Raw genomic sequence first — 55,043 nt, forward strand, 5'->3', positions numbered from 1 at the left:
GAAGCAGCCCTAAAACCAGCCGCTACGGAGTATCTGATACACCGCGTACGGCTTACTGGGGCTGCTTCGCAGCCCAGCGCGGGGCAAGCCCGCTCGCCACAGGAGAGTTCGTCGGTTTCTGAAAGTTATGTAGATACCTATGGCTATCGCAGGCAAGCCAGCTCCCACAATGGATATTCGTGGTTCTTAGAGCATGCGCTCCAGACCCACGGTGGTGGCAAACCAGGCATTGAACCGGCGCCACCAACTCCCCGGCTCGCGGCTCAGGGTGTGCATCTGGCCGTTGTCTTCCGTGACCCATACCACCTGGCCATCTTGCAGTTTTGCCTCATAACTCAACGCTGGCGCCATCCCTTGCAGGGCCAGGTTACGAACATGCTCGGCCAGTTCGGGGCTGTCCACCAGCACGCCGACCTCGGTGTTCCACAGCACCGAACGCGGGTCGAAATTGAACGAGCCGATAAACGACTTCTGCCGATCAAAAATCATCGCCTTGCTGTGCAGGCTCGAGTCCGAACCGTGCAGCGAGCGGCTGCCCAGCAGGTGCGGGCCACTGCCGCCACCGTCGCCCGGTTGGCGGCGCAGTTCGTACAACTTCACCCCGTGTTCCAGCAGCGCCTTGCGATAGGGCGCATAGCCGCCATGCACCGCCGGCACGTCGGTGGCTTCCAGGGCGTTGGTCAGCAGGCGCACGTCGACGCCTGCGTCCGCGCGGCCGGTGAGGTACACCAGGCCCGGCTGGCCGGGCACGAAGTAGGCCGAAATCATCATCAGCTCACTGTGCACGCCTTCCAGCTCTGGCCCCAGTTGGGTCGTGAGCAGCAGTTGTGGGTCGGGATCGGCCTTGGCCAGGACCTTGCTCGGCGCGTCCCACAGTGCCTGGTTCCAGGCCCAGATCAGTTCCCGGCGCCAGATATCCATGCGTGGCTGGGTCTGGTAGGTCCGCAGGCGGTTATACAGGGCATGGTTTTGCTGGCGCGATTCGGCCAGGGACTTCTCCAGAAGCCCGCGCGCCGTGGCCAGGTCGCGGGAGGACGGGGCGCTGGAGATAAAGTCGGCGATAGGTTTGCTCAGCGCACTGTTCCAGTACTGATCAAAACTGTGGCCCAGTTGCTCGGCCACGGGCCCCACACTGAGCATGTCGATATCGGTGAAGTTCAGGTTGGGCTCGGCATCGAAATACTCATCCCCCAGGTTGCGCCCGCCGACAATCGCCACGCTGTTGTCGGCCAGCCATAGCTTGTTGTGCATGCGCCGGTGTTGCAGCGAGAGGTTGAACAACCGGCCCATGGTCCGTGTCACGCCGGTGCTGCGCCCCAGGTGCAAGGGGTTGAACAGGCGGATCTGGATCTGCGGATGTGCAGCCAGTGTGGCGATGATCTGGTCCAGGCCGTCGCTGGTGGTGTCATCCAGGAGGATGCGCACCCGCACGCCACGGTCGGCCGCCGTCAGCAGCTCGTCCACCAGCATGCGCGTGCTGATGCCGTCATGGACGATGTAGTACTGCAAGTCGAGGCTGGTCTGGGCATTGCGGATCAATTCGGCGCGGGCCATGAACGCTTCGCTGCTGTTGGGCAGCAGGCGAAACCCGGAGCGGCCCTGATAGGGCGCGGCCTGGGCCTGGATCGAGCGCCCAAAGGCGGACTGCGTCGCCGGCAGTGCCTCGCTGGGCACCCGGGGCACGTCCAGGGTGGCGCAACCGCCCAGGCCCAGGAACCCCAGCAAAAAGAACGCTAATAGCCGTTGGCTCATCAAGGAGACAGGTTCCGAATCAGGACGGTGGTGGGCATATGACGGTGATTGCTGGCAAAAGGTCAGTCCATCCGCTGTTCGGCTTCGGCGAGCATCTTGCTCGCCGTTGCCCCGACCTTGCGCACCGCCTCTTCAATCTGCGGGGTTGGCTTGGCAGCGTAGTTCATCCGCAGGCAGTTACGGTATTTGCCCGAAGCGGAAAAGATACTGCCTACGGCAATCTGCACCCCCTGCTCAACCAGGGCCCGGTTGAGCCTGAGGGTGTCGAAGCCTTCGGGCAGTTCCACCCACAGCATAAAGCTGCCTTGGGGCCGGCTGGCGCGGGTGCCAGCGGGGAAATAGCGGCTGACCCAATCGAGCATCAGGTCGCGATTGCGCTGGTATTGGGTACGCATGCGCCGCAAATGCGGTTCGAAGTGCCCGTTCTTGAGGAATTCGGCAATGGCGATCTGTGGTTGGGTGGCGGTGGAGCCGGTGCTGATGTACTTCATGTGCAGCACCCGCTCCAGATAGCGGCCAGGCGCTACCCAGCCGATCCGCAGGCCGGGGGCCAGGGTCTTGGAGAACGAGCTGCAGAGCAGGACGCGGCCATCTTCGTCGAAGGACTTGATGGTGCGCGGTCGTGGGTAGCTGTAGGCCAGTTCGCCATACACATCGTCCTCGATGATCGCCACGTCAAAGCGCTGGGCCAGGGTCAGCAGCGCCCGTTTGCGCGCCTCGGGCATGATGTAGCCCAGGGGGTTGTTGCAGTTGGGCGTCAGCTGGATAACCTTGATCGGCCATTGCTCCAGGGCCAGTTCCAGGGCTTCGAGGCTGATGCCGGTGAGCGGGTCGGTGGGGATTTCCAGGGCTTTCATGCCCAGGCCCTTGAGGGTCTGCATGGCGCCATGGAAGCTTGGCGAGTCGACGGCGACGATATCGCCGGGTTCACAAATCGCACGGATGCTGGACGACAAGGCTTCGTGGCAGCCAGTGGTGATCACGATGTCCTGAGCGTCGAGCTGGCAGCCGGAATCCAATGACAGACGGGCTATTTGCTCACGCAATTCCATACAGCCGTAGATGTTGTCGTAGTACAGGCCCGGCAGGTCCTGGCGGCGACTGACCCGGGCCAGGCTGCGCAGCAAGGGCTTGATGGTCGGTGACATTACATCTGGCATGCCGCGGCCCATCTGTATGACATCTTTGCGCGGCACCGCGCGCACCAGTTCCAGTACCTGGTCCCATTGGGAAATCTCCACCGGGCGCTGGGCCGGCCGACCCACGGCGGGCAGCGCCGGCAGCTCGCGCCCGACGGGCACGAAGTAGCCGGATTTTGGCTTGGGCGTCGCCAGACCGTTGTCTTCCAGTAATCGGTAAGCCTGCTGCACGGTGCTCAGGCTGACCCCATGTTCCACGCTCAGGGCTCGCACCGAGGGCAGGCGGTCGCCGGGGCGATAGAAGCCCTGTTCGATGCGGGTGCCCAGCAATTCGGCGAGGTTGACGTAGAGGGTCATGGCGGTCGCTCCCGGTGGACCAGTACAGATGAAGGGAAAATACAGGATTCAGCCCCTGCATGGCAGTATCTGTATGGATTTAATAAAGGTTGGTTGAATCTGTAATGGTTTTGCCACGCCATCCATTCTAGTCACTCATGGCAACAGGCAAATGAGGGGCAGGACAATGAGTGGCTTGAGCGATGTGCGGCTGGCGCTACACAGTCAGGAGCTGGAAGCAGGGCAGGAGCGTGGGCTGACTGGGCTAGCGCCTGGTCAGCCGAGCCGTTGGGAACTGTTCTGGCGCCGTCGCCACACGCGCCAGGCCCTGCTGGACCTGACCCCGGAGCAACTGCGCGATATCGGCCTGAGCGCTGAGCAAGCGCGCCAGGAAGGCTTGAAACCGTTCTGGCGCGGGTGAGTCAGAGCAGTTCTTTCAAGCGGTGCCAGAGCATGCCCAGGGCCAGCAACGGCGAGCGCAAGTGCTTGCCGCCAGGGAAGGTGACGTGGGGCACCTGGGCAAACAGATCGAAGCGCCCACGGTGCTGGCCGCTAATGGCTTCGGCCAGCAGCTTGCCCGCCAGGTGGGTGGCGTTCAGGCCATGGCCGGCATACGCCTGGGCAAAGTACACGTTGGGTTGGTCGGCCAAGCGGCCAATCTGCGGCAGGCGGTTGGCACCGATGCCGATCATGCCGCCCCATTGGTAGTCGATTTTCACCTCGGCCAGTTGCGGGAAGACCTTGAGCATCTTGGGCCGCATATAAGCCGCGATGTCTTGAGGGTCGCGCCCGGAATAATGGCAGGCGCCGCCAAACAGCAGGCGGCGGTCGGCTGACAGCCGGAAGTAATCCACCGTGACCCGCTGATCACATACGGCCATGTTTTGCGGCAGCAGCTCGGCGGCCTGGGTCGGGCTCAAGGGTTCGGTGGCGATGATGTAGCTGCCGGCGGGCAGTACCTTGCCGCTCAGGTGGGGGTTGAGGCCGTTGAGGTAGGCATTGCAGCCCAGCACCAGAGTCTTGGCGCGCACACTGCCGTGGGCGGTGTGGACTTTGACTTCAGGGCCGTAGTCGATGCGCACCGCTGCGGAGTGCTCGAACAGCCTGACTCCCAGTTGCTGCGCGGCGGCGGCTTCGCCGAGGGCCAGGTTCAGCGGGTGCAGGTGGCCGGAGCCCATGTCGATCATGCCGCCTACGTAACGGTCGGAACCGATCACGCTGCCCATCTCCCCGGCTTGCAGCAGGCGCAGTTCGTGGCGATAACCCAGGTCGTGCAACTCCTCGGCATCGGCGGCCAGGCCCTGCAGGTCGCGGGGCTTGTTGGCCAGGTCGCAGTAACCCCAGGTCAGGTCGCATTCAATCTGGAAGCGCTCGACCCGCTGGCGCACGATTTCCACGGCTTCCAGGCCCATCAACTTCATCTGCCGCACGCCTTCGGTGCCGACCACATTGGCAAACTGATCAAGGCCGTGGCCGACGCCACGAATCAACTGCCCGCCATTACGCCCGCTGGCGCCCCAGGCGATCTTGCGGGCCTCCAGCAGCACGACGCTGAAGCCCCGTTCAGCCAGCTCCAGTGCGGTGTTCAGCCCGGAAAAACCGCCGCCCACCACACACACATCGGCGACGACTTCACCCGCCAGCGCCGGGTAATCGGGTTGCGGCAGGCTGCTGGCGGCGTAGTAGGAAGCGGTGTGCCGGGCGCTGGCGGTCATGGGGAGCATCCGTGTTTGGAAAATTTGACGCAGGATACAGCGGTCGGGTGAAGCTGTCTCACTCGGGGCTTTTAGGGCAAAATCCACGCCTATTCGCCGTTCGGTATGGGTTTCGATGAGTTGCAACAGCCAGAAAGTCAACGCGCTGCGCCGGCAGATTCCCTCGTTCGAGTGTGTGCCGGGTTGCCATGATTGCTGTGGGCCGGTGACTACATCCACCGAGGAAATGTCGCGCCTGCCGCGCAAGACCGCGGCCGAGCAGGAAGCGGCCATGGATGAGCTGAACTGTGTACACCTGGGGCCCAACGGCTGCACGGTGTACGACGAGCGCCCATTGATCTGTAGGTTGTTTGGTACTACGCCCAGCCTGCCATGCCCCAATAACCGTGGGCCGGTGGAATTGATTCACCCTCGGGTCGAGAAGCAGATCCACGAGTACATGGCGACGACGCGGCAGGTGCTGGTCTGACAGATGTACTCGGTCAAAAGGTGGGAGCTGGCTTGCCTGCGATGACGGTGTACCAGGCAATGAAAATGGCGGCGGATTGATCGCTATCGCAGGCAAGCCAGCTCCCACAGGATCAATCCGGGATCGGCAGGTTCAGGCTCTCCTTCACCTCTTCCATCACGATATAGCTCTTGGACTCGCGCACATGGGGCAGTTTGAGCAGGATGTCGCCCAGCAGTTTGCGGTACGACGCCATTTCGGAAATCCGCGCCTTCACTAGATAGTCGAAATCCCCCGAGACCAGGTGGCACTCCAGCACATGGGGCAGTTTCAGCACGGCACGTCGGAATTCTTCGAAGGTATCGCCGGATTTGTAGTCGAGGCTGATCTCGACAAACACCAGCAGGCTACCCTTCAAGTGCTGCGGATTGAGGCGGGCGTTGTAGCCCATGATGATCCCCTCGCGCTCCAGGCGCCGGACCCGTTCGGTGCAGGGCGTGGTCGACAGTCCTACCTTCTCCCCCAGCTCGGTAAACGATATCCGCCCGTCCGCCTGCAGGATGCGCAGGATGTTGCGGTCGATCTTGTCCAGCTCCCGCTTGGTCTGGGTATTGGTCCGCATAGGGGATGCTCCTCCGTGAAAAGGGTTTTTGCCGAGAATTGTCGCCAAATATAGGCACTTATATAGTGAAATGCACTGGTCATTGCTTTTTATACTGCCCACATCTTTGTGCTGAACAACAAACGTCAGCGGTCAAGCCGTGATGAGGATATAAAAATGCGCGTTTTGGTCTTGGGTAGCGGTGTCATTGGTGTGGCCAGTGCCTACTATTTGGCGCGTGCCGGTTTTGAGGTGGTCGTGGTCGACCGTCAGCCGGCCGTTGCAATGGAGACCAGCTTCGCCAACGCCGGCCAGGTTTCGCCCGGCTATGCGTCGCCATGGGCTGCGCCGGGTGTGCCGCTCAAGGCCATCAAGTGGCTGCTGCAGCGCCATGCGCCGCTGGCGATCAAGGCCACGGCCGATATCGACCAATACCTGTGGATGGCGCAGATGCTGCGCAACTGCACGGCCAACCGCTATGCGGTGAACAAGGAGCGCATGGTGCGTCTGTCTGAGTACAGCCGCGACTGCCTCGACGAACTGCGCGCCGAAACCGGCATTGCCTACGAAGGCCGTAGCCTGGGTACCACGCAATTGTTCCGTACCCAGGCGCAACTCGATGGTGCGGCCAAAGATATTGCCGTGTTGAAAGAGTCCGGCGTACCGTTCGAGCTGCTCGACCGCGCCGGCATCGCCCGCGTCGAGCCGGCCCTGGCCAGCGTCACGGATATCCTGGCCGGTGCCTTGCGCCTGCCCAATGACCAGACCGGCGACTGCCAGATGTTCACCACCCGCCTGGCCGATATGTGCAAGCAGTTGGGCGTGGAGTTCCGTTTCGAGCAGGACATTCAGCGCCTGGACCACGCCGGTGATCGTATCAACGGTGTGTGGATCGACGGCAAGCTGGAAACCGCCGATCGCTACGTGCTGGCCCTGGGCAGCTACTCGCCGCAGTTGCTCAAGCCGCTGGGGATCAAGGCGCCGGTGTATCCGCTCAAGGGTTACTCCCTGACCGTGCCGATCACCAACCCGGCGATGGCCCCGACTTCGACCATTCTCGACGAAACCTACAAGGTTGCGATCACCCGTTTCGACAACCGCATCCGGGTTGGCGGCATGGCTGAAATAGCCGGTTTTGACCTGTCGCTTAACCCGCGCCGGCGCGAAACCCTGGAGATGATCGTCAACGACCTTTATCCTCAAGGCGGTGATCTGAGCGAAGCCACGTTCTGGACCGGCCTGCGCCCGACCACCCCGGACGGTACGCCAATTGTCGGCGCCACCCCGTTCAAGAATCTGTTCTTGAACACCGGCCACGGCACCCTCGGCTGGACCATGGCCTGTGGCTCTGGCCGCTTGCTGGCGGACCTGATGGCCAAGAAAACCCCGCAGATCAGCGCCGCAGGCCTCGATATTTCCCGTTACGGCAACCCTCAGGAGTCCACAAAACATGTCAATCCAGCGCCAGCTCACCAATGAGCGCATGAGCCAGATCGTTGTCCACAGCGGTACCGTGTATCTGGCAGGGCAAGTCGGCGACGACATGAGTGCCGGGATTGAGCAGCAGACCCGCGAGACCTTGGCCAACATCGAGCGCTTGCTGGATCTGGCCGGTACCGACAAAACCAAGTTGCTGTCGGTGACGATCTACCTCAAAGACATCGACGCCGACTTTGCCGGCATGAACGCGGTATGGGACAAGTGGCTGCCAAAAGGTGTCGCACCCGCCCGTGCCACGGTCGAATCGAAACTGTGTGAACCCGAAATCCTGGTCGAGCTGTCTGTTGTGGCCGCTCTGCCTTAAACGATCCCTCTTCCGGTGCCGGCGCTGTCGGTCGGTACCGGTTTTTTCTTCCTACCGCCGCCTAGAAGCCTGCCGCCATGCGTCCTGCCCGTGCCCTGATCGACCTACAAGCCCTGCGCCACAACTACCAATTGGCCCGCGAACTGACCGGGGCCAAGGCCCTTGCCGTGATCAAGGCCGATGCCTACGGCCATGGAGCCGTGCGCGTGGCCCAGGCCCTGGAAGACCAGGCCGACGGTTTTGCCGTGGCCTGTATCGAGGAAGCGCTGGAACTGCGCGCTGCCGGGATTGGTGGGCCGGTATTGTTGCTCGAAGGGTTCTTCGAGGCCGACGAACTGCCGCTGATCATCGAGCATGACTTCTGGTGCGTGGTGCATTCGCTGTGGCAGCTGGAAGCGATTGAACAGGCGCGCCTGAGCAAGCCGCTGACGGTATGGTTGAAGCTGGATTCGGGCATGCACCGGGTCGGCTTGCATCCCAAGGATTATCACGACGCCTATCAGCGCCTGCTGGCCAGCGGCAAAGTGGCCAAGATCGTGCTGATGAGCCACTTCGCCCGTGCCGATGAACTGGACTGCGCGAGCAGCGATGAACAGGTCACGGTCTTCGAGGCCGCGCGCCAGGGCTTGGCGGCCCAGGTCAGCCTGCGCAACTCGCCGTCGGTGATGGGCTGGCCGAGCGTTTCCAGCGACTGGGTACGGCCCGGCATCATGCTTTACGGTGCGACGCCGTTTGGCGAAGACCAGGCGGTTGCCGCGCGTTTGCAGCCGGTGATGACCCTGGAATCGAAAGTCATCTGCGTACGCGAGCTGCCTGCGGTCGAGCCCGTGGGTTATGGCGCGCGCTTCGTGACGCCCAAGCCGATGCGTATCGGTGTGGTTGCCATGGGGTATGCCGACGGTTATCCACGGCATGCGCCGACCGGTACGCCGGTACTGGTCGCCGGCCAGCGCAGCCAGTTGCTGGGGCGGGTGTCGATGGACATGCTGTGCATCGACCTGACCGATGTACCCCAGGCGGGTCTGGGTTCGACCGTCGAGTTGTGGGGCAAAAACATCCTCGCCAGCGATGTGGCGACCGCCGCCGAGACCATCCCTTATCAGATTTTCTGCAACCTGCGCCGTGTGCCACGGCTCTATTCCGGCGCTTAGCCGCCAGCTGCAGATGAAGCCCTGCGGGATTCAGACCAAAGTGTTGTAAATACTGAACGCTGTCGCCATGATAACGCTCAATTACAACAAAGCCTGAATCCTAGGAGGCTCCTGCATTGGACGTCGGCGAACGACTGCAATCCATCCGTAAACTGAAAGGTCTTTCCCAGCGTGAACTCGCCAAGCGTGCGGGCGTCACCAACAGCACCATTTCGATGATCGAGAAAAACAGTGTCAGCCCCTCCATCAGCTCCTTGCGCAAGGTGCTGGGCGGCATCCCCATGTCCATGGTCGAGTTCTTTTCCGAGGAGATCCTCCAGGAAAAACCGACGCAGATCGTCTATAAAGCCAATGAGCTGATCGACATCTCCGATGGCGCGGTCACCATGAAGCTGGTGGGCCGGGCACATCCGAGCCGGGCGATTGCGTTTCTCAACGAAATCTACCCACCGGGCGCCGATACGGGTGAGGAAATGCTGACCCATGACGGCGAGGAAACCGGGATCCTGCTGGAAGGTCGTCTGGAATTGGTCGTGGGCGTCGAAACTTTTGTGCTCGAAGCCGGCGATAGCTACTACTTTGAAAGCACCAAGCCGCACCGTTTTCGCAATCCGTTCGATGTGCCGGCGCGACTAATCAGCGCAGCCACACCCGCGAACTTTTAACAGAAGAGGCGCCCTGCCTACCTTGCAGAGGTGCCCGTAGTTGTATTTCGCCATGCTCAATCTCCCCTTGGATAATAGGGTTGTTTCAGTGAGGCGGCCTAACCGTTATACTTTCGCCGCCTGCGAAACCGTGGCCGCAGGCGTGAATAGCCACCATGAGGGTGAACGCGTGAACCTAATTATGAAAATGCTGGCTGTACCAGCAACCGTACTGGCCCTTTGGGCTGCCAGCGCTCAAGCTGCGACCAATGATGATATTGCCAAGCGCCTTGAACCCGTGGGGAAGGTCTGTATTCAAGGTGAGGAATGCAAGGGCATGGAAGTCGCTGTGACAGCGGGCGGCGGCGGCGCAAAAACGCCGGACGAGATCATCGCCAAACACTGTAATGCTTGCCACGGCACTGGCCTGTTGGGCGCACCGAAAATCGGTGACACCGCAGCCTGGAAAGAGCGCGCCGACCACCAGGGCGGCCTCGACGGCATCCTGGCCAAGGCCATCACCGGCATCAACGCCATGCCGCCTAAAGGCACCTGCTCCGATTGCTCGGATGACGACCTCAAGGCTGCAATCGAGAAGATGTCTGGTTTGAAATAAACCAATCTTCGCCAAAAAGCCGCTGACCAGCGGCTTTTTTGTGCCCGCAATTTGCCGGCCAAGGCTGTTCATTGCAGCAAAGACCCGGCAAGCTCGGTCCAACCCCTAATCACGGAACGTCAGGAGGGTCGGATGGTGCAGTTGTGTTCAATCGAGCAAGCGGTCGACGACGTACTGGAACGCCTACCGGCGCATATCCACATGGGTATGCCGCTGGGTCTGGGTAAGCCGAATCTGTTTGCCAATGCCTTGTACCGGCGTATCGCCAAGCTGCCCGAGCGGTCGCTGACGATCTACACCGCGTTGAGCCTGGGCCGCCCGCCGCTGGGTGATGGTTTGCAGAAGCGCTTTCTGGAGCCGTTTGTCGAGCGGGTGTTCGGTGATTATCCCGAGTTGGATTACCTTGCCGCCCTGCGCAAGGACAGCCTGCCGGCCAATATCCACGTGCAGCAGTTCTTCATGCAGCCCGGCAGCCTGTTGCACAGCGCCCAGGCCCAGCAGGACTACGTCAGCAGCAACTACAGCCATGCCGCCCGCGATATCAACGCCGCCGGCCTGAACCTGGTTGCGCAATTGGTGGCCAGCAGCAGTGAGCACCCGGATCGCCTGAGCCTGAGTTGCAACCCGGATATCACCCTCGACCTGTTGCCCATGATCGCCAAGCGCCGCGCGGCAGGCGAGACCATCCTGGTGGTCGGCCAGGTACATGAAGATTTGCCCTACATGCCCGGTGATGCCGAACTGGGCATGGATCAGTTCGACTTCCTGATCGACGAAAAAGACCGCACCACGCTGTTCTCTACGCCCAACATGCCAGTGGGTTTGCAGGACCACTTCATCGGTTTGCACGCCAGCACCCTGGTGCGCGATGGCGGCACCTTGCAGATTGGTATCGGTTCGATGGGCGACGCCTTGACCGCCGCGTTGCTGGCGCGTCAGGCCGATAACGAGAGCTATCGGCAGTTGCTCACCGACTTGGACGTGTACCAATGGGCGCCGCTGATCAGCCGTGAGGGTGGGGTCGAACCGTTTGCCCGGGGCCTTTATGGTTGCAGCGAAATGTTCGTCAACGGCCTGCTGGTGCTGGCCGATGCCGGGATTGTGCGGCGCAAGGTGTACCCGGATGTGGCGACGCAGGAGCAGGCCAACGCAGGCCTGCTGGACGATGCGGCGCAGCCCGATGGCATATCGATCCACGGTGGGTTTTTCCTCGGCCCCCGCAGTTTTTACCAGCGCTTGCAGGAAATGACCCACGCCAAGCGCCTGGAATTCAACATGACCCGCATCAGCTATATCAACGAGCTGTACGGGCAGGAAGAACTCAAGCGTTTACAGCGCGTGGATGCGCGGTTTATCAACAGCGCAATCATGGTGACGCTACTGGGTGCAGGCGTTGCCGACCAACTGGAAGATGGCCGCGTGCTCAGCGGTGTGGGTGGGCAATACAACTTTGTCGCCCAAGGCCATGCACTGGAGGGTGCGCGCTCGATCCTGATCCTGCGCAGTTGGCGTGAATCGGCTGGCGAGGTCAGCTCCAATATTGTCTGGGAGTACGGCCATTGCACGATTCCACGGCACCTGCGCGATATCGTGATCACCGAATACGGCATCGCTGACCTGCGCGGCCAGACCGACGCCAAGGTGATCGAGGCGTTGCTCAATATCACCGACTCACGGTTCCAGGCCGACTTGATCGAACAGGCGCAAAAAGCCGGCAAGTTGCCCAAGGACTTCCAGCTCGACCCACGCTTTGCCGACAACACTCCCGAGCGTTTGCAGGCGGTGCAGGCGCGGCATTCAAGGCTGTTTCCGGAGTATCCGCTGGGCAGTGACTTCACTGATCAAGAGCGGGATTTGTTGCGCGCGTTGAACTGGCTCAAGAGCAAATTCAAGCTGACGGAGATTCTGGAGTTGGGCAAGGCGGCGCTGGATGCACCGGAACCTGCGGCGTTTCCCGAGCATCTGGTGCGCATGCGCCTGGATAAGCCTGAGGGGTTTAAAGAGGATCTGTATCAGCGCCTATTGCTTGCTGGCCTACAGGCCACCGCACACTGACAGGTAACACAAGGCAAATGTGGGAGCTGGCTTGCCTGCGATGAGCATAGGTATCTACACAACTTTGCAGCAACGCCTAAATCCAGGCAGATAGCGCAGTTGTGGCGAGCGGGCTTGCCCCGCGCTGGGCTGCGAAGCAGCCCCAATAAGCCGAATGCGTTGTACCAGATACACCGCAGCGGCTGGTTTTGGGGCTGCTTCGCAGCCCAGCGCGGGGCAAGCCCGCTCGCCACAACTGCGCTATCTGCCTGGATTTAGGCGTTACGGTAAAGTTGTGTAGATACCTATGCTGCGATGAGGGCCTGCCAGTCGACATCTCTGTCGCCTGACACTGCGCTATCGCAGGCAAGCCCGCTCCCACATTTTTAACTGTGCTCGCTCACCTTCAGTCGATGAAGGTCACAACCCCACCGGCCAGGGACTTCACCCGCGCCAGCGACTCAACACGGTAGCCCTGGGCATCCAGCTCTGCACGGCCGCCCTGGAACGACTTCTCGATCACAATCCCCAGGCCTGCCACGGTGGCGCCGGCCTGTTTGATTATCGAAATCAGCGCCTGGGAAGCCTTGCCGTTGGCCAGGAAGTCATCGATCACCAGCACGCGGTCGCTGCTGGTCAGGTGACGCGGGGAAATCGCCACGGTGCTTTCGACTTTCTTGGTGAAGGAATACACCGTCGCCGACAGCAGGTTTTCCGTCAGGGTCAGGGACTGTTGCTTGCGGGCGAAAATCACCGGCACGCCCAGGTTCAGGCCGGTCATGATCGCCGGCGCGATGCCCGAGGCTTCGATGGTGACGATCTTGGTGATCCCCGAATCCTTGAACAGCGCGGCGAATTCGTCGCCGATCAGCTTCATCAGCGCCGGGTCGATCTGATGGTTCAGAAAGGCGTCGACCTTGAGTACCTGGTCGGAAAGCACGATGCCTTCTTCGCGAATTTTCTTGTGCAGTGCTTCCACAAAAGCTTCCTCTGGTGGCGCAAGGGGCGCCGAAAGTAGATTAAAAAGTAGTCGATTCTAGCGCTTTAGCATCGCGCGTATATCCGCCAGGGCAGTGTTGCCGCGTACCGCCTTGACTTCAGTCGGGGTGTCGTCGTTGCCTTCCCAGGCCAAATCGTCCGGTGGCAGCTCATCGAGGAAGCGGCTCGGGGCGCAGTCGATGATCTCGCCGTATTGCTTGCGTTTGGCCGCAAAGGTGAAGGCCAGGGTCTGACGCGCGCGGGTAATGCCCACGTAGGCCAGGCGCCGTTCTTCTTCAATGGTGTCGGCTTCGATACTGGAGCGGTGTGGGAGGATTTCCTCTTCCATGCCCATGATGAACACATAGGGGAATTCCAGGCCCTTGGATGCATGCAAGGTCATCATTTGCACCCCTTCGGCGCCATCTTCTTCTTCCTGCTGGCGCTCGAGCATGTCGCGCAGGACCAGCTTGCCGATGGCGTCCTCGACGGTCATTTCACCGTCTTCGTCTTTTTCCAGGGTGTTCTTCAGCGCTTCGATCAGGAACCAGACGTTGCCCATGCGGTAATCCGCGGCCTTGTCGCTGGAGCTGTTGGTGCGCAGCCAGTTTTCGTAGTCGATATCCATGACCATGCTGCGCAGGGCGCTGATCGGGTCTTCGCCGGCGCACTGCTCGCGCACCTTGTCCATAAAGCGCTTGAAGCGCGACAGGCGATCGGTGAAGCGCGTATCCAGGTGTTCGCCCAGGCCGATTTCGTCGGTGGCGGCGTACATCGAGATCTTGCGTTCGGTGGCGTAGTTGCCGAGTTTTTCCAGGGTGGTGGAGCCGATCTCCCGACGCGGCACATTGATCACGCGCAGGAAGGCGTTGTCGTCATCCGGGTTCACGATCAACCGGAAGTAGGCCATCAGATCCTTTACTTCCTGGCGTCCGAAAAAGCTGTTGCCGCCTGACAGGCGATACGGCACCTGGTGGTGCTGCAGCTTCAGCTCGATCAGTTTGGCCTGGTAGTTACCGCGATACAGGATCGCAAAATCACTGTAGGGCCGGTCGGTGCGCAGGTGCAGGCTGAGGATCTCGACGGCCACGCGCTCGGCTTCGGCATCTTCGTTGCGGCAGCGGATCACGCGGATTTCGTCGCCATGGCCCATCTCGCTCCACAGCTGCTTTTCAAACTCGTGGGGGTTGTTGGAGATCAGCACGTTGGCGCAACGCAGGATGCGGCTGGTGGAGCGATAGTTCTGCTCCAGCATCACCACTTTCAGCGACGGGTAGTCGACCTTGAGCAGCATCAGGTTTTCCGGGCGCGCGCCGCGCCAGGCGTAGATCGACTGGTCATCGTCGCCGACCACGGTGAACTGGTTGCGCGTACCGATCAGCAACTTCACCAGCAAATACTGGCTGGCGTTGGTGTCCTGGTATTCATCCACCAGCAGGTAGCGCACCTTGTTCTGCCATTTTTCGAGGATGTCGGCGTGTTCCTGGAACAGCTTGACCGGCTGCAGGATCAAGTCGTCGAAGTCCACCGCATTGAACGCCTTGAGCGTGCGCTGGTAGTGGGTGTAGACGATGGCGGCGGTCTGTTCCTTGGGGTTGCGTGCGTTTTCCAGGGCTTCGGGGGGCAGGATCAGGTCGTTTTTCCAGGCGCCGATCATGTTCTTGATCTCATCGACGCCGTCGTCGCCCGCGTATTCCTTCTGCATGATGTCGGTCATCAGGGCCTTGACGTCGGTCTCGTCAAAGATCGAGAAGCCCGGCTTGTAGCCCAGCCGCGCATGCTCCTTGCGGATGATGTTCAGCCCCAGGTTGTGGAAGGTACACACGGTGAGGCCACGGCCTTCGCCGCCCTTGAGCAGGGTGCCGACGCGCTCTTTCATCTCGCGCGCGGCCTTGTTGGTAAAGGTCATGGCGACGATGTACTGGGCACGGATGCCGCAGTTCTGGATCAAGTGCGCGATCTTGCGGGTGATCACGCTGGTCTTGCCGGAGCCAGCACCGGCGAGCACCAATAGAGGGCCGCCGACGTAGTTCACGGCTTCTTGCTGCCGGGGATTGAGTCGGGACATACGGAATTTTGGGAGTCATTGTTCAAAAGGGCGGGCATTTTAACAGGCTGGCAAGATTCTGCTGCCTCTGAACGACAGTGTGACGTACCACTCGATCTAAATTTGCCGCTTTTGTTACTTTGCCGCAGGATGTGCGGGGTTTTTGGGTCTATCGTTCGATCTAGAGCCGCACTGCGCGTATTTGATAACCAATATCATTGGTGATTATCAGGCTGCACGTCATAATGCCCGCCGCCAACGAAATCTTGCACAGTCTAGGGAGCTAGCTTGTCTACGCCTGTCGAACCCTTGCGTTTGCTGCTATTGGCCGATACGCCTACGTGGGCAGCGTTGTTGCGCGAGTGCCTGGCGCCGATGGGCGACGGGGCAGTGCTGATCAGTGCGCCAAATTGGGAGTCGGTGAGCAGCCTGTTCGACGACGACCGCACCGCCGTCTTGCTCACCACCCCCAGCCTGCAACCCGGCCCAGGCCGTTGCAGCCTGCCGACCGTCTTGCTGCTGGAGCAGGAGCCGCTGGTTGCGCCGTTGGGCGCCAGCGACTGGCTGATCCTCGGTGCGTTTGATGTCGATACGGTACGCCGTTGCCTGCGCCATGTGCGCGAGCGCGGCTTGCTGGAAAACACCCTGCAACGCCTGGCCGAACAGGATCCGCTGACCGGCATCGCCAACCGCCAGGGGTTCCAGACCCTGCTGGCCGCGCGCCTGGCAGAAAACGACGGGCGTGGCCTGGCCCTCGGCCATCTGGACCTGGACAACTTCCGCCATGCCAACGATGCCCTCGGCCACCAGGCGGGCGACCGGCTGATCCTGCAAGTGGTCTCGCGGCTCAAGAGCCAGCTCGAAGCCGGCGACCAATTGGCGCGCCTGGGCAGTGACGAATTCGCCTTGTTGATCGACACCCGCCGCGCGCCGCAACGCGCCGAGTGGATGGCCGAACGCATCACCGAGGCCATGGCCGAACCTTACTGGGTCGATGGCGAGAGCCTGCTGATCGGCTGCAGCCTCGGTGTGGCCCATGCCCGCGCCAAGGCCGGCGCCGACCCGTTGATGTGGCACGCGCATATCGCCATGCAACAGGCCAAGAGCACCCAGGGCTGCACCTTTCATATCTTCAATGAACGAATCAACCGCAACGCCCGCAGCCTTGCCGACCTGGAAAGCGAACTGCGCCGGGCGCTGCGCCGTGATGAGCTGGAGCTGCATTACCAGCCGCGTCTGGACCTGGACGATGGGCATATCGTCGGCCTCGAAGCCCTGGTGCGCTGGCGCCATGGCGAGCGCGGCCTGTTGCCGCCAAGCGAGTTCGTGCCGTTGGCCGAGCAGAGCGGCCTGATTGTGCCGTTGGGCTACTGGGTGATTTCCCGCGCCTTGCGCGACATGCAGGACCTGCGCGAACGCGGCCTGCCGCCGCTGCACATGGCGGTCAACCTGTCGTTCCGCCAATTCCAGGACAGCCAATTGCTGTCGACCTTGAGCCGGCTGATTGCCGAGCGTGGGGTGGAGGCGCAGTGGCTGGAATTCGAACTGACGGAAACCGCCGTGATGCGCCGCAGCGACCTGGTCAAGCAGACCATGGATGCCTTGGGCCGCCTGGGCGTACGCTTTTCCCTGGATGACTTTGGTACCGGGTTTTCATCCTTCGTACACCTCAACAGCCTGCCGATTGCCCTGCTCAAGATCGACAAGAGCTTTGTCGGCGGCATGGAAGAGCGCGAGGAAAACCGCAAGCTGGTGCACGCCATGATCAACCTGGCCCATAACCTCAACCTGGAAGTGGTGGCCGAAGGTGTGGAGACGCCTGAGCAACTGGCGTTGTTGCGTCTGTTTGGCTGCGACCAGGCCCAGGGCTACCTGATCAGCAAGCCATTGCCGTTGCCGGAGTTGGTGGAATACCTGACATTTGGCAGCAGCCAACAGGCGTTGTTGGGTGAAGTGATCTGACTTTGTAAACCCAATCAAAAATGTGGGAGTACATGCTTCAGTTCGGCTGTGGGGTCATGTCGATTTGCGGTTCCTGGGCAATCATCCGCTTCATCTTTCTTTCAAACGCCCACGTCAGGGTAATCGCCGCACAGGCCAGGCCCAGCGCCAGTCCCCACCACACCCCGGTCGGGCCCCAATCCAGGGTAAACGCCATCAACCAGGCCGCTGGCGCGCCAATCAACCAGTAGCAGCCCAGGCCGACGAGGAAGGTGGTCTTGGCATCCTTGAGCCCGCGTATACAACCCATGGCAATGGTTTGCACGCCGTCGAACAACTCGAACCACGCCGCCACCGCCAACAGGCTGACCGCCAGGCTGATCACCTGGGCGAAGGCCGGGTCGTCATGGTCGAGGAACAGGCCGATCAGCGGGTCTGAAAACAACCAGAACACCATGGCAAACCCCAGCATCACCGTTGCGCCGAAGGCGATCCCGACCCGCCCGGCCAGCCTCGCGCCCAGCAAGTGCCCGCCGCCGTAATGCAAACCGATGCGCATGGTGACCGCATAAGACATGCCCGCCGGCACCATGAACGCCACCGAGACGATTTGCAGGGCAATCTGATGCGCTGCCAACTGCGTACTGCCCATGGTGCCCATGCACAGCGCCGCGAAGGCGAACAAGCCGACTTCCACTGCATAGGTGCCGCCAATCGGCAGGCCCAGGCGCCACAGCTCGCGCAGGTAGTGCAGGTTGGGCCGCAACAGGCCCTTGCCCAATGGGTAGGCCGCGTAGGCGCGGTTGTATTTGATGTACCACAACAGCGCCAGGGCCATGCAGTTGGCGACAATCGCGGTGACCAGGCCAATGCCCATCAGGCCCAGCTTGGGCAGGCCGAACATGCCTTCGATCAACGCATGGTTGAGCAGGTAGTTGATCACCGTGCCGCACAGGCTGATCACCATCACCGGCGTGGCTTTGCCGATGGCGCTGGTGAAGCCGCGCAGGGCCATGAACGTCAGGTAGCCGGGCAGGGCGAACGGCAGGATCATCAGGAACTGGCCGGCCGACTGCACGTTGGTTTCGGTCTGGCCGAACATCAGCAGTACGGGCTTGAGGTTCCACAGCAGCAGGCCCGCCACCAGGGCCATCAGCCAGGCCAGCCAGAGTCCCGCCTGGGTCAGGCGGGTCGCGCCTTCGATATCACCGGCGCCCTGGCGGATAGCGACCAGGGTGCCCACGGCGGCTATCACGCCGATGCAAAAGATCGACACAAACGAGTAGCTCGCCGCCCCCAGCCCGCCGCCGGCCAGGGCTTCGGGGCTCAGGCGGGCCATCATCAAGGTGTCGGTGAGCACCATCAGCATGTGCGCCAACTGTGAGGCAATCAACGGCCCTGACAGCCGCAGAATGGCCCAGAGTTCGGTACGCGCCGGATGCTGCATGATCATCACGCTCAATAATTCGGGAAGGGGTGGAAGGGTTGATTCTCGGCGCTCTCAGCGCTTTGCACAAAGGGATAAATGCGATCATTCGCATGATTAAAACTCATGCCAGGACGATTCTGGTAGGGTTTGCGGATCAAGCTGTCGGAGTTTTCTCATGTCTCGTCGCCTTCCTCCGCTGTATGCCCTGCGCGCGTTTGAAGCGGCGTCCCGGCACAATTCGTTCACCCGGGCCGCCGAGGAGCTGTCGATCACCCAAAGCGCGGTCAGCCGGCATATCCGCACCCTGGAGGAGCACTTCGCCTGCCGTCTGTTTCAGCGCAGCGGGCGCACCTTGCAGCTCACCGAGTCGGCGCGCCTGCTGTTGCCCGGCGTGCGCGAGGGTTTTGCCGCCCTGGAACGCGCTTGCCATACCTTGAATGCCGAGGACGACATCTTGCGCATGAAGGCCCCGTCGACCCTGACCATGCGTTGGTTGCTGGCGCGTTTGAGTCGGTTCCGGCATCTGCAGCCGGGCAATGAGGTGCAGTTGACCAGCGCGTGGATGAGCATCGATGAGGTGGACTTCAACCAGGAGCCGTTCGACTGCGCGGTCCTGCTGAGCGATGGGCACTTTCCTGCGGACTGGGAAGCCAGTTACCTGTTTCCTGAATTGCTGATCCCGGTGGGCGCTCCGAACTTGCTCAACGATGGCCCCTGGGATGTGGAACGCCTGGCCGGCGCTGAGCTGCTGCACCCCACGCCGGACCGGCGTGATTGGCGCCGCTGGTTGCAACGCACGGGGCTGGCCTCTCGCGTCGCCATCAAGGGCGGGCAGGTGTTCGATACGCTGGAGCTGGGCATGATTGCTGCCGCCCGGGGCTACGGCGTGTCCATGGGCGACTTGCTGATGGTCGCCGAGGATGTGGCCCAGGGCCGTTTGAGCCTGCCTTGGCCTACTGCGGTGGCCAGCGGCGAGAGCTACTACCTGGTCTGGCCCAAGACCCGCCCCGGCGGTGAGCGCCTGCGCAGGCTGTCGGACTTTCTGCAAAGTGAAGTGCGGGCCATGGCACTGCCGGCAGTGGAACAGCTCGACTGAATCGATGCAGCGCCCGCCAACAAGGCGTTGGAGTGATACCCCTGTGATTTGCTCAAGTATTGACCCCGGCCGCCGAAGTAGGTGTGTCGCAGCTGCCATTAGTTGCGGCTCAGCGTGCCCCCAATTCAAGAAATTCGCCGATTAGCGCTATGAGATCAGGAAGATCCGGGCCTCGGCCAGGAGCAGTCATGTCTCAACCCCGCGCCCGCATAGCTTCGCAGCTGGGCATCGCCTTGGCGGTCATATTGGCTGTCGTGATCAGCGGCAGCACCGTGTTTGCCCTGCGCTCCCTTGATTCGGCCAACCTGCAGACCCGTGAAGAACACCTGGCCAGCGAAGCGCGTTTGCTCGCCGACCAACTCAATACCTTCCACAGCACCTTGCGCGAGAGCACCCAGCGTTTGAGCGGGTTGTTTGAAAAGCGCTTTGGCGCGGGGCTGAGTGTGCATGCCGAGCAGACGATGAATGTGGCCGGGGTAGCGACCCCGAGTCTTTACCTGGGCGATGCGGTGCTCAACAACAACTTCGACGAGGTCGATGAGTTCAAGCAGATGTCCGGCGGCGTGGCCACGGTGTTTGTGCGCAGCGGCGAAGACTTCATCCGCATCAGTACCTCCCTGACCAAGCAGGACGGCAACCGCGCCATCGGCACCGTGCTGGATCGCCAGGGGCCGGCGTACCAGCGCCTGCTCGCCGGGCAGAGCTACATTGGTCGCGCAGTGCTGTTCGAACGTTCCTACATGACCCAATACAGCCCGGTGAGTGACGCCAGCGGCAAGGTGATTGCGGTGTTGTTTATCGGCTTTGACTACACCGATGCGCAGAACGCCCAGTTCGCCAACCTCAAACGTTTCCGCATTGGCCAGACCGGCTCGCTGGCGCTACTGGATGAGCAAAAACACTGGCTGGTGCCGCCTGCCGGCGTGCAGGCGTTGGAGCAGGCGGTTCCGGTGATCCTGGCGTTGGCGCAAAAGCCCGGCCAGGGGCGTTTCTGGAGTGACCAGGGCGAAGACTTCTACAGCGTTGCGGTGCCGTTTGACGGTGGCCCGTGGTCGGTAGTGGCGAGCATGCCCAAGGCAGAGATCCGTGCCGTGACGTGGGCGGTGGGTATTCGCCTGGTGATCGGCAGCGTGCTGGCGATGCTGCTGGCCGTGGGCGCGGCGGTCTGGTTGCTGCGCAGTAAATTGCAGCCCCTGGGCGACCTGGTGCGCCAGGCCGAAGCCCTGGGCGCCGGTGATTTGAGTGCGCGGCTGAATGTGTCCAGCCATGACGAAATCGGTCAATTGGCGCGCAGTTTCAACCAGATGGGCGAAGCGCTGTCGACCATGGTCTCGCATATCCGTGAGGCGGCCGAGGAGGTCAACAGCCGCGCTCAGGCGCTGTCGGGCTTGTCAGGTGGGGCCTATGAAGGCATGGAGCAGCAGTCCGGCGAGATCACCAGCATGGCCGGTGCGGTGGAAGAGTTCAGTGCCACCTCGTTGAACATTGCCGACAACATGGGCAATACCGAACGCCTGGCCCAGGAAAATGCCCAGCAGACCCGCATTGGCCGCAACTCGATGCAAGAGGCGTCGGCGTCCCTGGAGCATATCGCCACGGCACTCAACAGCACGGCCACGGTGATCAACACCCTGGGCCAGCGCTCCCAGGAAATCGGTGGCATCGTCGGCGTGATCACCTCGATTGCCGACCAGACCAACCTGTTGGCCCTCAACGCGGCCATCGAGGCGGCACGGGCCGGGGAGCAGGGGCGTGGGTTTGCCGTGGTTGCCGATGAGGTGCGCAACCTGGCCTCACGCACCCGCCAGGCCACCGACGAGATCTCCGGGATGATCCAGAGCATCCAGCAGGAAACCGGCAATGCCATCAGCACCATGGAGCAGGGCAATGTGCTGATGCAGGAAGGCTTGTCGCGCAATGCCGACGTTGCCTCGGCCCTGGCGCGCATTGACGAACAAAGCCGCTCGGCGGGGCAGCAATTCGCCGCGATCACCACCGCCACCCAGGAGCAAAGCAGCACGGCGACCTTGCTCAGCAGCAACCTGCAGAGCATTGCGCTGGCCAACAGTGAACAACGTGAAGTGGTCTCGAACCTGGCGATTACCGCCAGGGAGTTGGAGACGCTGGCGGCGGGGCTGCGGCATGAGGTTGATCGGTTTCGTTGATTGACTGTCAGGGCCTCATCGCGGGCAAGCCCGGCTCCCACAGTTGACCGTGTTCAATTGAAGAAACCGGTTCAGTGTGGGAGCCGGGCTTGCCCGCGATGACGGCTGACTCGGCTCTCAAGCCTCGGTTCGATCGCCGAGCCCTGGGTCCACGCGCTTGCCGATGTCCTTGAGTCGCGCCAGTTGATCGACCATCCCTGGCGCTTCGTCGAGGCTGCTGACGAAGGTCCACAAGTACGTCATCACCGCATACACGTGGCCGGCCTTGACTGCAGGCGACAGGGCCAGCTGGCTGATGGCGACCACAAACAACAGCGCCGCCAGCGTGCCGATAAACAGGAACGCCGCGGCCTCGCGGTCCGACAGCCAGATACGCAGGCGTGACAGCAGTTGGTAATGGCGGCGCAGGGTCTGGGCGCTGACCTTTTCCACCAGGCCAATTTCTTTCTCCAGGCGGTTATTCAAGCGTTTGTGCAATTGCTCGTTACGGCGGGCAAAGCGCGGCAGCAGGGTGATGCACAGCACCAGCGCGGCAAAGCAGGCCAGGCCGACCCAGGGTTCAATCACCAGGAGCATCACGGCTGCGCCAACGATGGATACCAGGGCCGTAGCAATCACCGGCACGTGTTTTTCGAAAAAATCGACAAAATCCCGTGCCAGCACTACCCGCGCAGCAGCCTTTGACGTGCTGTGGTTTTGCAGGCGCTGGTTGAGAATCACCGGCACGGCAAGGTCGGCGTAGATCCGGGTGAAGGTGCGGGTATCCAGGGCCCGGCGTGCGGCACCGACTACCCAGAAAGCCATGACCACGGCTGCATAAATCAACGCGCTGCCGGCATCGCCGCGCAGGATCGAGTCCACGGCGAAACCCGCAAACAGCGGGTAGGCCAACAGCAAGGCGTTCTCCAGCGCGACCAACGACAGCGTGCCAAACAGCTTCCAGGGGTAAGCCCTGGCGATTGCCTTGAGGGTTTGGCTGGCGGATTGCTGGCCGATTTTCTTGCTTTCTTCGATCAGGATATGCGGCGTTACGGATGGCATGGGTGCACCAAAGGAGTGATAGGCGCTACTATTGAGCGACTGCTCAAGTATCCTTGAGCGATCGCTCAAAAAGCAAGCGCCGCTTATCTGCCGGTGCCCGTAAGGAATTGCCCATGTCGCGTATCGACCGTAAAGACCAGATCATCACCGCTGCCCTGGAGCTGTTTCGCAGCAAGGGTTTTGCCGATGTCTCCACCCGCGATCTGGCGGAGCATGCCGGTTTGTCCCGCAGCCACGTGTATCACTACTTCAGCGACTGGAAAGAACTGCGCCGCGAAGCCTTCGTGCGGTTCGCCACCGACCAGTTGGACGAAGTGCGTGCCCCCCTGGCGCTGGCGCCGCCTCTCGAGGCGTTGCTGGGGTTCCTGCGTGACTGCCTGCCAAGCAGCGCCGATGCCGACTGGGCACTGTGGCTGGACGCCTGGGACGAGGCGCTGTATGACCCGCAAATGGCCCAGGCCTATCTGTCGATCAACGCCCAGTGGCAAGCCATGCTGGCGGAGGTGATCGAGCGGGGTGTGGCCGCGCAGGTGTTCCGTTGCGACTCATCCACACGCGCCGCGCGCCAGATCTTTGCCTTGGCGATGGGGTATGCCGATGACCTGATGCTTAACCCCTCCACCGAGTCCGCCGAATCGGCACTGGGTGAGGTGCTGGAAGTGGCGGGGTGGTTGCTGGACTTACCCCGGGATCTCTAGCCCAAGGTTGCTGGCCGGTATTGCAGCGCCTCCGCCAAGTGATGCCGCATGATGCTTTCCACCTGCTCCAGATCCGCCAGGGTGCGTGCGACCTTGAGCAGCCGGTGGGCCGCGCGCAACGACAGGGTCAAGCGCTCGCAGGCCGTCTCCAGCCAGCCTTCGTCGACTTTCGATAACTCGCAGTGGCGGCGCAACCCCGTCAGGTCGAGGAAAGCATTTGCACAGCCTTGGCGTTGCTGCTGGCGATCCCTGGCGTCGGCGACGAGGGCAGAAGCGCTGGCCGTGTCATTGCCGGTTTGTTTGGCAGGGTTCAGCGCGGTGCTTTCCCGGGCGACGGTCAGGTGCAGGTCGATGCGGTCCAGCAGCGGCCCGGACAGTTTGTTGCGGTAGCGCTGGACCTGCTCCGGCGTGCAACGACAGCGCCCGCTGGGCTCGCCCATATAGCCGCAAGGGCAGGGGTTCATCGCCGCTACCAGTTGAAACCGCGCCGGGAAACTCACACGGTCGCGGGCGCGGGAAATCACGATATGCCCGGACTCCAGCGGCTCGCGCAGCACCTCAAGCACTTTGCGATCAAACTCTGGCAACTCATCGAGAAACAGCACCCCATGATGGGCCAGGGTGATTTCCCCTGGCTGGGGTTTCGAGCCGCCACCCACGAGTGCCGGCCCGGACGCGGAATGATGCGGCTGACGGAATGGCCGGTGCGGCCAGTGGCTCAACGGAGCGAGGCTGACCACCGACTGGATCGCCGCCACTTCCAGGGCTTCCTGTTCACTCAGCGGCGGCAGCAAGCCGGGGAGGCGGCTGGCGAGAAGGGTCTTGCCGGTGCCCGGCGGGCCGCTGAACAACAGGTTGTGGGCGCCTGCTGCGGCAATCAACAGCGCTCGCTTGGCCGCCAGTTGGCCTTGCACTTCACTCAGGTCGGGGTAGGGCTTGTTCAGGTACAGCAAACCGTCGGACTTGAACGGCTCAATCGGCACCTGCCCATTAAGGTGCGCCACTACCTGCAGCAGATGATCCACCGCAATCACCGTCAGCCCGGACGCCAGGCAGGCTTCCTCGGCATTGGCCCGAGGCACGATCACCATGCGCCCGGCCTTGCGTGCCGCCAGGGCGGCCGGCAACACGCCTTTCACCGCCCGCACCTCGCCGGACAGGGCCAGTTCGCCCAGACACTCCACATCATCCAGCATCAACGCTGGCACCTGCACACTAGCCGCGAGAATCCCCAGGGCAATCGCCAAGTCAAACCGCCCACCGTCCTTGGGCAGGTCGGCGGGGGCCAGGTTGAGGGTAATGCGGCGTGCGGGGTATTGCAGCGCGCTATTGAGAATGGCGCTGCGCACGCGGTCCTTGCTTTCCTTGACTGCAGCCTCGGGCAAGCCCACCAGGGTCAACGATGGCAAACCATTGGCCATATGCACTTCGACCGTGACGGCAGGGGCTTCGACGCCGACCTGGGCGCGGCTGTGGACGATGGCGAGGGACATGCTCGTTCCTTGAAAGAGAGGCCGCTTCCTGCGGGTTTTTCAAGGGTAGACGAGGTGGGGAAGAGCGAGGCGGGGGAGGTTTTACAGAACGTATCCGGAGTCGTTCGCAGCGCTTTTTATGTGGGAGCTGGCTTGCCTGCGATGCAGACGCCTCGGTGTATCAGAAAGACTGAGGCGATGCTATCGCAGGCAAGCCAGCTCCCACACGGACCGCGTTTATTCAGCAGCGCGTGGCGTCAACTTGGCTTCCAACTCCGCGACCTTCGCCTCAAGGCTCTCCAGACGCGCGCGGGTGCGGGCCAGGACCACAATCTGGCTGTCGAATTCCTCGCGGCTCACCAGGTCCAGTTTGCTGAACCCGCTTTGCAGCAGCGCCTTGAACTGGCTTTCGATTTCGTTGCGAGGCAGCGGGGTTTCGCCGCTGAACAGGCGAGAGGCATGGCCGCTCAGGGCGTCGAGGAGGTCTTTGGGCGCGAGCATGGGAAACATTCCGGAAAACAGTTGGCCGGCAGTGTATCACGCAGCGCCTACAGTCTTTTCAAGGTGATCTACGCACGCTTTTCGCGCATCGGCCCGAATGGGCGTGCACCGTTTTTGTGCGTATCCAGGCCGCGGCGCAGGCCCATGGGCGTATGTAAGCGGGCAACGGATTGATTTCAGTGATTTTTACGGAGCTGGCAAGGTTTCTGCTTAGACGATCATGACCCATGCACTGATGCAGTCGCTGTGACGAATGCAGTGCGCTGACGGACCAGGGTACTTGTTTCGTCACCAACGGTTAGCTGGCGTCGCAAAGGCAATTGCCAAGGCGACGATGCGTTACAAAGCCAGGCACTGCGCTTAGACTTGAGACGGGTTTGTTTTCCTGGGGCAAGTCCACCAATTCGGGAGAGAGTTTTCATGAAGCTAGTCACTGCCATCATCAAGCCGTTCAAGTTGGACGATGTACGCGAGTCACTGTCCGAGATCGGCGTGCAGGGCATTACCGTCACTGAGGTCAAAGGCTTCGGTCGGCAGAAGGGTCATACCGAGCTGTATCGCGGCGCGGAATATGTAGTCGATTTCCTGCCGAAGGTGAAGATTGATGTCGCCATTGACGACAAGGATCTTGATCGGGTTATCGAGGCGATAACCAAGGCGGCCAACACCGGCAAGATCGGTGACGGCAAGATCTTCGTGGTCAATCTGGAACAGGCTATTCGCATCCGTACCGGCGAAACCGATACCGACGCAATCTAAGCCGCCAAACCCCAACGCCCCAGGAGAAAACAATATGACTCTGCGTAAATTCGCAGGGCTAGGAGCCCTGTTGTCCATCGTAATGCCCAGCCTGGCCATGGCGGCAGACGAAGTGGCGGCTCCAGTCCTCAACTCCGGCGACACCGCCTGGATGCTGACAGCCACCGCATTGGTGCTGTTCATGACCATCCCCGGCCTCGCGCTGTTCTACGGCGGCATGGTCCGCTCCAAAAACATTCTTTCCGTGATGATGCAGTGCTTCGCCATTACCGGTCTGATCAGCATCCTGTGGGTCGTCTACGGCTACAGCATTGCGTTCGACACCACCGGCATGGAGCAGGGCGTCGTCAACTTCAACTCCTTCTTCGGCGGGATGGGCAAGGCGTTCCTGGCGGGTGTCACACCGTCCAGCATTACTGGCCCTGCGGCGCTGTTCCCGGAAGCGGTGTTCATCACCTTCCAGATGACCTTTGCGATCATCACCCCGGCGCTGATCGTCGGTGCATTCGCCGAGCGCATGAAGTTCTCCGCCATGCTGCTGTTCATGGCCATCTGGTTCACCCTGGTCTATGCGCCAATCGCGCACATGGTCTGGAGCGGCAACGGCGGCCTGATGTGGGACTGGGGCGTGCTGGACTTCGCTGGCGGCACCGTGGTGCACATCAACGCCGGTGTGGCTGGCCTGGTGGCGTGCATCGTGCTCGGCAAGCGTAAAGGCTACCCGACTACGCCGATGGCCCCGCATAACCTGGGCTACACCCTGATCGGTGCGGCAATGCTGTGGATCGGCTGGTTCGGCTTCAACGCCGGCTCCGCTGCAGCGGCCAACGGCACGGCCGGCATGGCGATGCTGGTGACCCAGATCGCCACCGCTGCTGCGGCACTGGGCTGGATGTTCGCTGAGTGGATCACCCACGGCAAACCAAGCGCCCTGGGCATCGCCTCCGGTGTGGTTGCCGGCCTGGTGGCCGTTACGCCGGCCGCCGGTACCGTGGGCCCGATGGGCGCCCTGGTGATCGGCCTGGCTTCGGGTGTGATCTGCTTCTTCTGCGCCACCAGCCTCAAACGCAAGCTGGGCTACGATGACTCCCTGGATGCCTTCGGTGTACACGGCGTGGGCGGGATTGTCGGGGCAATTCTCACCGGCGTATTCGCGGCGCCGATCCTGGGTGGCTTCGGCACAGTGACCGATATTGCTGCACAGGTCTGGATCCAGGCCAAGGGCGTCGGCTTTACCGTGATCTACACCGGTATCGTGACTTTTGTGATTCTCAAGGTGCTGGACTTGACCATCGGCCTGCGTGTGACTGAAGAGGAAGAGGCCGTTGGCCTGGACCTGGCGGAACACAACGAACGCGGCTACAACTTGTAAGAACCTATGAAAAAACTTGCCCGGCTTGCCGGGCATTTTTTTGTCTGGTATTTGCCTGGGGTGAAGGCTTGTGAGATTTTTTGTGGCGAGTTTGTGATCGGATCCACAAGGCAGTTTTCACTGTGCGAATGTCTTACAGGCATGTAGGCGTATTCGGCACTTTGTTTTTTCCCAGAGCGCGCTAGAATGCGCGCCGATGGGCGCAGAACTGTATACGGCGGCAGACCCTGATTACCCTGTGGGCCAAGCCCCGGGTCCTTTCAAGGGCAACCTATCAGGTCGCCAACTGAGTTTGCCGGTCAAGGCCGGCCACTTGGCAATGGGCACATGGCAACGCGTTTATCTGGGCGAGCAGCGTGATCATGGCGGTGCTCGTAAAGTCCTCGGTACCTTGCAGGGTGACGGGGCATAAGCCACTGGTTATCCGGTGGACGTTGATTTTTTTCCGGCAGCCTTCGACAGATGGTGAAGCTGGGCTATAACTAATCTGCTTTTCGCAAGTCATGAGGTAGAACATGAGCGACGATGATCTGGAAAACGACGAACTGGAAGTAGGTGACGAAGACGACACCGAAGAAGGTCTTGAAGCGGCATCGGAAGACGTTGCTGACGACGACGGTGGCGATGACGCACCTGTTCCGGCCGCCAAAGGCAAGGCCAAGGCTGCCGTTTCGGTAGACGAACTGCCGAGCGTCGAGGCCAAGAACAAAGAGCGCGATGCGCTGGCCCGTGCGATGGAAGAGTTCCTCGCCAAAGGTGGCAAAGTTCAGGAAGTCGAGGCTAACGTGGTGGCAGATCCACCGAAGAAGCCGGATAACAAGTACGGCAGCCGTCCTATCTGAGGTCGGTGACTTGCTTGCTGAAAAAGCCCGCCGTCGCTGCGGGCTTTTTCATGGGCGACTCTATTTCCTACAGTTATTTCCAGCTGTGGAGCAGTGAGGGCAGCTCGGTCAGGCTACGAATCTGCGCATCCGGCAACTTATCGCCTGTCCAGGCCTTGCCAGTCGGGTTGAACCACACCGCTCGCAACCCCGCCTGCTGCGCGCCGGCAATGTCATCACCTGGATGGTCGCCGATGTGCACTGCCGCACTGGCCTCCACCCCGCCTCGCTGCAACGCTTCCTCAAACAATCGCGCATCTGGCTTGGGGATGCCGATATCCTCGGCCCTCAGGGCAAAGTGGAAGTAATCTGCCAGGCCCACGCGTTGTACGTCGGCATTGCCATTGGTGATCACCCCCAGCAGGAAGTGCTGGCGCAGGGCTTGAAGCATCGGCTCGGCTTCCGGGAACACCGTGAGTTGGTGCCGCGCGTGAATGAAAGCTTCAAAACACACATCGGCCATCTCCGTGGCTTGCGGTTGTGCATAACCGGCCTCTTCAAAGGCATGCATCAGCACCCGGTGGCGCAGGATGCTGATCCGGTGCTTGAGCTCGGGATGACGCTGCAGCACCTGCTGGCGCAGGCTGGCGAAATGCTCCAGGGGCAGGTCGCCGACCTTGGGCGCATGGGTTGCCAGCCATTGGCGCATCGATGCTTCGGCGCTGATGATGACGGGGACGTTATCCCACAGGGTATCGTCCAGGTCGAAGGTGATTAGCTTGATGCTCATGAGTCGCCGCCTTTAATGCGTTTGGCCCTTGGGTGGGCGCTGTCGTACACCGTCGCCAGATGCTGGAAGTCCAGGTGGGTGTAGATCTGGGTGGTCTTGATATCCGAGTGGCCGAGCAGTTCCTGTACGGCGCGCAAGTCTTGTGACGATTCCAGCAGGTGGCTGGCAAAGGAGTGCCGCAGCATGTGCGGATGCAGGTTCTGCCCCAGTTCCCGCTCGCCGGCGGCCTTGACCCGTAACTGAATGGCCCGTGGCCCGAGGCGTCGGCCTTGCTGGCTGACAAACACCGCATCGTCCGGCGGATTGCTCAAGGCCCGCAGGGGCAGCCATATCAGCAGGGCGTCGCGGGCTTTTTTGCCGATGGGCAGCACGCGGGTCTTGCTGCCTTTGCCGTGCACTTGTACCAGGCCGTCGGCCAGGTCCAACTGATCGAGATTGAGGCTGGTCAGCTCCGACAGGCGCAGGCCCGAAGAGTAGAACAGCTCCAGGATCGCCTGGTCGCGGTGCGCCAGGAAGTCATCCTCGACCGCGCCATCGAGCAATTGCAGGGTGCGATCGGCATCCAGGGTCTTGGGCAGGCGACGTTCACCCTTGGGCGGCGCCAGGCCGTTGGCCGGGTCGTGGTCGCACAGGCCTTCGCGGTTGAGGTAGTGATAGAGGCCGCGCACCGCCGACAGCAGGCGCGCCAGGCTGCGGGAGGATTGGCCTTGCTGGTGCAGGCGGGCAATCAGGCTGCGCAGGCCCTGGATATCGAGGGCCTTCCAGCTACCGATCTGTTGTTTCTCGCAGAAGGCCAGGACCTTGTTCAAGTCCCGCCGATAAGCCTCCAGCGTATGGGGCGACACCTGGCGCTCGCTGCGCAGGTGAGCGCAGTAGGCGTCCAGTTGTCGTTCCATGGCTAGCGCACCGCGCGCAGGGCGGTGGTAAAGCGCGGCAGGCTACGGCTCAGCACTTCGGCAATGTAGGTCAAGAACAGGGTGCCGACGGTGCTTTTGTAGTGCTGCGGATCACGGCTGGCGATGGCGAGGACGCCGTGCAAGCCCTGATGGCTGAGAGCGACCACGGCAGTCGAGCCGATCTGCACGCGCTGGTCTTCGCCAAACAGGAAGTCCAGCTCATGCTCGCGCAGAGTGCCGCTGATGGTCTTGCCTTCTGACAGCAGGCCACCAATGGCGGTTTGCGCCTCGCTGCCCTTGACCCAGCGCCCGACCGGCATCGGGTTGTCACTGAACAGGATCAGGCTGACAAACGGCACCTGGAAGTCCTGGCGCAGGCTGTCTTCGACGGCAATGGTCAGGTCTTCCAGGCTGCCAGCATCCAGCAGCGCCAGGATCAGGCGGCGGGTCTTGTCGAACAGGCGGTCGTTGTCACGGGCCACGTCCATCAACTGCGAAAGCCGATGGCGCATTTCGATGTTGCGCTCGCGCAGGATTTTCATCTGCCGTTCTACCAACGACACGGTATCGCCGCGCTGGTGAGGGATACGCAGGGCCGGGAGCAGCTCGTCGTGTTCGACGAAGAAGTCCGGGTTAGCCTCCAGGTAAGCGGCGACGGCCGCTGCCTCCAGGCTTTCGCAAGGGGATCCTTCGGGCTGCTTGGCGGGTGCCTGGGGCTTATCGGTCATTGGCGAGTCGCTCTCATAGACGGACCTGTCCTTCGTATACACGGGATGCCGGGCCGGTCATCTTCACCGGTTGGCCTGGGCCTGCCCATTCGATGGACAGGCGTCCGCCGGGCAGGTCGATCAACAGTGGCGAATCCATCCAGCCCTGGCTGATCGCGGCCACGGCGGCGGCGCAAGCACCGGTACCGCAAGCCTGGGTTTCCCCGGCGCCGCGTTCCCAGACGCGCAATTGCGCACGGGAGCGGTCGATGACCTGCAGGAAGCCGACGTTGACCCGTGCCGGAAAGCGCGGGTGATGTTCGATCTTCGGCCCCAGCTCATGCACCGGCGCATTGTTGATGTCGTTGACCCGCAGCACCGCATGGGGGTTGCCCATGGACACGGCGGCCACTTCGACCACAGTACCGTCGACCTCCAGCGGATAACTCAACGCCTGGGCATCGGCCTGGAACGGAATATCGGCCGGCACCAGGCGCGGGGCGCCCATGTCGACGCTGATCTGGCCGTCGCTGCGGATATCCAGCTCGATAATGCCGCTTTTGGTCTCGACGCGAATCTGCCGCTTGGCGGTCAGGCGCTTGTCCAGCACAAACCTGGCGAAGCAGCGCGCGCCGTTGCCGCATTGCTCCACTTCGGAACCGTCGGAGTTGAAGATCCGGTAACGGAAGTCCACTTCCGGGTTGCTCGGCGCCTCGACGATCAACAATTGATCGAAGCCGATGCCGGTATGCCGGTCGCCCCACAGCTTGGCGTGCTTGGGCAGGATGTGCGCGTGCTGGCTGACCAGGTCAAGGACCATGAAGTCATTGCCCAGGCCGTGCATCTTGGTAAAACGCAGCAGCATGGCTTACTCCGGCAGCAGGCTTTCGCCAGCAAACAACTCGGCTACCGTCTCGCGGCGACGCACTTCAAACGCTTGATCACCGTCCACCAACACTTCGGCAGTACGCCCGCGGGTGTTGTAGTTGGAACTCATGACAAACCCATAGGCACCGGCCGAGTGCACGGCCAGCAGATCGCCTTCTGCCAGGGCCAGTTCACGGTCCTTGGCCAGGAAGTCGCCGGTTTCGCAGATCGGGCCGACGATGTCATAGGCGCGCGCTTCGCTGTTACGCGGCGTCACGGCGGTGACGTTCATCCAGGCCTGGTACAGCGCCGGGCGGATCAAGTCGTTCATCGCCGCATCGACGATGGCGAAATCCTTGTATTCGGTGTGCTTGAGGTACTCGACCTGGGTCAGCAGTACGCCCGCATTGGCGATGATGTAGCGGCCCGGCTCGAACATCAGCGTCAGGTCGCGGCCTTCGGTGCGCTCGCGTACGGCCTGGATGTAGTCGGCAATCAGCGGCGGCTCTTCATCGCGATAACGCACGCCCACGCCACCACCGAGGTCGATGTGGTGCAGGTAGATGCCGCACTCGCCGAGGCGATCGATCAACGCCAGCAGACGGTCGAGGGCATCGAGGAACGGTGGCAGGCTGGTCAGTTGCGAGCCGATATGGCAGTCCACACCCAGCACTTCCAGGTTCGGCAACTGGGCGGCACGGATGTACACGTCTTCGGCGTCGGCAATGGCGATGCCGAACTTGTTCTCTTTGAGACCGGTGGAAATGTACGGGTGGGTGCCGGCATCCACATCCGGGTTGACGCGCAGGGAGATCGGCGCACGCACGCCCATCTCGGCGGCTACGACTTGCAGGCGCTCCAGCTCGTCGGTGGACTCGATGTTGAAGCAATGCACGCCCACTTCCAGGGCGCGGCGCATGTCTTCACGGCTCTTGCCGACACCGGAGAACACGATTTTGTCAGCCTGGCCACCAGCCGCCAGGACACGCTCCAGTTCGCCACGGGACACGATGTCGAAACCAGCGCCCAGACGCGCCAGGACATTGAGTACACCCAGGTTGGAGTTGGCCTTTACCGCGTAGCACACCAGGTGCGGTACGCCATCGAGGGCGTCGGTGAAGGAGCGGTATTGCGCTTCGATGTGGGCACGGGAGTAGACATAGGTCGGGGTGCCGAAGCGTTCGGCAATCGCGGACAGCGCCACGCCTTCCGCGAACAGCTCGCCGTCCCGGTAGTTAAAAGCGTCCATGATGTTCCCTTAGTTGGTGTCGTGCTTGTGCGCTTTGGATTGCGACGTTTGCGCCTGTTCATTGGGGTCTTTGCTGTCATCAGGCAGGTACAACGGGCCTTTTTGACCACAGGCACTGACGAGGCAAGCGACCGCGACGAGCGCAGCAAGGGAAGAGATCAGGCGCTTCATGGCTAAATCCTTGAATATGCATTAATTGCGCCCGAGTATACCGACCACCCGCCAGCTTGCCTATGCGCCGGGACACCCGTCCGGCGGGGCTTTGCCGTGTATGTCGTGAAGTGACCTACATCACTCTGAGATATTTCACGCGGCGTACGGGAATGAAATCGGTATCCTTTGCAATCATGATGGCGCCTCCGTATCGTGCGGCGCTTGAGCGTGAGTAGACACTTTTTGAGGTTCCCACCATGAGTTTGACCGAAGCCCGTTTTCACGACCTGGTCGATGCGACCCAGCAAGCGCTGGAGGATATTTTCGACGAGAGTGGCCTGGACGTGGATCTGGAAAATTCTGCAGGCGTGTTGACCGTCAAGTTCGAGAACGGCAGCCAATTGATCTTCAGCCGCCAAGAGCCGCTGCGTCAGCTGTGGTTGGCGGCGCGCTCCGGAGGTTTTCACTTCGACTATGACGAAGAAGAAAACCGCTGGTCGAACGACACCAGCGACGAGCTGTTGAGTGAAATGCTTGCACGTATCACCCTGGAACAAGCCGGCGTCGAGCTGGATTTCGACGAGATCTGATCGTGACCCAGCCTGCTCCCGCCCGCCCGCCCAAGCCGCTGTTCAGCAATGTCAGCCCGGCTGTGCCGTCACCTTGTATCAGTTTGTGTCGGCTGGATGAGCAAAAAGTCTGCCTTGGCTGCTTCCGGCACGTGGAAGACATCCGGGAATGGCGCTCCGCCGACGATCAGCGGCGCCGCGTGATCGTCGCCCAGGCCGAGCAACGCAAGGCTGGCGCCTGACCTTCAGGCCGGCCCATCTTGTTTATTTGTTGTGCTGTGGTAGTGTCCGGGTACACCTCAACTCATCGAGGTCCGTGAGAACCCCGCCGTTTAGTGGCGGGGTTTTGCTTTTTCGTGCAGAAAAAAAGGAGTCTGCCGCAATCATGACTGCACCTTCCATCATCCTCACCCGTCTCGATGTGCAACGTCTTGAGCAACTGATCGAACGTCTGGGCGAAGAATCTCCTGGGGTCGAGCGTTTGCAAGCCGAACTCGATCGTGCCGACGAAGTGGTGGGTCACGATAAAGTGCCTGCGGGCGTCGTGACCATGAACTCCAGCGTGCATTGCCGTGAGCAAAGCAGCGGCAAGGACTATCACCTGACCCTGGTCTACCCCAAGGAGGCGAATGCCGACGAAGGCAAAATCTCGATCCTGGCCCCGGTGGGCAGTGCGTTGCTGGGCCTGCAAGTTGGCCAGCATATCGATTGGCCGGCCCCGGGCGGCAAGACCCTCAAGCTTGAGTTGCTGAGTGTCGAAGGCCAGCCTAAAGACGGCGGCGCCTTCACGCTCTAAATCTGGTTCAAGGCCTGGTTGAGCGCCTGTTCCAACTCGGCCTTGTAGCGCAGGTACAGATTGCTCGGGCTTTGGACGTCACCGAGCAGGCCAGACAGGTCCAGGTCGGTGATGTAGCAACGATAGCGCTCGGTTTCCCGACGCTGCCCGACGATCTCCTGGGCGACCACTGCAAACAGTTGGTCGCCAAATTCCAGTTCGGAAAACTCCCGCTGATTGCAATACAGGGTAATCCCCACCTGGCCTGGCGAACCCTTGCCGATAATCGCCTGCACGTCATAGAACGGTTTGTTGGCCGGAGTCTGTGGCGCAGGCCGTGGCTCTACCCGACGGGCGCGGCCGCCTGCCGATGGCAACAGTTGGTAATACAGCACCTGCAAGGCCCCTGATGGCTGCTGCGGGTCCAGCGGTGACAGCGCGTCGCGGCGATAGATGATCGATTGCAGGAAGCGCTGCAACGGCGCCAACAAGCTCTGTTCATCATGAAACGGCAGGCGCTGTTGCCAAAGGGCATTGAACTCGTCGAGTACGTACAGCTCGGCAAAGCCCTCGTTGATGCGGTAGAACACCTGCACACATTCTGGCAGGCCCATGGGCAACAACGCTGCCAGGTCGTGGTCTTCCAGGGCCATGGCATCCAGGTGCAGCGGGCTGTAGCTGGCCAATTCTTCGCTGAGATAGTCCACCAGCGCCTGCTGGCTGGGCAGCGACACATGATTGGCTTGCCCCGGCGCCAGCTCCATGACGTGATAGTGCTGTTGTACCTGGATCAGGTAGCGGTGGTTGAGCTGGCTCAGTTGCAGGTTCTGCGCGGTATCGAAAATCTCTTCTACACGTTGCGCGATGAATTGCGCACGGTTGTGGCAAAAACACCGGACCCGCAGCCGTGGCAGTTGGTTGCGCGGCAGTTGGTTGAGGTAGTCGCGCAGGCAGTCGAGCAGGGCATGGGGGCCGTCGTAGCGGCTGACCATCACCTCGTTCCAACTGTTGAGCGTCACCTGGTCCAGGGTCAGCACCAGGTTTTCCCGCACGCCGGCATAACTCAAGGAGTCGGTGCGCTCGGTGGTCATCAGGATATTCAGGTCGCGATGGTGCTTGAGCGGGTCGACCCCAACGTTGATCAGCAATAGCACTTCATCGGGTATCGCCGTGCGCAGCAAATGCTCCTCATCCACCGTGGCCAACGGCAGGGCGATGGTCTGCTGCAAGCTGCCCAGCAGGTTGAACAGCTCGAATTCGCTCAAGTCACTGCTGCCCGGATGCAGGGCCAGGCGGGTGCTGCTGTCGATCACGCCGTTGCGATGGCACCAGGTGAGCATCTCCAGCAGGTCACGGCTGCGTTTGATCGGTGCAAAATGCTCCCATTCCAGGGCGGTCAGGCTGCCGTTGTACAAACCCCAGTGAAACTGACCTGGCTCCTTGCGGTTGGGCGAATGCACCAGGGTCAGCGTGTCTTCGGCCAGGTCCGGGGCAATCCCGGGGTTGATGAATTCGACTTTGCCGGCCTTGCGTTCAAATGCCGCGTAGAGGCGCCGACCCAGTACATTGAGGTCACGCTTGTTGATCAGGCTCACGGTCTGTTCGGTGCGTGCGAATTGGGTCAGGAAGCGATAGCTGTAATTGAGTTCATTGACCAGGGCCCGGCGCTCGGATGCGACCTGGCGCACTTTCCACTGGCTGCGGCTATCAAGCAGGGCCAGTTGCCGCTGGTCCCAGCCCCATTCATTGGCCAGGCGTTCCAGCAGTGCGCGCTGCCAACCGATGGTGCGCTGGCCGGTGGTGAGCTTGCGGCTGACCTTCAGGTACAGGCTGCGCCGCACCAGTTCCAGGCGTTCGGGCTCGTTGCGCCCGCGCAGATATTCTTCGATGCGACGGTAGACCACGACATAGGGGTCCAGCTCATCCAGATCCAGCTGGTTGGCGAACACCGCGCGTTTGAAGCGCAGGCTCAGGCACTGCACCTTGGGGTGTTCGCTGGCATACACCTCGGTGAGCAACAGCTTGAGTACGGACTTGTACGGGGACTCGATACCCTTGAATAACTGCCACAGGCCGGCGCCGATAAATTCTCCCGGCGGGATATGGGCCAAGTGCCCGAGGTCGAGGGTTTCGTCGGCGCGGATAAAGCGTTTGGAAATCAGCGTGTGGGTAAATTCGGCGTACCGCGCTTCTTCGTAGACCGGCACCAGCCACCAGATCGGCGTGCGCCCGGCCAGCCAGATGGCGGTGCGGTAGAACTCGTCGAGCAACAGATAGTGCTGGCTGGTGCCACAGTCATCCGAACTGAGCTGGGTATCGCGGCCACCTTGTGCAAAGCGGTTCGGCTCGACCAGGAAAAAATGCGCTTCGGCGCCCATGCTCACTGCCCAGGCCTCCAGCAGTTGGCATTTTTTGCGCAACTCACCCAGCTCGGCCTCGTTCAGGTCGTCGGCGTGGCATACCCAGACGTCCATATCGCTTTGGTCGGCCTGGGCCAGCGTGCCGAGGCTACCCATCAGGAACAGGCCGTGGATCGGGGTAGGCGGGTTGCCGTGGCGTGGTTTGTAGGAAAACGAGCGGGTCAGGCGCTGGGCTTCGGCCAGGACCTGGGCCTCGGGTTCAAAATTCGCCAGCCCGGCCGGGGTGCTGCCCGAGACATAGCCCGGCAGCAGCGGGTGATTGACGTGGAAAAACAGCGGCAGCAGCGCCAACACGCTTTGCTGGCGTGGCGTCAGGCCTTCGACGGCCCGGGCCATGCGGCCGGCATTGAGGGTCAGGAAGCGCGAGCGCAGTTGGGCCAGTACCTTGCGGTCAATGCCTTCATCCAAGTCAGGGCGGATTTCATGGGTACTGGTCATGTCGAACTCAGCGGCTCGCAGGGCCCGGCGTGGGCAGCCGTGTAGGAGTTTACAGACAGAATCGTAGGAGGTTTAAGGGGAATTTGTTTTTGGCGTCAGAATTTTATCGCGCGCACAGGAATGCCCGCGGAATCCGTGAACAGAGGATCCCGAGGGCGATACGGAGTGTCAGGCAGCTTCTTTGGTGGTCGCGGTGGTCAGAATCGTCAGCAACGTTTGCGCTTGCTCTGCAGCATCCCGGCCCAGGCTGGTCAGGTAGCCGCCATCTGGCTGGTCGATCAGCCCTTTGGTGTGCAGGCGTTTGGCAGCAGCAATGGCAGTGGGAGCAGCAGTCTGATGGACTTTCAGACCTTCATGGGTGCTATCCAGGGGGAAAAGTACAAGGATTTCCAGTTCGGCAACCAACTCAGGGGTATACGACATAAGGACTCCAGACGTTCTAGGAATTGTCAGACGCTAGCAGAGCCTAAGGTGAACGCACTTGAGCGAACTGTCCAGTGCGATATGGGCGCAGGGGAGGCAAGCCGCACTCCTGTAGGAGCCGGCTTGCCGGCGATGGCGGTTCCAGGGACCTACTGTTTTTCCGGCGGCAGCTCAGGCAGTGCGCGCAGCGCCGTTTCATACCAATCGGTATCGAACGGGCGGTCTGTTTCCAGCATCGCGTCGATTTCCACGGCCAGCACGTGGGCCATCAGGTTGAGGATGTCTTCACGCTCGTAACCCACCAGGGTCAGCTTGTTGAACGTAGCCTTGGCCGCCGGCGGGTTGTCGCTTTCGATCTGGTTTTCGATCGCCTGGGTCAAGGTGGACTCGGCGAACTCTTCTTCGTCGTTATCGATATCGGTTGGCTCGCTCATGGCTGCCTCCTGTCAGGAAAGGGCGCCAGTCTACCCCCATTCAGCCAGGTGATGCTGCTGGTCAGGCCGCGCGTCACGATCTATAACCTACCCAGCCAACCCCTGCACGGCCTGGAGGCTTTGTGATGCTCAAGCTCTACGGATTTTCGGTCAGTAACTACTACAACATGGTCAAACTGGCGCTCCTGGAAAAGGGCCTGCCCTTTGAAGAAGTGCCGTTTTATGCCGGGCAAACCGCTGAAGCCCTGGCGGTGAGCCCGCGCGGCAAGGTGCCGGTGCTGAAGGTCGAGAAAGGCTTCATCAACGAAACCAGCGTGATTCTCGAATACCTCGAACAGACACAGTCGGGCCCGGCCCTGCTGCCGGGCGATGCATTCCAGCGCGCCCAGGTGTTGGCGTTGTGCCGGGAAATCGAGCTGTACATCGAACTGCCAGCCCGCGCGTGTTATGCCGAGGCGTTTTTTGGCATGGCGGTGCCAGAGGCGATCAAGGACAAGTCCAGGGCCGAGTTGCTGTTGGGGATTGCGGCGTTGGGGCGACACGGCAAGTTTGCGCCGTATGTCGCGGGGGAGAGTTTTACGCTGGCCGACTTGTACTTCCTGTACAGCGTGGACTTGGCGTGTGCCGTCGGTGGGAAGCTGTTTGGCCTGGATTTGCTGGCTGAGCTTCCGAAGGCCAAGGCCTTGCTGAAGAGGCTGCAAGACATGCCCAACGCCCAGCGAGTGGCGGCGGACAAGGAGGCGGCGATGCCAGCCTTCATGGCGATGATCGCGGCGAAGAAGTAGTAAATGGGGGGGCGGGCTTGTGTGGGAGCTGGGCTTGCCCGCGATGCAGGCACCTCGGTGTGTCAGTGACACTAAGGTGATGCTATCGCAGGCAAGCCAGCTCCCACACAAGCGTGCTTCCACAGTTGACCGAGTTGAATTGAAGGCCCCGGTCAAAGGTGGCAGCTAGCTTGCCTGCGATACTTTCAGCGGCTGGCGAGCAGCGCCTGGCCGCGTGCGACTGCCGCCTTGACCTGGGCCGGTGCGGTGCCGCCGATGTGGTTACGGGCATTGACCGAACCTTCCAGGGTCAGCACTGCAAACACATCCTGTTCGATCTGGTCACTGAACTGGCGCAGTTCTTCCAGGCTCATTTCCGCCAGGTCCTTGCCGGTATCCACGCCGTATTTCACCGCATGCCCGACGATTTCATGGCAGTCACGGAACGGCAGACCACGGCGCACCAGGTAGTCCGCAAGGTCAGTGGCGGTGGAGAAACCGCGCAGGGCCGCTTCACGCATGATCGCGTGCTTGGGCTTGATCGCCGGGATCATGTCGGCAAATGCGCGCAGCGAGTCGCGCAGGGTGTCGGCGGCGTCGAACAACGGTTCCTTGTCTTCCTGGTTGTCCTTGTTGTAGGCCAGGGGCTGGCCTTTCATCAGGGTCAGCAGGCCCATCAGCGCACCGAATACACGGCCACTTTTACCGCGCACCAGTTCCGGCACGTCGGGGTTTTTCTTTTGCGGCATGATCGAACTGCCGGTGCAGAAGCGATCCGGCAGGTCGATGAACTGGAACTGCGCGCTGGTCCACAACACCAGTTCTTCGGAGAAGCGCGACAGGTGCATCATCGCAATACTGGCCGCTGCACAGAATTCGATGGCGAAGTCACGATCCGACACGCCGTCCAGGGAGTTGCCGCCCACGGCGTCAAAGCCCAGCAGTCGCGCAGTGTATTCGCGGTCGATCGGGTAGGTGGTGCCGGCCAGCGCAGCGCTGCCCAGGGGCATGCGGTTGGCGCGCTTGCGGCAATCGACCAGGCGCTCGTAGTCGCGGCTGAGCATTTCGAACCAGGCCAGCAGATGGTGGCCGAAGGTCACGGGCTGCGCGGTCTGCAGGTGGGTGAAGCCGGGCATGATGGTGTCTGATTCACGCTCGGCCTGCTCCAGCAGGCCTTTTTGCAGGCGGGTGATTTCGCCCAGGATCAGGTCGATTTCATCACGCAGCCACAGGCGGATATCGGTAGCGACCTGGTCGTTGCGGCTACGCCCGGTGTGCAGCTTCTTGCCGGTCACGCCGATGCGGTCGGTCAGGCGCGCCTCGATATTCATGTGCACATCTTCAAGGTCCACGCGCCAGTCGAAGGTGCCGGCCTCGATTTCGCCACGGATGGTGGTCAGGCCATCGATGATGCTGTCGCGCTCGGCATCGGTCAGCACGCCGACCTTGGCCAGCATGGTGGCGTGGGCGATCGAGCCCATGATGTCGTGGCGATAGAGGCGCTGGTCGAAATTGACGGAGGCGGTGAAGCGCGCGACGAAGGCGTCGACGGGCTCACTGAAGCGGCCGCCCCAGGACTGATTGGTCTTGTCGGTGCTCATGGATTCGCTCGTGATCTGCTTAAAAGAGGCATGAAAGTGTGCCGCCGATAATAACAGGGTTGCCCGTGGAGGCGTTGATACGCCGCGTCGGCATTTTTATTTGTTTGATGGATGGCAAAGTGCCTTGCCGTTGGCCGCGTCCGGGATGAGACTGGAGGCGGGAGTGAAAGCGGGGGTTTCACCCGACCGGATCCTGAGGTAAACAAAGGATGTTTATTGAAACGATATTTGACGATTGAGCAATGTCGTCTTCGTGAGCGTCTACAGTTGCACTGACAGGGGTGCAGTGCACCAATGCCAGGCAATGAGGTCGAACTCCAGGCTAACCTTAAAGTAGAGGGGGTGTTCATATTGAGTATCAGCAAACCCTATGACGATGCCCTGCGGTATCGGGTTTTGGGCGGTATTGAACAGGTCCGGTTAAATATTGGTGTCGCTCTCGGGGCACTTTTTGCCGCTCACGCTAGTCTTAGCGTGGATCGCCGTGACGGAAGTCACCGCACCTGTCTACGCTATCCTTGTGCGAGACTCACGCAGGAATCCAGCGCAATATGAATGTCCTGATCGTTGATGACGAACCCCAAGCCCGCGAGCGACTGAGCCGTATGGTCAGTGAGCTCGAGGGATACACTGCCCTTGAACCGAGCGCGTCCAGTGGCGACGAGGCATTGGCCTTGATCGAAAGCCTCAAGCCGGACGTGGTGCTCCTTGATATCCGTATGCCTGGCCTTGATGGGTTGCAGGTCGCCGCCCGCTTGAGCGAGCGCGAGTCGCCGCCGGCGCTGGTGTTATGCGCAACCGACGAGGAGTTCTCCTCCGAGACCCTGGAGGCAAGCGGCGTCAGCTTCCTGGCCAAGCCGGTATCGGCCGAAGCGCTGCTCAAGGCGTTGAAGAAGGCCGAGCGGCCCAATCGCGTGCAGCTTGCTGCCCTGACCCAGCCTGCGGCGCAAAGTGGCAATGGCCCCCGCAGCCATATCAGCGCGAGGACCCGCAAGGGGATCGAGCTGATTCCCGTGGACCAGGTGATTTATTTCATTGCCGATCACAAGTACGTGACCTTGCGCCACGAGCACGGTGAAGTGCTGCTCGATGAGCCACTCAAGGCCCTGGAAGACGAATTTGGCGAGCGCTTCGTGCGTATCCACCGCAACGCGCTGGTGGCCCGCGAGCGTATCGAACGCCTGCAACGCACGCCCCTGGGGCATTTTCAGTTGTTCCTCAAAGGGCTCAACGGCGACGCGTTGATCGTCAGCCGGCGCCATGTCGCAGGCGTACGCAAGATGATGCAGCAGCTTTAGCCCGAGGGCTGTAGCGACCTGCATGCCCCGAATCCCGGTGCGCAGCGGCCAGGGAGGCCCCGCACTTGCTGATTCAAATCAAGGCGCTTGTGCCTGAGCTGTTATTATCTGCCGTATCTATTCAGTACGGATTGATCCATGTCCTCTCGCGAAATCCGCATCGCCACCCGTAAAAGCGCCCTGGCCTTGTGGCAGGCCGAATACGTCAAAGCCCGCCTTGAGCAAGCCCATCCGGGGCTCACGGTGTCCCTGGTGCCCATGGTCAGTCGTGGCGACAAGCTGCTCGACTCGCCGCTGTCGAAAATCGGTGGCAAGGGCTTGTTCGTCAAGGAGCTGGAAACCGCTCTGCTGGAGAATGAAGCCGACATCGCCGTGCACTCGATGAAAGACGTGCCGATGGACTTTCCCCAAGGTCTGGGCCTGTATTGCATCTGCGAGCGTGAAGACCCGCGCGATGCCTTCGTGTCCAATACCTACGCCTCCCTTGATGAACTGCCGCAGGGCAGCATCGTCGGCACCTCCAGCCTGCGTCGCCAGGCCCAGTTGCTGACCCGTCGCCCGGACTTGCAGATCCGCTTCCTGCGGGGCAACGTCAATACCCGCCTGGCCAAGCTGGATGCCGGCGAGTACGACGCGATTATCCTGGCGGCCGCTGGCCTGATTCGCCTGGGCTTTGAAGAGCGCATCACCTCTGCCATCAGCGTCGAAGACAGCCTGCCGGCTGGAGGCCAGGGTGCCGTCGGTATCGAATGCCGCACCGCAGACCTGGAAATCCAGGCGCTGCTCAAACCTCTCGATCACCAGCCAACCGAAGTGCGGGTCACCGCCGAGCGCGCCCTGAACAAGCACCTCAACGGTGGCTGCCAGGTGCCGATTGCCTGCTACGCGGTCCTTGAGGGTGACAACCTCTGGCTGCGCGGCCTGGTGGGTGATCCCGACGGCGGTTTGCTGCTCACGGCTGAAACCCGCGGGCCACAAACCGAGGCTGCGAGCCTGGGCGTGCAGGTTGCCGAAGAACTCCTGGCAAAAGGCGCCGGCGCCATTCTGCAAAAAGTCTATGGCGAGGCCGGTCCGCAGTGACCGGTTGGCGTGTGCTGCTGACGCGGCCTGCCGAAGAATCGGCAGCCCTGGCGGCCTCGTTGTCCGAAGCCGGTATCTTCAGCAGCAGCCTGGCGTTGCTGGAAACCCAACCATTGCCCATCACCGCCGAGCACCAGGCGGTTTTTCAGCGCCTGGACCGCTATTGCGCGGTGATCGTGGTGAGCAAGCCGGCCGCGCGCCGGGCGCTGCAGTTGCTCGATCAGTTCGCCCCAGCGGTGCCGACCCTGCCGTGGTTCAGCGTCGGCGCGGCAACGGCCCGGGTTCTGGCTGACCATGGCCTGGATGTGAGCTACCCCGAGGTTGGGGACGACAGCGAGGCCTTGCTTGAATTGCCCAGGTTGCGCGAGGCTGTCGCTGTTGACGGTGCGCGCGTATTGATCCTGCGTGGGCAAGGGGGGCGAGAGTTGCTGGCTGAGCGTTTACGCGGCCAAGGTGCTAGTGTCGATTATCTGGAGTTGTATCGTCGGTTTTTGCCGACCTACGACCCGGATGTGCTCACCCAGCGCATTGATGTGGAACGCTTGAACGGCCTGGTGGTCAGCAGTGGGCAGGGTTTTTTGCATCTGCATGGCCTCGCCGGTGCCGATTGGCCACGCGTGGCACAGTTGCCGTTGTTCGTGCCCAGCCCACGAGTTGCCGAAATGGCCCGGGCTGCGGGCGCGAAAAAAGTTGTGGATTGCCGCGGTGCCAGTGCCGCGGCTTTGCTAGTGGCGTTACGGAGCCAGCCCGTTCCCACTCTCTAATAACGCAAAGGATGGACACGTGAGCGAAACAGCCTTGCCTAAAGATGAAGCTCAGCCCGCGCTTGATGCGCCTGTTGAGACCCCGGTCACTACGCCTCGCCGTGGCAACGGCCTGGCGGTCTTTGCTTTGCTGCTTGGCGCCGCGGGTGTTGCGGCAGGCGGTTGGGGGCTCTGGCAGGTCCGGGCCTTGCAAACGAGCAGCCAGCAACAGTTGGTGCAGGTGCGCACCCTGGATGAACAATCCCAGGGCATCCAGCAGGCGCAGCAGCAATTGGCCGCACGCCTGGCGCAATTGCCGGGTGCTGATGAACTGGAAGAACGCCGGCGCCTGGTGGCGCAACTGCAGGGCGACCAACAGCGCCTGAACCAGCGTCTGGAAACCGTCCTGGGGGCCAGCCGCAAGGACTGGCGCCTGGCCGAGGCCGAGCATCTGCTGCGCCTGGCCAGCCTGCGCTTGTCAGCGTTGCAGGACATCAACAGTGCCCAGGCGCTGGTGCAGGGCGCCGATGAGATCCTGCGTGAGCAGAGCGATCCGGGTTCCTACGCCGCCCGCGAGCAGTTGGCCAAGAGCCTGGCGGCCTTGCGCAGCGTTGAGCAGCCCGACCGCACCGGGTTGTACCTGCAACTGGCGGCGCTGCGTGACCAGGTGGTGCAACTGGCCGCCGTGTCCCCGGAATATCAGTTGCAAGAGAGCCCCCAGGGCCGTCCGAGCACCGACACTGACAGTCGCTGGAGCCAATGGTGGGAGCAGATCTCGCGCTACTTCCGTATCGATTTCAACCCCGATGACAACATCCGCCCATTGCTGGCAGGCCAAGGCCTGAACCAGGTGCGCCTGGCCCTGAGCCTGGCGCTGGAGCAGGCGCAATGGGCCGCACTCAATGGCGAACCGGCGGTGTACGCTCGGGCGCTGGGCGAGGCGCGCAGCGTATTGCAGGGCAACTTCAACCAAGACAACCCGCAAAGCCAGGCCATGCTGGCGCGTATTGCCGAGCTTGAGTCCAAGGCCGTGTCGGTGGTGACCCCGGACCTCGCCGCGAGTTTGTCTGCGGTGCAGGCTTACCTTGAACGCCGCCATCTGTCTGCCGACGAAGCCAAGGCTTCCGCCGGTAAGCCGGCGACCCAGGAGTAAAGCCGATGAAGCGTTTCTATGTGGTCCTGGTGCTGGCCATTGCCCTCGCTCTGGCGCTGGCGGTGGGCATCTCGAAACACACCGGTTATGTGCTGATCAGCTATCCCCATGTGCTGCATTATGAGTCCGGCCTGTGGTCGACCCTGGTGGCAGTGTTTGTCGTCGGCCTGGCGATCTATCTGCTGCGGGTGCTGCTGGGCCTGGTGACGACTTCGGGTGGCGTGGTCAATCCCTGGTCGCGGCGCAATCGCAGCCGGCGGGTGCAGGTGGCTATCGAGCAGGGGCAGATGGACCTGGCGGAAGGCCGCTGGGCCAGTGCCGAGCGGCACCTGCACCGTGCGGCGGAAGCCGAACGCCAGCCATTGCTGTACTACCTCGGAGCGGCCCGGGCGGCCAACGAGCAGGGGCGCTATGAAGAGTCCGACAGCCTGTTGGAGCGTGCCCTGGAGCGTCAGCCCCAGGCCGAGCTGGCGATTGCCTTGAGCCACGCACAGTTGCAGATGGACCGTGGCGACACGGACGCAGCCCTCGTGACGCTGCAGGCCATGCATGAGCGCCATCCGCACAACGCCCAGGTATTGCGCCAGCTGCAGCGCCTGCACCAGCAGCGTGGTGACTGGTCCTCGGTGATCCGGCTCTTGCCGGAGCTGCGCAAGGATAAAGTGCTGCCAGCCACCGAGCTGGCGGATCTGGAGCGCCGGGCCTGGGGTGAAAACCTGAGCCTGGCCGTCCAGCGTGAAGAGCATGGTGAGGCCGGCCTGCAGTCCCTTGAGCGGGCCTGGCAGCAATTGACCTCGGCCCAGCGCCAGGAGCCCCAACTGGTACTGGCCTATGCCGAACAGTTGCGCCAACTGGGCGCCGATGCCAAGGCCGAAGAGGCTTTGCGTGTTGCGCTCAAGCGCGGCTACGACAGTCACCTGATCCGGTTGTATGGCCTGCTGCGCGGTGGCGATCCGGCACGGCAGTTGAAGTTCGCCGAAGGCTGGCTCAAGGACCATCTGGGCGATGCCAGTTTGTTGCTGACGCTGGGTCGGCTCTGCCTGCAAAACAGTTTGTGGGGCAAGGCACGGGACTATCTGGAAAGCAGCCTGCAGGTTCAACGCAACCCCGAGGCCTGTGCCGAGTTGGCGCGATTGCTCGCGCAGCTGGGTGATACCGAGCGCAGTAATCAACTGTTCCAGGAGGGCCTGGGGCTGTTGGACAGCCGCCTGCTGGCTTCACCGCTACCGGTGCCTGCACGGGTCTGACGTAGGATGTTTTGAAGGGCTGGCTCAGAAGTATCTGGCAACCAGTCCTTCAAAATCCCTCGGTTTTGCGGATTCAGGGGCTTGAGGTGGTTTCCCACAGGGCACCACGTAAAGTTACCTGCCCTCTGACGGGATATCCCTGCGATCTCGCGGAAGTGTCTGCTCCAGCGCGTATTGAAAGGGGTAAGGTCTTTCCTCTACCGTAACGACCTATCTCTTGCGTTACGGATAAACAATGTCTTTGGCCCCTTCACGCTCCTTGTTCTTCCTGGCGTTCATGGCCGGTGTGCTGACGTTGGGCGCGTCGTTTTACCTGGAATACGGGGCTCTTTTGCGGCCTTGTTTCCTATGCCTGATCCAGCGCAGCCTGCTGGCGGTGTTCACCCTGATCAACTTCATAGCGGCGATCCACGGCCCCAGGCGCGTGGGCATCTACCTGTACTGGGCGGCGAGCATGGGCTGTGCGTTGCTCGGCGCAGTGACAGCGGTGCGCCAGGTGCTATTGCAGAACATCCCGCCTGACCAGGTTCCCAACTGCTGGCCAAGCCTGGAATACATGATCGAAAACCTGTCGCTGGGGCAAGCCCTGCAGTTGGCGTTCAAGGGCACTGTCGACTGTGTGGAAATCAACTGGACGTTGTTTGACCTGAGCATCCCGGAGTGGAGCCTGCTGTTCTTCGTGGCCATGCTCCTACTGGGGGTGACGCAGTTTTCCCGACTGTTACCCGGTCAGAATCTACGGTTTGTGAAGCACTGACTGGCTGGGTTGGTTCGTAGGATGGGATTAAACACTTGTATGAACTTTCTGGTCTGCGTACCTTGAAGCCATAGTCGTGGGGGCATAATCTGGCCCGCACGCGTTATTGAAACAGTTTGTTCGATGCGGCGTTGTCCGCTTGCCGCTTTATCCTCGACGCATCGCGCGGGTGAAAGCGGCACCGCCCATAAGGGAAGAGATCATCATGTTGGAAAGTTGTCAGAATGCTCAGGAACGCTGGGGTGGTGTGCATAAGCTGATCGACAGCTGGTTGAAGGCACGTCACGAATTGGTTCGGGCCTTTGATGCTCTGGGTGAGAAGCCTGAAGCGCTGGCTGAGAACCGCAAGCCTCTGCAGGAGTTCTGTGGTGTCTTGGTGGACTACGTCTCGGCGGGGCACTTCGGGGTCTATGAGCAACTGACCAAGGAGGCCGAGGCCTTCGATGACCAGCGTGGCCTGGATTTGGCCGAGACTATTTACCCGCGCATTGATGTCATCACCGAAAAGCTCCTGGCGTTTAACGACCTTTGCGACGAGGGCAAGTGCGTTGCCGCGAAATTCAAAGAGCTGGGTGCCCTGCTCCATGAGCGTTTCGAACTGGAAGACTGCTTGATCGAAGTGCTGCACAACGCCCACAAGGAAGAGCCTGCAACCCAGGCCTGAGCCTCAGCGGCAAGACAAAAAACGGTGCGCATGGCGCACCGTTTTTCGTTGGGCTCAGGCACCGGTTGCGAGCAGCTCAATCTCGAAAACCAGCGGTGTGTAAGGTGCGATCAACTGGCCCGCACCGTCTGCGCCATAGGCCTGTGCAGAAGGAATCACCAGGCGCCATTTTGCGCCTACCGGCATCTGTCGCAGCGCGCTTTGCCAGCCGCTGATCACGCTGTCCAGGCGAAACCATTGGGGCTGCGTGCTCTGGTCGAAAACCGTCCCATCCGGCAATCGCCCCACGTACTTCACCTGCACCCGATCATTGGCGCCTGGCTTTTTCCCGCTTCCAGGGGCCAACTCCGTGAACAAGATACCGTCTGCCAATTCGCGCGCACCGCTCCTGGCTTTTTCCGTGCTCAGAAATTGTTGTTCGGCGGCGAGAGCCTTTTCGCTTTGCGGCACTTGTGCCTCGCTGCTGGCTTGCGCTTCGTGTTGGGCGAGGATCTGAGCGATGCGTGCGTCATCCAGGGCCAGGGGCTTGCCTTGATAGGCTTGCTTGAGGCCGTCGAGCAAGGCCTGGATCTGCAGGTCGGGGACTTCCTGGCGCAGGCGTTCGCCAAGGCTGGCGCCCAGGCTGTAGGCCAGGTCGTGGCTGTCTTTGGACGCTGCTGGCTCACTCGCGTTGGCCACTGAAAACGACAAACCCAGGATGAAAAAAAGGTAACGCGACATGGGTATTCTCCAGCCGAAAGTGCGGTGGATTATGCCAGTGTGGAGGGGTAAAGAATGGAGTGGTTTTTCGTTATATCGATAAGAATTTTTGTGCGGTGCAACGCAACGCATTCGATACTGTCAACATGCCCTAGCGGCGGTAAGAGCAGAGGGCTAGTATGAGCCGCACCCACGTCAGCCAGGAGGTAAACCATGTCGGCCAAACAGAAGCCTGTTAATACCCCGTTGCACTTGCTCCAACAACTCTCGGGCAGCCTGCTCGAACATTTGGAAAGTGCTTGCTCCCAAGCCTTGGCTGATGCAGAGAAATTGCTCGCCAAGCTGGAAAAGCAACGCGGTAAGGCTCAAGAAAAACTGCATAAATCCCGCACCAAACTGCAAGACGCCGCGACTGCCGGCAAAGCCAAGGCGCAAACCAAAGCCAAGGGCGCTGTCAAAGAACTTGAGGACTTGCTCGATGCCCTGAAGGATCGTCAATCCGAAACCCGCACCTACATCCTTCAACTCAAGCGTGATGCCCAAGAGAGCCTGAAACTGGCCCAGGGCGTTGGTCGTGTGAAAGAAGCAGTGGCTAAAGTGTTGAGCACTCGTACACCGGCCAAGGCAGTTGCTGCCAAGGCTTCGGCTAAAGTTGCGGCCAAGCCTGCTGCTAAAAAAGCGCCTGCAAAATCGGTCGCCAAGCCAGTGGCCAAAACCGCTGCTGCAAAACCAGCCGCCAAGCCAGCTGCTAAAACTGCTGCTGCGAAACCAGCCGCCAAGCCAGCTGCTAAAACCGCTGCTGCAAAACCAGCCGCCAAGCCAGCCGCTAAAACTGCTGCTGCAAAACCAGCCGCCAAGCCAGCTGCTAAAACCGCTGCTGCAAAACCAGCCGCCAAGCCAGCCGCTAAAACTGCTGCTGCGAAACCAGCCGCCAAGCCAGCCGCTAAAACTGCTGCTGCGAAACCAGCCGCCAAGCCAGCCGCTAAAACTGCTGCTGCGAAACCAGCCGCCAAGCCAGCTGCCAAACCTGCTGCTGCAAAACCAGCCGCTAAGCCAGTTGCTAAAACCGCTGCTGCAAAACCAGCCGCCAAGCCAGCTGCTAAACCTGCTGCTGCAAAACCAGCCGCCAAGCCAACTGCCAAACCCGCTGCTGCGAAACCAGCCGCCAAGCCAGCAGCTAAACCTGCTGCTGCAAAACCAGCCGCCAAGCCAGCTGCCAAACCTGCTGCTGCAAAACCAGCCGCTAAGCCAGCCGCCAAACCTGCTGCTGCAAAGCCCGCGACCCCCGCTTCACCGGCAGCTCCAGCTGCTACCCCGGCACCGGCCAGCAGCACGCCTGCTCCGGTAGTGCCAGGTACCACCCCAACCAGCGCTTCCTAAGTGCCGGTGGCCGCGACGCGCAGCTGATGCAGCGCGTCGTGGTCGAAGTGGGCGGCTTCGGTCGCCAGTGCTTCAAGCCATGCCTGATCTGTGGCGTGCTCCCCCGCTGGCCAACGCTGTGCCAGTGCCTCCAGACGCAATAGCAACTGCCGTTCGGCCTCCAGTTCCAGGGCTTTGACCTGCTCGCGCAACGACCCCAGCTCCACATCCTGCTGTGCCATGCAACGCCATTGTTTGCGCACCCTGCGCAAGGGCTGCACGACATCTGCCTGCCAGGGCTCGGCGATTGTTCGCAGCGCCTGTACGCGTCCGGGCTCCAGCGCGACCCCGCGCTGTTCCAGCCACAACCCACACAACAACAGACACACATCGGCCCCTTGCTCCTGCAAGCGCAGGCAGGCATCTTCAGCACCCGCACGGGCGTAGGTCGAGAGGGCAAAGCTCCACAGGTCAGCGCACATGTTCACACCCAAGCCAGCGGCTAACGAAGCTGGTAGACTCCGCCGCCATTATGATCCGACTTCAAAGCCTAACATTACAGCGTGGCCCGCAACGTCTTCTTGAAGACGCCGAGCTGACCCTGCACGCCGGTCACAAAGCCGGCCTGATCGGTGCCAATGGCGCCGGCAAATCCACGTTGTTCGCCCTGTTGCTCGGTGAGCTGACCCCGGATTCCGGGGACTGCCTGCTGCCAGCCGACTGGCGTATCGCCCATATGCGCCAGGAGATCGACACCCTGGACCGCATCGCGATCGACTACGTGCTCGATGGCGACCTGCGCCTGCGCCAGGTGCAACACGACCTGGCCGAGGCCGAGAAAGCCCAGGACGGTGCCGCCCAGGCCCGCCTGCACTCGGAACTCGACAGTGCCGACGGTTACACCGCCGATGCCCGAGCGCGCAAGATGCTCGCCGGCCTGGGGTTCACCAACGAACAGATGGATCGCCCGGTCGCCGACTTCTCCGGTGGCTGGCGCATGCGCCTGAACCTGGCCCAGGCGTTGATGTGCCCCTCGGACCTGTTGCTGCTCGACGAACCCACCAACCACTTGGATCTCGATGCGATCCTGTGGCTGGAGGATTTCCTCAAGAGCTACCCGGGCACCTTGCTGCTGATTTCCCACGACCGGGATTTCCTCGACGCTGTGGTCGATAACATCGCCCATGTCGAACAGAAAAAAATCACCCTCTATCGCGGCGGCTACACTGCGTTCGAGCGGGCCCGTGCCGAACGCCTGGCCCAGCAGCAACAGGCGTTCGAGAAGCAACAGGCGCAGCGTGCGCACATGGAAAGCTACATCGCCCGGTTCAAGGCCCAGGCCACCAAGGCCCGTCAGGCCCAGAGCCGGATCAAGGCGTTGGAGCGCATGGAAGAGCTGTCGGCGGCCCACGTCGATTCGCCATTCGACTTTGTGTTCCGCGAATCGGTGAAAATCTCCAGCCCCTTGCTGGACCTCTCGGATGCACGCCTTGGCTATGGCGACAAAACCATCCTGGAGAAGGTCAAGCTGCAGCTCACCCCGGGTGCGCGCATCGGTTTGCTCGGGCCCAACGGCGCGGGCAAATCGACGCTGATCAAGAACCTTTCCGGTGAGCTGCAACCCCTGGCCGGGCGCCTGACCCGTGGCGAGAACCTGGTGGTGGGCTACTTCGCCCAGCATCAGCTGGACTCCCTCGACTCCAAGGCCAGCCCGCTCCTGCATTTGCAGCGCCTGGCGCCAACCGAGCGCGAGCAGACCCTGCGCGACTTCCTGGGTGGTTTCGACTTCCGTGGCGCGCGCATCGATGAGCCGGTGTTGAATTTCTCGGGCGGCGAAAAAGCCCGTTTGGCCCTGGCGTTGATCGCCTGGGACCGGCCAAACCTGCTGCTGCTCGACGAACCGACCAACCACCTGGACCTGGAAATGCGCCTGGCGCTGACCATGGCCCTGCAGGAATTCAGCGGTGCAGTACTGGTGGTGTCTCACGACCGCCACTTGCTCAAGAGCACCACTGATAACTTCCTGCTGGTAGCTGATGGAAAAGTCGAAGAGTTCGATGGCGACCTGGACGACTACGCCCGTTGGCTGACTGACTATCGACTGCGCAACGCGCCGGTCAGCAACACCCCGGTCAACCCGGACAAGACCGACAAGAAAGCCCAGCGCCAGGCTGCCGCGGCCCTGCGCCAGCAGTTGGCACCGCACAAACGCGAAGCCGACAAGCTCGAGGCCGAACTGGGCAAGGTCCACGAACGCCTGGCCAAGATCGAAGCCAGCCTCGGCGACAGCGCCGTGTACGAAGCGGCCCGCAAGGATGAACTGCGCGACCTGCTGGCCGAACAGGCCAAGCTGAAGGTGCGCGAAGGGCAATTGGAGGAAACCTGGATGGAAGCCCTCGAACTGCTGGAAGGCCTGCAAGCGGAGCTGGAGGCACTGTCCTGATGGAAGCCTTGCAACTGCCGCTGCCCGCGCAATGGATCGAACCGGTGTGGGTCGGCGTGCAAATCCTGCTGATCCTGCTGGCCGGCTACCTGGCCCAGCGCTTCGTCGCCAAGGGCCTGACGCGCCTGGGCGAGCGCTACCCGTTCCCGCCGCAACTGCTGATGCCCCTGCGCGGTGGCCTGCGCTGGCTGATCATGGGCAGTGCGCTGATCTTCGTCCTCGAGCGCCTGGGGGTGTCGGCCACCGTGCTGTGGACCGCGTTGTCGGGCTTTGTGGCCGTGGCAGCGGTGGCGTTCTTTGCCATGTGGTCGGTGTTGTCCAACCTGCTGTGCGCGATCCTGATCTTCACCGTCGGGCCGTTTCGCCTGGGTGATGTGGTGGAGTTGGTGGATACCGTCGACAAGCCTGGCGTCAAAGGTCGGGTGATCGCGATCAACCTGCTTTACACCACACTGATCGAAGTGGCCGAGGCGGGCACCGACAGCGCTGTGGTGCAAGTGCCCAACAGCCTGTTCTTCCAGCGTTCGGTACGCCGCTGGCGCGGTAGCGACGTCAGCCCCATATCCTGAAAAAACTCTAGCCAGCCCTCGGCCCTCGGAGTTAGCTTAGTGCTCACGACGAATTTGCTACGAGGTGTGTAATGGCGCTCGACACATGGCTGGCCTTCTTCCTGGCCAGCTGGATCATCAGTCTCTCTCCCGGCGCGGGCGCCATCGCCTCGATGTCCAGCGGCCTGCAATACGGTTTTGTGCGCGGCTACTGGAATGCCATCGGCCTGCAACTGGGCCTGGCGATGCAGATTGCCGTGGTGGCCGGCGGCCTTGGGGCGGTGCTTGCGGCGTCGTCTACCGCCTTCTACGCGATCAAATGGTTCGGCGTGGCCTACCTTGTGTACCTGGCCGTCAAGCAATGGCGTGCCTTGCCCATGGACCTGACCGATGACGCTGCCGTGCGCCCCATCGGCAAGCCCATGGCGATGATGTTCCGTGGTTTTCTGGTGAACGCCAGCAACCCCAAGGCGCTGGTGTTCATGCTGGCGGTGCTGCCGCAGTTCGTGAACCCGCAGGCGCCGCTGCTGATCCAGTACCTGATCCTCGGCGCGACGATGATCGGCGTGGATATGATCGTAATGGCCGGCTACACGGGGCTTGCGTCCAAAGTGTTGCGCCTGTTGCGCACGCCCAAGCAGCAGAAGCGCGTGAACCGCACGTTTGCCGGATTGTTCGTGGGCGCTGCGGGTTTCCTCGCCAGCCTGCACCGCGCCACGGCCTGACGGAATAAACCCAATCAAAACTGTGGGAGCTGGCTTGCCTGCGATACACGCGCCGCGGTGTCACTGATACACCGCGCTGATGCGATCGCCGGCAAGCCAGCTCCCACATTGATGTGTGCTAGCCGAGCCATTGAGGTTCAGCGCAGGATTTTCGGCGCTTCGTCCCTTGGCAGGTTATTGCGCAACGCAGGCTGGCCGGGCTCTTGATAGCCGCCGCCCAACTGCTCTTGTAGCTGGCGTGCCACGTCCTCACCCAAGGCTTTCGACACTTCCCTCACCACCCGTGGCCGGTTCAGGTTCACGCGCACATCACGACTGCTCACCAGCTTGGTGTCCTGGCCTTCGCCCATGGCGGTAAACGCCGAGGTGATTTCATAGGTGCGGGTGTTGATCAGACTGAAATCCGCCACCACGCTCAGCCCCAGCACCGCCGAATAGCTGCTGGTGTGATCCAGGGCGTTGATGTCCCGGGTGAAGTCGATGTCCGATAGGGTGCCGAACAGTACATAGTCCGCGCCCTTGAAGTGGCCGGCCTTGATCCGCTTGATCACGTCGTACACATCGCCCTTGGCTTCGCTGGTGTAGGGCGTGCCCTGGACGAGTTGGAACTGGCGCGACTTGAGGATCTCGCCCTTGATATCGCCGCTGAATTTGCGCAGCTCGCCCTGTTCGATGTAGCTGCTGCGGCTTTCAAACTCGCTGTAGCTGGACGCGCCACTGGCGTTATAGGCACTGGCCTGGAAGTTGTTGCTGGCCGAGACTGCGTGGATGTATTCCTCTACGCGCGCCTCGTAGGCCAGGTCTGTGACGGCAATTTTCGGTGCCGCCCAGGCGCCAAACGTGCAAAGCAAGCCGATGATGCCGATCCATAGGCGCATGGCTTAGCGCTCCGTGGTCTTGCGGATTTCTTTTTCATCCATCCATTCGGCCAGGCCGCTTTCGACGTCGACCAGTTGCAGGCTGAACTTGTAGAACACGTCCTTGTAGTCGGCACTGCGCTTGACGATGGAGCTGATGGAGCCTTCCAGGCGGTACTTGGCCGCGACCATGTTGCCGGTCTTGCTGACCGTGGATTTCTTGTACAGGCCGCTCTGGTTTTGCAGCTTGAGCTGGTCGACCTGGCTTTGCATGTCGGTGTTGTCGCTGGCGAAGCGGGCGGTGCCGGTCTTCATCAGTTGGGTCTTGATCGAGGTGGTGATCTCGCGGGTATCGATGTATTCGCTGGTCTTGTTCTTCACGTCATACACCTGCACCACCGGGCGGCCCTGGAGAATGCCGGACTGCGCCAGGGAGCGGGTCATGCTTTCGGCGATCATCTGCAGGTCGGTGGAACCGAACTCGTTGGTCACCAACTCCACGGCCTTGGTATCGCCGTAGCTGATGTTTTTGCCGCCGATGACCGGCGAGGTATTAGCGCAGCCGCTGGCCAGGGCGGCGATCACGGCGAGGAACGAAAAGCGTGCAAACATGGGAAGGTCTCTCGAAAACTGAATAGGGGGCAGGTTCAAGGCGTCTTGACTTCAAGGCGGAAGTCGGCGGCCTGGGGCAGGTTGGCGATGGCCGGCAGGAAGGTGGCCTGGTTGGCGTAGAGGTTCAGCACTTTCCAGGTTTCTTCGTCGCCCACCGGGAAGCCATCGGCACCCAGCCAGGCGAAGCGGTAATACATCATCTGGTTGCTGCT

The 55,043-nt window shown here is 61.5% G+C and carries 55 protein-coding genes and 1 pseudogene (1 of these 56 running past the window's edge); 31 read left to right on the plus strand and 25 right to left on the minus strand.

The annotated features are described in order from the left end of the window. Nucleotides 1-186 precede the first annotated feature (186 nt). Both FIV38_RS21315 and FIV38_RS21320 read right to left on the minus strand, forming a co-directional pair. Nucleotides 187-1,752, minus strand: a complete 1,566-nt coding sequence (locus FIV38_RS21315; protein WP_092232119.1) for a phospholipase D family protein — start codon at nt 1,750-1,752, stop codon at nt 187-189. Nucleotides 1,753-1,814: 62 nt separating this feature from the next. Continuing rightward, nucleotides 1,815-3,248, minus strand: a complete 1,434-nt coding sequence (locus tag FIV38_RS21320) for an aminotransferase-like domain-containing protein (protein ID WP_029289785.1) — start codon at nt 3,246-3,248, stop codon at nt 1,815-1,817. Between the two features lie 166 nt (nt 3,249-3,414). On the opposite strand from FIV38_RS21320, the gene FIV38_RS21325 reads away from it, so the two are divergent. Next, complete coding sequence (locus FIV38_RS21325; protein ID WP_029289783.1) at nt 3,415-3,648, plus strand: DUF1127 domain-containing protein; 234 nt, start codon at nt 3,415-3,417, stop codon at nt 3,646-3,648. Between the two features lies 1 nt (nt 3,649). Here FIV38_RS21325 and FIV38_RS21330 read toward each other — a convergent pair whose 3' ends face one another. Further along, a complete protein-coding gene (locus tag FIV38_RS21330) occupies nt 3,650-4,942 on the minus strand; it encodes an NAD(P)/FAD-dependent oxidoreductase (protein WP_092232116.1) in 1,293 nt (430 codons plus the stop codon). Nucleotides 4,943-5,057: 115 nt separating this feature from the next. Here FIV38_RS21330 and FIV38_RS21335 point away from each other — a divergent pair, with 115 nt between their 5' ends. Continuing rightward, complete coding sequence (locus FIV38_RS21335; RefSeq protein WP_029289779.1) at nt 5,058-5,411, plus strand: YkgJ family cysteine cluster protein; 354 nt, start codon at nt 5,058-5,060, stop codon at nt 5,409-5,411. A gap of 112 nt (nt 5,412-5,523) precedes the next feature. Here FIV38_RS21335 and FIV38_RS21340 read toward each other — a convergent pair whose 3' ends face one another. Then, a complete protein-coding gene (locus FIV38_RS21340) occupies nt 5,524-6,012 on the minus strand; it encodes an Lrp/AsnC ligand binding domain-containing protein (RefSeq protein WP_003206849.1) in 489 nt (162 codons plus the stop codon). A 156-nt stretch (nt 6,013-6,168) separates the two neighbouring features. Here FIV38_RS21340 and dadA point away from each other — a divergent pair, with 156 nt between their 5' ends. The 6 genes from dadA (at nt 6,169) to FIV38_RS21370 (ending at nt 12,261) form a co-directional block, all read left to right on the plus strand. Continuing rightward, a complete protein-coding gene (dadA, locus tag FIV38_RS21345; RefSeq protein WP_029289774.1) occupies nt 6,169-7,470 on the plus strand; it encodes a D-amino acid dehydrogenase in 1,302 nt (433 codons plus the stop codon). Beyond that, nucleotides 7,442-7,795: a RidA family protein gene (locus tag FIV38_RS21350; protein WP_032856829.1), complete on the plus strand. Its 354-nt coding sequence runs from the start codon at nt 7,442-7,444 to the stop codon at nt 7,793-7,795. The genes dadA and FIV38_RS21350 overlap by 29 nt, the downstream gene beginning before the upstream one ends. 77 nt (nt 7,796-7,872) lie before the next feature. Next, on the plus strand, nt 7,873-8,946 hold the full coding sequence (gene alr, locus FIV38_RS21355) for an alanine racemase (protein ID WP_092232112.1): 1,074 nt from the start codon (nt 7,873-7,875) through the stop codon (nt 8,944-8,946). 116 nt (nt 8,947-9,062) lie between these two features. Beyond that, complete coding sequence (locus FIV38_RS21360) at nt 9,063-9,611, plus strand: cupin domain-containing protein (protein ID WP_029289768.1); 549 nt, start codon at nt 9,063-9,065, stop codon at nt 9,609-9,611. A gap of 181 nt (nt 9,612-9,792) precedes the next feature. Continuing rightward, complete coding sequence (locus tag FIV38_RS21365; protein ID WP_092232109.1) at nt 9,793-10,206, plus strand: c-type cytochrome; 414 nt, start codon at nt 9,793-9,795, stop codon at nt 10,204-10,206. A 132-nt stretch (nt 10,207-10,338) separates the two neighbouring features. Beyond that, nucleotides 10,339-12,261, plus strand: coding sequence for an acetyl-CoA hydrolase/transferase C-terminal domain-containing protein (locus FIV38_RS21370; protein WP_070994046.1), 1,923 nt, complete (start codon nt 10,339-10,341; stop codon nt 12,259-12,261). Nucleotides 12,262-12,646: 385 nt separating this feature from the next. On the opposite strand, the gene FIV38_RS21380 is transcribed toward FIV38_RS21370, so the two are convergent. Next, complete coding sequence (locus tag FIV38_RS21380; RefSeq protein ID WP_029289761.1) at nt 12,647-13,219, minus strand: xanthine phosphoribosyltransferase; 573 nt, start codon at nt 13,217-13,219, stop codon at nt 12,647-12,649. A 57-nt stretch (nt 13,220-13,276) separates the two neighbouring features. Continuing rightward, nucleotides 13,277-15,286 carry a DNA helicase Rep gene (rep, locus tag FIV38_RS21385; protein ID WP_029289758.1) on the minus strand — a complete coding sequence of 670 codons (2,010 nt, stop codon included), beginning with the start codon at nt 15,284-15,286 and terminating at the stop codon, nt 13,277-13,279. Nucleotides 15,287-15,553: 267 nt separating this feature from the next. Between rep and FIV38_RS21390 the strand changes: the two genes are divergently transcribed. Then, entirely contained in the window at nt 15,554-17,227 is a 1,674-nt protein-coding gene (locus tag FIV38_RS21390; protein ID WP_029289756.1) for a putative bifunctional diguanylate cyclase/phosphodiesterase, read from the plus strand. A 37-nt stretch (nt 17,228-17,264) separates the two neighbouring features. On the opposite strand, the gene FIV38_RS21395 is transcribed toward FIV38_RS21390, so the two are convergent. Next, the gene (locus FIV38_RS21395) at nt 17,265-18,659 is read right to left on the minus strand and encodes a NorM family multidrug efflux MATE transporter (RefSeq protein ID WP_092232106.1); all 1,395 of its coding nucleotides are present in this window, start codon (nt 18,657-18,659) and stop codon (nt 17,265-17,267) included. Between the two features lie 151 nt (nt 18,660-18,810). Between FIV38_RS21395 and FIV38_RS21400 the strand changes: the two genes are divergently transcribed. After that, nucleotides 18,811-19,731, plus strand: a complete 921-nt coding sequence (locus tag FIV38_RS21400; protein WP_029289752.1) for a LysR substrate-binding domain-containing protein — start codon at nt 18,811-18,813, stop codon at nt 19,729-19,731. Between the two features lie 188 nt (nt 19,732-19,919). After that, the gene (locus FIV38_RS21405; RefSeq protein WP_092232103.1) at nt 19,920-21,896 is read left to right on the plus strand and encodes a methyl-accepting chemotaxis protein; all 1,977 of its coding nucleotides are present in this window, start codon (nt 19,920-19,922) and stop codon (nt 21,894-21,896) included. Nucleotides 21,897-22,013: 117 nt separating this feature from the next. Here FIV38_RS21405 and FIV38_RS21410 read toward each other — a convergent pair whose 3' ends face one another. Next, a complete protein-coding gene (locus tag FIV38_RS21410) occupies nt 22,014-22,937 on the minus strand; it encodes an ABC transporter six-transmembrane domain-containing protein (RefSeq protein ID WP_029289748.1) in 924 nt (307 codons plus the stop codon). A gap of 113 nt (nt 22,938-23,050) precedes the next feature. Between FIV38_RS21410 and FIV38_RS21415 the strand changes: the two genes are divergently transcribed. Further along, nucleotides 23,051-23,635, plus strand: coding sequence for a TetR/AcrR family transcriptional regulator (locus FIV38_RS21415; RefSeq protein WP_029289746.1), 585 nt, complete (start codon nt 23,051-23,053; stop codon nt 23,633-23,635). Here the strand turns inward: FIV38_RS21415 and FIV38_RS21420 are convergent. After that, on the minus strand, nt 23,632-25,128 hold the full coding sequence (locus tag FIV38_RS21420) for a YifB family Mg chelatase-like AAA ATPase (RefSeq protein ID WP_092232100.1): 1,497 nt from the start codon (nt 25,126-25,128) through the stop codon (nt 23,632-23,634). The genes FIV38_RS21415 and FIV38_RS21420 overlap by 4 nt on opposite strands. 216 nt (nt 25,129-25,344) lie before the next feature. Beyond that, nucleotides 25,345-25,608, minus strand: a complete 264-nt coding sequence (locus tag FIV38_RS21425) for an accessory factor UbiK family protein (RefSeq protein ID WP_092232097.1) — start codon at nt 25,606-25,608, stop codon at nt 25,345-25,347. 420 nt (nt 25,609-26,028) lie between these two features. Here FIV38_RS21425 and glnK point away from each other — a divergent pair, with 420 nt between their 5' ends. The 4 genes and pseudogenes from glnK to sutA all read left to right on the plus strand — a co-directional run bounded on the left by glnK (nt 26,029) and on the right by sutA (nt 28,581). Beyond that, a complete protein-coding gene (gene glnK / locus FIV38_RS21430) occupies nt 26,029-26,367 on the plus strand; it encodes a P-II family nitrogen regulator (RefSeq protein WP_002555808.1) in 339 nt (112 codons plus the stop codon). 34 nt (nt 26,368-26,401) lie between these two features. Beyond that, complete coding sequence (locus tag FIV38_RS21435; protein WP_029289659.1) at nt 26,402-27,739, plus strand: ammonium transporter; 1,338 nt, start codon at nt 26,402-26,404, stop codon at nt 27,737-27,739. A gap of 250 nt (nt 27,740-27,989) precedes the next feature. After that, nucleotides 27,990-28,151: pseudogene (locus FIV38_RS21440) on the plus strand (YjbQ family protein); the annotation flags it as partial. A 103-nt stretch (nt 28,152-28,254) separates the two neighbouring features. After that, on the plus strand, nt 28,255-28,581 hold the full coding sequence (sutA, locus tag FIV38_RS21445) for a transcriptional regulator SutA (protein WP_092232094.1): 327 nt from the start codon (nt 28,255-28,257) through the stop codon (nt 28,579-28,581). Nucleotides 28,582-28,654: 73 nt separating this feature from the next. Here the strand turns inward: sutA and FIV38_RS21450 are convergent, their stop codons facing one another. Genes FIV38_RS21450 through lptM form a run of 6 tightly spaced genes read right to left on the minus strand, consistent with a single transcriptional unit; the run spans nt 28,655 to nt 33,240 of the window. Beyond that, entirely contained in the window at nt 28,655-29,350 is a 696-nt protein-coding gene (locus tag FIV38_RS21450; protein ID WP_092232090.1) for an HAD family hydrolase, read from the minus strand. Further along, nucleotides 29,347-30,246, minus strand: coding sequence for a tyrosine recombinase XerC (gene xerC / locus FIV38_RS21455; RefSeq protein WP_070994041.1), 900 nt, complete (start codon nt 30,244-30,246; stop codon nt 29,347-29,349). The genes FIV38_RS21450 and xerC overlap by 4 nt, the downstream gene beginning before the upstream one ends. Before the next feature lie 2 nt (nt 30,247-30,248). After that, nucleotides 30,249-30,974: a DUF484 family protein gene (locus tag FIV38_RS21460; RefSeq protein WP_029289648.1), complete on the minus strand. Its 726-nt coding sequence runs from the start codon at nt 30,972-30,974 to the stop codon at nt 30,249-30,251. A gap of 13 nt (nt 30,975-30,987) precedes the next feature. After that, entirely contained in the window at nt 30,988-31,818 is an 831-nt protein-coding gene (dapF, locus tag FIV38_RS21465) for a diaminopimelate epimerase (RefSeq protein WP_092232087.1), read from the minus strand. Nucleotides 31,819-31,821: 3 nt separating this feature from the next. Continuing rightward, the gene (gene lysA / locus FIV38_RS21470; protein WP_092232084.1) at nt 31,822-33,069 is read right to left on the minus strand and encodes a diaminopimelate decarboxylase; all 1,248 of its coding nucleotides are present in this window, start codon (nt 33,067-33,069) and stop codon (nt 31,822-31,824) included. Between the two features lie 9 nt (nt 33,070-33,078). Next, entirely contained in the window at nt 33,079-33,240 is a 162-nt protein-coding gene (gene lptM, locus FIV38_RS21475; protein ID WP_032856894.1) for an LPS translocon maturation chaperone LptM, read from the minus strand. Nucleotides 33,241-33,479: 239 nt separating this feature from the next. Between lptM and cyaY the strand changes: the two genes are divergently transcribed. From cyaY to rnk, 3 genes are all read left to right on the plus strand, one after another. Further along, nucleotides 33,480-33,812 carry an iron donor protein CyaY gene (gene cyaY / locus FIV38_RS21480; protein ID WP_029289642.1) on the plus strand — a complete coding sequence of 111 codons (333 nt, stop codon included), beginning with the start codon at nt 33,480-33,482 and terminating at the stop codon, nt 33,810-33,812. Nucleotides 33,813-33,814: 2 nt separating this feature from the next. Continuing rightward, complete coding sequence (locus FIV38_RS21485) at nt 33,815-34,033, plus strand: DUF1289 domain-containing protein (protein WP_092232081.1); 219 nt, start codon at nt 33,815-33,817, stop codon at nt 34,031-34,033. A gap of 143 nt (nt 34,034-34,176) precedes the next feature. After that, nucleotides 34,177-34,587 carry a nucleoside diphosphate kinase regulator gene (rnk, locus tag FIV38_RS21490; protein ID WP_092232078.1) on the plus strand — a complete coding sequence of 137 codons (411 nt, stop codon included), beginning with the start codon at nt 34,177-34,179 and terminating at the stop codon, nt 34,585-34,587. Here rnk and FIV38_RS21495 read toward each other — a convergent pair. From FIV38_RS21495 to FIV38_RS21505, 3 genes are all read right to left on the minus strand, one after another. Then, the gene (locus FIV38_RS21495) at nt 34,584-37,424 is read right to left on the minus strand and encodes a class I adenylate cyclase (protein WP_092232072.1); all 2,841 of its coding nucleotides are present in this window, start codon (nt 37,422-37,424) and stop codon (nt 34,584-34,586) included. The two genes, rnk and FIV38_RS21495, sit on opposite strands and share 4 nt — an antisense overlap. Nucleotides 37,425-37,592: 168 nt before the next feature. Continuing rightward, entirely contained in the window at nt 37,593-37,847 is a 255-nt protein-coding gene (locus FIV38_RS21500; protein ID WP_092232069.1) for a TIGR02647 family protein, read from the minus strand. A 149-nt stretch (nt 37,848-37,996) separates the two neighbouring features. Continuing rightward, a complete protein-coding gene (locus FIV38_RS21505) occupies nt 37,997-38,281 on the minus strand; it encodes a hypothetical protein (RefSeq protein ID WP_029289632.1) in 285 nt (94 codons plus the stop codon). A gap of 125 nt (nt 38,282-38,406) precedes the next feature. Between FIV38_RS21505 and FIV38_RS21510 the strand changes: the two genes are divergently transcribed. Next, entirely contained in the window at nt 38,407-39,066 is a 660-nt protein-coding gene (locus FIV38_RS21510; RefSeq protein ID WP_092232066.1) for a glutathione S-transferase family protein, read from the plus strand. Between the two features lie 185 nt (nt 39,067-39,251). Here the strand turns inward: FIV38_RS21510 and argH are convergent, their stop codons facing one another. Further along, a complete protein-coding gene (gene argH / locus FIV38_RS21515) occupies nt 39,252-40,646 on the minus strand; it encodes an argininosuccinate lyase (protein WP_092232063.1) in 1,395 nt (464 codons plus the stop codon). A gap of 551 nt (nt 40,647-41,197) precedes the next feature. On the opposite strand from argH, the gene FIV38_RS21520 reads away from it, so the two are divergent. The 7 genes from FIV38_RS21520 to rsd all read left to right on the plus strand — a co-directional run bounded on the left by FIV38_RS21520 (nt 41,198) and on the right by rsd (nt 47,588). Then, entirely contained in the window at nt 41,198-41,944 is a 747-nt protein-coding gene (locus tag FIV38_RS21520; protein ID WP_029289624.1) for a LytR/AlgR family response regulator transcription factor, read from the plus strand. A gap of 138 nt (nt 41,945-42,082) precedes the next feature. After that, a complete protein-coding gene (gene hemC / locus FIV38_RS21525; RefSeq protein WP_029289622.1) occupies nt 42,083-43,024 on the plus strand; it encodes a hydroxymethylbilane synthase in 942 nt (313 codons plus the stop codon). Beyond that, nucleotides 43,021-43,788 (plus strand): uroporphyrinogen-III synthase, encoded by a 768-nt coding sequence (locus FIV38_RS21530; protein WP_092232059.1) that lies wholly within the window; start codon nt 43,021-43,023, stop codon nt 43,786-43,788. The genes hemC and FIV38_RS21530 overlap by 4 nt, the downstream gene beginning before the upstream one ends. A gap of 19 nt (nt 43,789-43,807) precedes the next feature. Further along, nucleotides 43,808-44,920 (plus strand): uroporphyrinogen-III C-methyltransferase, encoded by a 1,113-nt coding sequence (locus FIV38_RS21535; protein ID WP_092232055.1) that lies wholly within the window; start codon nt 43,808-43,810, stop codon nt 44,918-44,920. A gap of 5 nt (nt 44,921-44,925) precedes the next feature. Further along, on the plus strand, nt 44,926-46,167 hold the full coding sequence (locus FIV38_RS21540; protein ID WP_092232052.1) for a heme biosynthesis protein HemY: 1,242 nt from the start codon (nt 44,926-44,928) through the stop codon (nt 46,165-46,167). Between the two features lie 235 nt (nt 46,168-46,402). Beyond that, nucleotides 46,403-46,924, plus strand: a complete 522-nt coding sequence (locus FIV38_RS21545) for a disulfide bond formation protein B (RefSeq protein WP_029289614.1) — start codon at nt 46,403-46,405, stop codon at nt 46,922-46,924. A gap of 205 nt (nt 46,925-47,129) precedes the next feature. Continuing rightward, complete coding sequence (rsd, locus tag FIV38_RS21550; protein WP_092232049.1) at nt 47,130-47,588, plus strand: sigma D regulator; 459 nt, start codon at nt 47,130-47,132, stop codon at nt 47,586-47,588. 54 nt (nt 47,589-47,642) lie between these two features. Here the strand turns inward: rsd and FIV38_RS21555 are convergent, their stop codons facing one another. Further along, on the minus strand, nt 47,643-48,308 hold the full coding sequence (locus FIV38_RS21555) for an FKBP-type peptidyl-prolyl cis-trans isomerase (RefSeq protein ID WP_092232046.1): 666 nt from the start codon (nt 48,306-48,308) through the stop codon (nt 47,643-47,645). Nucleotides 48,309-48,500: 192 nt separating this feature from the next. On the opposite strand from FIV38_RS21555, the gene FIV38_RS21560 reads away from it, so the two are divergent. After that, nucleotides 48,501-49,667 (plus strand): AlgP family protein, encoded by a 1,167-nt coding sequence (locus FIV38_RS21560; protein WP_092232044.1) that lies wholly within the window; start codon nt 48,501-48,503, stop codon nt 49,665-49,667. Here the strand turns inward: FIV38_RS21560 and FIV38_RS21565 are convergent. Next, a complete protein-coding gene (locus FIV38_RS21565) occupies nt 49,664-50,128 on the minus strand; it encodes a TIGR02444 family protein (RefSeq protein WP_092232040.1) in 465 nt (154 codons plus the stop codon). The genes FIV38_RS21560 and FIV38_RS21565 overlap by 4 nt on opposite strands. Before the next feature lie 50 nt (nt 50,129-50,178). Between FIV38_RS21565 and FIV38_RS21570 the strand changes: the two genes are divergently transcribed. The 3 genes from FIV38_RS21570 to FIV38_RS21580 all read left to right on the plus strand — a co-directional run bounded on the left by FIV38_RS21570 (nt 50,179) and on the right by FIV38_RS21580 (nt 53,362). After that, nucleotides 50,179-52,089 (plus strand): ATP-binding cassette domain-containing protein, encoded by a 1,911-nt coding sequence (locus FIV38_RS21570; protein ID WP_029289609.1) that lies wholly within the window; start codon nt 50,179-50,181, stop codon nt 52,087-52,089. Then, on the plus strand, nt 52,089-52,658 hold the full coding sequence (locus FIV38_RS21575) for a mechanosensitive ion channel family protein (protein WP_029289606.1): 570 nt from the start codon (nt 52,089-52,091) through the stop codon (nt 52,656-52,658). The genes FIV38_RS21570 and FIV38_RS21575 overlap by 1 nt, the downstream gene beginning before the upstream one ends. A 71-nt stretch (nt 52,659-52,729) precedes the next feature. Further along, nucleotides 52,730-53,362, plus strand: a complete 633-nt coding sequence (locus tag FIV38_RS21580) for a LysE family transporter (RefSeq protein ID WP_029289605.1) — start codon at nt 52,730-52,732, stop codon at nt 53,360-53,362. A gap of 137 nt (nt 53,363-53,499) precedes the next feature. Here the strand turns inward: FIV38_RS21580 and FIV38_RS21585 are convergent, their stop codons facing one another. The 3 genes in view from FIV38_RS21585 to FIV38_RS21595 are tightly spaced (at most 35 nt apart) and all read right to left on the minus strand, a layout consistent with a single transcriptional unit that may run on beyond the window. Then, a complete protein-coding gene (locus tag FIV38_RS21585; protein WP_029289603.1) occupies nt 53,500-54,240 on the minus strand; it encodes a hypothetical protein in 741 nt (246 codons plus the stop codon). 3 nt (nt 54,241-54,243) lie between these two features. Then, nucleotides 54,244-54,831, minus strand: a complete 588-nt coding sequence (gene lpoB / locus FIV38_RS21590) for a penicillin-binding protein activator LpoB (RefSeq protein ID WP_029289601.1) — start codon at nt 54,829-54,831, stop codon at nt 54,244-54,246. 35 nt (nt 54,832-54,866) lie between these two features. Next, on the minus strand, nt 54,867-55,043 hold the 3' end of the coding sequence (locus FIV38_RS21595) for a YcfL family putative periplasmic lipoprotein (RefSeq protein WP_029289599.1). The gene runs 192 nt beyond the window's last position; only the last 177 of its 369 coding nucleotides appear in the window; the start codon falls outside the window, past its right edge — the gene reads right to left on this strand; its stop codon occupies nt 54,867-54,869.

The organism is Pseudomonas proteolytica, assembly GCF_007858275.1.
In the GTDB taxonomy this organism is placed as follows: domain Bacteria; phylum Pseudomonadota; class Gammaproteobacteria; order Pseudomonadales; family Pseudomonadaceae; genus Aquipseudomonas; species Aquipseudomonas proteolytica.

Excerpts from the sequence above, each read along its gene's own strand:
- FIV38_RS21460 (WP_029289648.1), bottom strand. The coding sequence starts at position 30,974 with ATGACCGATAAGCCCCAGGCACCCGCCAAGCAGCCCGAAGGATCCCCT.
- FIV38_RS21560 (WP_092232044.1), top strand. The coding sequence starts at position 48,501 with ATGTCGGCCAAACAGAAGCCTGTTAATACCCCGTTGCACTTGCTCCAA.
- rsd (WP_092232049.1), top strand. The coding sequence starts at position 47,130 with ATGTTGGAAAGTTGTCAGAATGCTCAGGAACGCTGGGGTGGTGTGCAT.
- FIV38_RS21350 (WP_032856829.1), top strand. The coding sequence starts at position 7,442 with ATGTCAATCCAGCGCCAGCTCACCAATGAGCGCATGAGCCAGATCGTT.
- FIV38_RS21415 (WP_029289746.1), top strand. The coding sequence starts at position 23,051 with ATGTCGCGTATCGACCGTAAAGACCAGATCATCACCGCTGCCCTGGAG.
- hemC (WP_029289622.1), top strand. The coding sequence starts at position 42,083 with ATGTCCTCTCGCGAAATCCGCATCGCCACCCGTAAAAGCGCCCTGGCC.
- FIV38_RS21500 (WP_092232069.1), bottom strand. The coding sequence starts at position 37,847 with ATGTCGTATACCCCTGAGTTGGTTGCCGAACTGGAAATCCTTGTACTT.
- FIV38_RS21315 (WP_092232119.1), bottom strand. The coding sequence starts at position 1,752 with ATGAGCCAACGGCTATTAGCGTTCTTTTTGCTGGGGTTCCTGGGCCTG.
- FIV38_RS21540 (WP_092232052.1), top strand. The coding sequence starts at position 44,926 with ATGAAGCGTTTCTATGTGGTCCTGGTGCTGGCCATTGCCCTCGCTCTG.
- lpoB (WP_029289601.1), bottom strand. The coding sequence starts at position 54,831 with ATGTTTGCACGCTTTTCGTTCCTCGCCGTGATCGCCGCCCTGGCCAGC.
- FIV38_RS21520 (WP_029289624.1), top strand. The coding sequence starts at position 41,198 with ATGAATGTCCTGATCGTTGATGACGAACCCCAAGCCCGCGAGCGACTG.
- FIV38_RS21400 (WP_029289752.1), top strand. The coding sequence starts at position 18,811 with ATGTCTCGTCGCCTTCCTCCGCTGTATGCCCTGCGCGCGTTTGAAGCG.
- FIV38_RS21555 (WP_092232046.1), bottom strand. The coding sequence starts at position 48,308 with ATGTCGCGTTACCTTTTTTTCATCCTGGGTTTGTCGTTTTCAGTGGCC.
- dadA (WP_029289774.1), top strand. The coding sequence starts at position 6,169 with ATGCGCGTTTTGGTCTTGGGTAGCGGTGTCATTGGTGTGGCCAGTGCC.
- dapF (WP_092232087.1), bottom strand. The coding sequence starts at position 31,818 with ATGCTGCTGCGTTTTACCAAGATGCACGGCCTGGGCAATGACTTCATG.
- argH (WP_092232063.1), bottom strand. The coding sequence starts at position 40,646 with ATGAGCACCGACAAGACCAATCAGTCCTGGGGCGGCCGCTTCAGTGAG.
- FIV38_RS21495 (WP_092232072.1), bottom strand. The coding sequence starts at position 37,424 with ATGACCAGTACCCATGAAATCCGCCCTGACTTGGATGAAGGCATTGAC.
- FIV38_RS21505 (WP_029289632.1), bottom strand. The coding sequence starts at position 38,281 with ATGAGCGAGCCAACCGATATCGATAACGACGAAGAAGAGTTCGCCGAG.
- FIV38_RS21405 (WP_092232103.1), top strand. The coding sequence starts at position 19,920 with ATGTCTCAACCCCGCGCCCGCATAGCTTCGCAGCTGGGCATCGCCTTG.
- FIV38_RS21325 (WP_029289783.1), top strand. The coding sequence starts at position 3,415 with ATGAGTGGCTTGAGCGATGTGCGGCTGGCGCTACACAGTCAGGAGCTG.
- FIV38_RS21425 (WP_092232097.1), bottom strand. The coding sequence starts at position 25,608 with ATGCTCGCGCCCAAAGACCTCCTCGACGCCCTGAGCGGCCATGCCTCT.
- FIV38_RS21410 (WP_029289748.1), bottom strand. The coding sequence starts at position 22,937 with ATGCCATCCGTAACGCCGCATATCCTGATCGAAGAAAGCAAGAAAATC.
- xerC (WP_070994041.1), bottom strand. The coding sequence starts at position 30,246 with ATGGAACGACAACTGGACGCCTACTGCGCTCACCTGCGCAGCGAGCGC.
- lptM (WP_032856894.1), bottom strand. The coding sequence starts at position 33,240 with ATGAAGCGCCTGATCTCTTCCCTTGCTGCGCTCGTCGCGGTCGCTTGC.
- FIV38_RS21435 (WP_029289659.1), top strand. The coding sequence starts at position 26,402 with ATGACTCTGCGTAAATTCGCAGGGCTAGGAGCCCTGTTGTCCATCGTA.
- glnK (WP_002555808.1), top strand. The coding sequence starts at position 26,029 with ATGAAGCTAGTCACTGCCATCATCAAGCCGTTCAAGTTGGACGATGTA.
- lysA (WP_092232084.1), bottom strand. The coding sequence starts at position 33,069 with ATGGACGCTTTTAACTACCGGGACGGCGAGCTGTTCGCGGAAGGCGTG.
- FIV38_RS21580 (WP_029289605.1), top strand. The coding sequence starts at position 52,730 with ATGGCGCTCGACACATGGCTGGCCTTCTTCCTGGCCAGCTGGATCATC.
- rep (WP_029289758.1), bottom strand. The coding sequence starts at position 15,286 with ATGTCCCGACTCAATCCCCGGCAGCAAGAAGCCGTGAACTACGTCGGC.
- FIV38_RS21565 (WP_092232040.1), bottom strand. The coding sequence starts at position 50,128 with ATGTGCGCTGACCTGTGGAGCTTTGCCCTCTCGACCTACGCCCGTGCG.
- FIV38_RS21330 (WP_092232116.1), bottom strand. The coding sequence starts at position 4,942 with ATGACCGCCAGCGCCCGGCACACCGCTTCCTACTACGCCGCCAGCAGC.
- FIV38_RS21545 (WP_029289614.1), top strand. The coding sequence starts at position 46,403 with ATGTCTTTGGCCCCTTCACGCTCCTTGTTCTTCCTGGCGTTCATGGCC.
- FIV38_RS21575 (WP_029289606.1), top strand. The coding sequence starts at position 52,089 with ATGGAAGCCTTGCAACTGCCGCTGCCCGCGCAATGGATCGAACCGGTG.
- FIV38_RS21510 (WP_092232066.1), top strand. The coding sequence starts at position 38,407 with ATGCTCAAGCTCTACGGATTTTCGGTCAGTAACTACTACAACATGGTC.
- rnk (WP_092232078.1), top strand. The coding sequence starts at position 34,177 with ATGACTGCACCTTCCATCATCCTCACCCGTCTCGATGTGCAACGTCTT.
- FIV38_RS21365 (WP_092232109.1), top strand. The coding sequence starts at position 9,793 with ATGAAAATGCTGGCTGTACCAGCAACCGTACTGGCCCTTTGGGCTGCC.
- FIV38_RS21335 (WP_029289779.1), top strand. The coding sequence starts at position 5,058 with ATGAGTTGCAACAGCCAGAAAGTCAACGCGCTGCGCCGGCAGATTCCC.
- alr (WP_092232112.1), top strand. The coding sequence starts at position 7,873 with ATGCGTCCTGCCCGTGCCCTGATCGACCTACAAGCCCTGCGCCACAAC.
- FIV38_RS21420 (WP_092232100.1), bottom strand. The coding sequence starts at position 25,128 with ATGTCCCTCGCCATCGTCCACAGCCGCGCCCAGGTCGGCGTCGAAGCC.
- FIV38_RS21340 (WP_003206849.1), bottom strand. The coding sequence starts at position 6,012 with ATGCGGACCAATACCCAGACCAAGCGGGAGCTGGACAAGATCGACCGC.
- sutA (WP_092232094.1), top strand. The coding sequence starts at position 28,255 with ATGAGCGACGATGATCTGGAAAACGACGAACTGGAAGTAGGTGACGAA.
- FIV38_RS21320 (WP_029289785.1), bottom strand. The coding sequence starts at position 3,248 with ATGACCCTCTACGTCAACCTCGCCGAATTGCTGGGCACCCGCATCGAA.
- cyaY (WP_029289642.1), top strand. The coding sequence starts at position 33,480 with ATGAGTTTGACCGAAGCCCGTTTTCACGACCTGGTCGATGCGACCCAG.
- FIV38_RS21395 (WP_092232106.1), bottom strand. The coding sequence starts at position 18,659 with ATGATCATGCAGCATCCGGCGCGTACCGAACTCTGGGCCATTCTGCGG.
- FIV38_RS21585 (WP_029289603.1), bottom strand. The coding sequence starts at position 54,240 with ATGCGCCTATGGATCGGCATCATCGGCTTGCTTTGCACGTTTGGCGCC.
- FIV38_RS21570 (WP_029289609.1), top strand. The coding sequence starts at position 50,179 with ATGATCCGACTTCAAAGCCTAACATTACAGCGTGGCCCGCAACGTCTT.
- FIV38_RS21450 (WP_092232090.1), bottom strand. The coding sequence starts at position 29,350 with ATGAGCATCAAGCTAATCACCTTCGACCTGGACGATACCCTGTGGGAT.
- FIV38_RS21370 (WP_070994046.1), top strand. The coding sequence starts at position 10,339 with ATGGTGCAGTTGTGTTCAATCGAGCAAGCGGTCGACGACGTACTGGAA.